The sequence below is a fragment of the Streptomyces sp. NPDC006140 genome (assembly GCF_040628815.1).
Classification (GTDB): domain Bacteria; phylum Actinomycetota; class Actinomycetes; order Streptomycetales; family Streptomycetaceae; genus Streptomyces.
The window spans coordinates 377,589-435,259 of sequence record NZ_JBEXTS010000005.1; the positions used below are offsets into that span (position 1 = coordinate 377,589).

45 protein-coding genes and 1 tRNA gene (2 of these 46 cut by a window edge) are annotated in these 57,671 nt (G+C 71.3%); 22 read left to right on the top strand and 24 right to left on the bottom strand.

Annotated features, from left to right (window positions below; genetic code table 11):
• From ABZ386_RS17275 to ABZ386_RS17295, 5 genes are all read right to left on the bottom strand, one after another.
• Window positions 1-3,950: the 5' portion of a beta-ketoacyl synthase N-terminal-like domain-containing protein gene (locus ABZ386_RS17275; RefSeq protein ID WP_358965008.1), read on the bottom strand. Its footprint begins 1,348 nt before the window's first position; 3,950 of the gene's 5,298 nt are visible here — the first part of the coding sequence; the start codon lies at window positions 3,948-3,950; the stop codon falls past the left edge of the window.
• 112 nt (window positions 3,951-4,062) lie between these two features.
• Complete coding sequence (locus ABZ386_RS17280) at window positions 4,063-4,413, bottom strand: GYD domain-containing protein (RefSeq protein WP_232840768.1); 351 nt, start codon at window positions 4,411-4,413, stop codon at window positions 4,063-4,065.
• A 243-nt stretch (window positions 4,414-4,656) separates the two neighbouring features.
• Complete coding sequence (locus tag ABZ386_RS17285; RefSeq protein ID WP_351339226.1) at window positions 4,657-5,301, bottom strand: helix-turn-helix transcriptional regulator; 645 nt, start codon at window positions 5,299-5,301, stop codon at window positions 4,657-4,659.
• Complete coding sequence (locus tag ABZ386_RS17290; RefSeq protein WP_351339223.1) at window positions 5,295-6,806, bottom strand: HAMP domain-containing sensor histidine kinase; 1,512 nt, start codon at window positions 6,804-6,806, stop codon at window positions 5,295-5,297. Before ABZ386_RS17290 ends, ABZ386_RS17285 begins: the two co-directional genes overlap by 7 nt.
• Window position 6,807: 1 nt before the next feature.
• A complete protein-coding gene (locus ABZ386_RS17295) occupies window positions 6,808-7,488 on the bottom strand; it encodes a response regulator transcription factor (protein ID WP_355717173.1) in 681 nt (226 codons plus the stop codon).
• A gap of 216 nt (window positions 7,489-7,704) precedes the next feature.
• Here ABZ386_RS17295 and ABZ386_RS17300 point away from each other — a divergent pair, with 216 nt between their 5' ends.
• From ABZ386_RS17300 to ABZ386_RS17330, 7 genes are all read left to right on the top strand, one after another.
• A complete protein-coding gene (locus ABZ386_RS17300; RefSeq protein ID WP_351339217.1) occupies window positions 7,705-9,027 on the top strand; it encodes a cation:dicarboxylase symporter family transporter in 1,323 nt (440 codons plus the stop codon).
• A 226-nt stretch (window positions 9,028-9,253) separates the two neighbouring features.
• Window positions 9,254-9,826, top strand: coding sequence for a helix-turn-helix transcriptional regulator (locus tag ABZ386_RS17305; RefSeq protein WP_351339214.1), 573 nt, complete (start codon window positions 9,254-9,256; stop codon window positions 9,824-9,826).
• Between the two features lie 184 nt (window positions 9,827-10,010).
• The gene (locus ABZ386_RS17310) at window positions 10,011-10,601 is read left to right on the top strand and encodes an NADPH-dependent FMN reductase (RefSeq protein WP_351339212.1); all 591 of its coding nucleotides are present in this window, start codon (window positions 10,011-10,013) and stop codon (window positions 10,599-10,601) included.
• A 14-nt stretch (window positions 10,602-10,615) separates the two neighbouring features.
• The gene (locus ABZ386_RS17315) at window positions 10,616-11,986 is read left to right on the top strand and encodes a cation:dicarboxylase symporter family transporter (protein WP_351339209.1); all 1,371 of its coding nucleotides are present in this window, start codon (window positions 10,616-10,618) and stop codon (window positions 11,984-11,986) included.
• 44 nt (window positions 11,987-12,030) lie between these two features.
• Complete coding sequence (locus tag ABZ386_RS17320; RefSeq protein ID WP_358965009.1) at window positions 12,031-13,323, top strand: DegT/DnrJ/EryC1/StrS family aminotransferase; 1,293 nt, start codon at window positions 12,031-12,033, stop codon at window positions 13,321-13,323.
• On the top strand, window positions 13,317-14,282 hold the full coding sequence (locus tag ABZ386_RS17325; protein WP_358965010.1) for an ornithine cyclodeaminase family protein: 966 nt from the start codon (window positions 13,317-13,319) through the stop codon (window positions 14,280-14,282). Before ABZ386_RS17320 ends, ABZ386_RS17325 begins: the two co-directional genes overlap by 7 nt.
• A 111-nt stretch (window positions 14,283-14,393) precedes the next feature.
• Complete coding sequence (locus tag ABZ386_RS17330; RefSeq protein ID WP_356669508.1) at window positions 14,394-15,728, top strand: ATP-grasp domain-containing protein; 1,335 nt, start codon at window positions 14,394-14,396, stop codon at window positions 15,726-15,728.
• Here the strand turns inward: ABZ386_RS17330 and ABZ386_RS17335 are convergent.
• From ABZ386_RS17335 to ABZ386_RS17385, 11 genes are all read right to left on the bottom strand, one after another.
• Entirely contained in the window at window positions 15,682-16,401 is a 720-nt protein-coding gene (locus ABZ386_RS17335; RefSeq protein ID WP_355717157.1) for a LuxR C-terminal-related transcriptional regulator, read from the bottom strand. The genes ABZ386_RS17330 and ABZ386_RS17335 overlap by 47 nt on opposite strands.
• Before the next feature lie 341 nt (window positions 16,402-16,742).
• On the bottom strand, window positions 16,743-18,020 hold the full coding sequence (locus ABZ386_RS17340; RefSeq protein ID WP_351339197.1) for an MFS transporter: 1,278 nt from the start codon (window positions 18,018-18,020) through the stop codon (window positions 16,743-16,745).
• A complete protein-coding gene (locus ABZ386_RS17345; protein ID WP_351339194.1) occupies window positions 18,017-18,472 on the bottom strand; it encodes a pyridoxamine 5'-phosphate oxidase family protein in 456 nt (151 codons plus the stop codon). The genes ABZ386_RS17340 and ABZ386_RS17345 overlap by 4 nt, the downstream gene beginning before the upstream one ends.
• 10 nt (window positions 18,473-18,482) lie before the next feature.
• Window positions 18,483-19,067, bottom strand: coding sequence for a nitroreductase family protein (locus ABZ386_RS17350; protein WP_351339191.1), 585 nt, complete (start codon window positions 19,065-19,067; stop codon window positions 18,483-18,485).
• A 118-nt stretch (window positions 19,068-19,185) separates the two neighbouring features.
• Window positions 19,186-21,567 carry a class I tRNA ligase family protein gene (locus ABZ386_RS17355; protein WP_358965011.1) on the bottom strand — a complete coding sequence of 794 codons (2,382 nt, stop codon included), beginning with the start codon at window positions 21,565-21,567 and terminating at the stop codon, window positions 19,186-19,188.
• A complete protein-coding gene (locus tag ABZ386_RS17360; protein ID WP_358965012.1) occupies window positions 21,564-24,089 on the bottom strand; it encodes a hypothetical protein in 2,526 nt (841 codons plus the stop codon). Before ABZ386_RS17360 ends, ABZ386_RS17355 begins: the two co-directional genes overlap by 4 nt.
• A complete protein-coding gene (locus tag ABZ386_RS17365; RefSeq protein WP_114254315.1) occupies window positions 24,073-24,336 on the bottom strand; it encodes a 4Fe-4S binding protein in 264 nt (87 codons plus the stop codon). Before ABZ386_RS17365 ends, ABZ386_RS17360 begins: the two co-directional genes overlap by 17 nt.
• Window positions 24,333-24,710 carry a Rieske 2Fe-2S domain-containing protein gene (locus tag ABZ386_RS17370; protein ID WP_358965013.1) on the bottom strand — a complete coding sequence of 126 codons (378 nt, stop codon included), beginning with the start codon at window positions 24,708-24,710 and terminating at the stop codon, window positions 24,333-24,335. Before ABZ386_RS17370 ends, ABZ386_RS17365 begins: the two co-directional genes overlap by 4 nt.
• Window positions 24,707-26,035, bottom strand: coding sequence for a hypothetical protein (locus tag ABZ386_RS17375; protein ID WP_358965014.1), 1,329 nt, complete (start codon window positions 26,033-26,035; stop codon window positions 24,707-24,709). Before ABZ386_RS17375 ends, ABZ386_RS17370 begins: the two co-directional genes overlap by 4 nt.
• A gap of 24 nt (window positions 26,036-26,059) precedes the next feature.
• Window positions 26,060-26,737 carry an iron-containing redox enzyme family protein gene (locus ABZ386_RS17380; RefSeq protein WP_351339175.1) on the bottom strand — a complete coding sequence of 226 codons (678 nt, stop codon included), beginning with the start codon at window positions 26,735-26,737 and terminating at the stop codon, window positions 26,060-26,062.
• A 69-nt stretch (window positions 26,738-26,806) separates the two neighbouring features.
• Window positions 26,807-26,888: transfer RNA gene (locus ABZ386_RS17385), tRNA-OTHER, on the bottom strand.
• A 284-nt stretch (window positions 26,889-27,172) separates the two neighbouring features.
• On the opposite strand from ABZ386_RS17385, the gene ABZ386_RS17390 reads away from it, so the two are divergent.
• The 3 genes from ABZ386_RS17390 to ABZ386_RS17400 all read left to right on the top strand — a co-directional run bounded on the left by ABZ386_RS17390 (window position 27,173) and on the right by ABZ386_RS17400 (window position 30,352).
• Window positions 27,173-28,111 carry a LysR family transcriptional regulator gene (locus tag ABZ386_RS17390; RefSeq protein ID WP_355723513.1) on the top strand — a complete coding sequence of 313 codons (939 nt, stop codon included), beginning with the start codon at window positions 27,173-27,175 and terminating at the stop codon, window positions 28,109-28,111.
• Between the two features lie 162 nt (window positions 28,112-28,273).
• Entirely contained in the window at window positions 28,274-29,194 is a 921-nt protein-coding gene (locus ABZ386_RS17395) for an amidohydrolase family protein (RefSeq protein WP_358965015.1), read from the top strand.
• Window positions 29,195-29,302: 108 nt separating this feature from the next.
• Window positions 29,303-30,352: an SGNH/GDSL hydrolase family protein gene (locus tag ABZ386_RS17400; RefSeq protein ID WP_358965026.1), complete on the top strand. Its 1,050-nt coding sequence runs from the start codon at window positions 29,303-29,305 to the stop codon at window positions 30,350-30,352.
• Between the two features lie 77 nt (window positions 30,353-30,429).
• On the opposite strand, the gene ABZ386_RS17405 is transcribed toward ABZ386_RS17400, so the two are convergent.
• Window positions 30,430-31,989: an MFS transporter gene (locus ABZ386_RS17405; protein ID WP_351339168.1), complete on the bottom strand. Its 1,560-nt coding sequence runs from the start codon at window positions 31,987-31,989 to the stop codon at window positions 30,430-30,432.
• A 38-nt stretch (window positions 31,990-32,027) separates the two neighbouring features.
• Window positions 32,028-32,777 carry an SDR family oxidoreductase gene (locus ABZ386_RS17410; protein ID WP_351339166.1) on the bottom strand — a complete coding sequence of 250 codons (750 nt, stop codon included), beginning with the start codon at window positions 32,775-32,777 and terminating at the stop codon, window positions 32,028-32,030.
• A 210-nt stretch (window positions 32,778-32,987) separates the two neighbouring features.
• On the opposite strand from ABZ386_RS17410, the gene ABZ386_RS17415 reads away from it, so the two are divergent.
• Window positions 32,988-36,227, top strand: coding sequence for a BTAD domain-containing putative transcriptional regulator (locus ABZ386_RS17415; protein WP_358965016.1), 3,240 nt, complete (start codon window positions 32,988-32,990; stop codon window positions 36,225-36,227).
• 15 nt (window positions 36,228-36,242) lie between these two features.
• Here the strand turns inward: ABZ386_RS17415 and ABZ386_RS17420 are convergent, their stop codons facing one another.
• Complete coding sequence (locus ABZ386_RS17420; protein ID WP_351339161.1) at window positions 36,243-36,809, bottom strand: CGNR zinc finger domain-containing protein; 567 nt, start codon at window positions 36,807-36,809, stop codon at window positions 36,243-36,245.
• A gap of 104 nt (window positions 36,810-36,913) precedes the next feature.
• On the opposite strand from ABZ386_RS17420, the gene ABZ386_RS17425 reads away from it, so the two are divergent.
• Window positions 36,914-38,101 carry an epoxide hydrolase family protein gene (locus ABZ386_RS17425; RefSeq protein ID WP_358965017.1) on the top strand — a complete coding sequence of 396 codons (1,188 nt, stop codon included), beginning with the start codon at window positions 36,914-36,916 and terminating at the stop codon, window positions 38,099-38,101.
• 33 nt (window positions 38,102-38,134) lie between these two features.
• Here the strand turns inward: ABZ386_RS17425 and ABZ386_RS17430 are convergent, their stop codons facing one another.
• On the bottom strand, window positions 38,135-38,578 hold the full coding sequence (locus tag ABZ386_RS17430) for a nuclear transport factor 2 family protein (RefSeq protein WP_351339157.1): 444 nt from the start codon (window positions 38,576-38,578) through the stop codon (window positions 38,135-38,137).
• A 186-nt stretch (window positions 38,579-38,764) separates the two neighbouring features.
• Window positions 38,765-39,886: an FAD-dependent monooxygenase gene (locus tag ABZ386_RS17435; RefSeq protein ID WP_358965018.1), complete on the bottom strand. Its 1,122-nt coding sequence runs from the start codon at window positions 39,884-39,886 to the stop codon at window positions 38,765-38,767.
• Between the two features lie 40 nt (window positions 39,887-39,926).
• Between ABZ386_RS17435 and ABZ386_RS17440 the strand changes: the two genes are divergently transcribed.
• Window positions 39,927-40,934: a LysR family transcriptional regulator gene (locus ABZ386_RS17440; RefSeq protein WP_356619546.1), complete on the top strand. Its 1,008-nt coding sequence runs from the start codon at window positions 39,927-39,929 to the stop codon at window positions 40,932-40,934.
• Between the two features lie 91 nt (window positions 40,935-41,025).
• On the opposite strand, the gene ABZ386_RS17445 is transcribed toward ABZ386_RS17440, so the two are convergent.
• Window positions 41,026-42,261 (bottom strand): sugar ABC transporter substrate-binding protein, encoded by a 1,236-nt coding sequence (locus ABZ386_RS17445; RefSeq protein ID WP_358965019.1) that lies wholly within the window; start codon window positions 42,259-42,261, stop codon window positions 41,026-41,028.
• A 99-nt stretch (window positions 42,262-42,360) separates the two neighbouring features.
• On the bottom strand, window positions 42,361-44,043 hold the full coding sequence (locus ABZ386_RS17450; RefSeq protein ID WP_356669207.1) for an NAD-dependent malic enzyme: 1,683 nt from the start codon (window positions 44,041-44,043) through the stop codon (window positions 42,361-42,363).
• Between the two features lie 164 nt (window positions 44,044-44,207).
• On the opposite strand from ABZ386_RS17450, the gene ABZ386_RS17455 reads away from it, so the two are divergent.
• From ABZ386_RS17455 to ABZ386_RS17485, 7 genes are all read left to right on the top strand, one after another.
• Entirely contained in the window at window positions 44,208-45,053 is an 846-nt protein-coding gene (locus ABZ386_RS17455) for an SDR family oxidoreductase (RefSeq protein WP_351339144.1), read from the top strand.
• 56 nt (window positions 45,054-45,109) lie between these two features.
• Window positions 45,110-46,474 (top strand): mannose-6-phosphate isomerase, encoded by a 1,365-nt coding sequence (locus tag ABZ386_RS17460; RefSeq protein WP_358965020.1) that lies wholly within the window; start codon window positions 45,110-45,112, stop codon window positions 46,472-46,474.
• A gap of 991 nt (window positions 46,475-47,465) precedes the next feature.
• Entirely contained in the window at window positions 47,466-48,713 is a 1,248-nt protein-coding gene (locus ABZ386_RS17465; protein ID WP_356502761.1) for a hypothetical protein, read from the top strand.
• Between the two features lie 43 nt (window positions 48,714-48,756).
• Window positions 48,757-50,025 (top strand): toll/interleukin-1 receptor domain-containing protein, encoded by a 1,269-nt coding sequence (locus ABZ386_RS17470; RefSeq protein ID WP_351339134.1) that lies wholly within the window; start codon window positions 48,757-48,759, stop codon window positions 50,023-50,025.
• Between the two features lie 8 nt (window positions 50,026-50,033).
• Window positions 50,034-50,957 (top strand): MoxR family ATPase, encoded by a 924-nt coding sequence (locus tag ABZ386_RS17475; protein ID WP_351339131.1) that lies wholly within the window; start codon window positions 50,034-50,036, stop codon window positions 50,955-50,957.
• A gap of 4 nt (window positions 50,958-50,961) precedes the next feature.
• Complete coding sequence (locus ABZ386_RS17480) at window positions 50,962-51,924, top strand: hypothetical protein (protein ID WP_355715437.1); 963 nt, start codon at window positions 50,962-50,964, stop codon at window positions 51,922-51,924.
• Window positions 51,921-55,871, top strand: a complete 3,951-nt coding sequence (locus ABZ386_RS17485) for a hypothetical protein (protein WP_358965021.1) — start codon at window positions 51,921-51,923, stop codon at window positions 55,869-55,871. The genes ABZ386_RS17480 and ABZ386_RS17485 overlap by 4 nt, the downstream gene beginning before the upstream one ends.
• 27 nt (window positions 55,872-55,898) lie before the next feature.
• On the opposite strand, the gene ABZ386_RS17490 is transcribed toward ABZ386_RS17485, so the two are convergent.
• Complete coding sequence (locus ABZ386_RS17490; RefSeq protein WP_351339123.1) at window positions 55,899-56,345, bottom strand: DUF2809 domain-containing protein; 447 nt, start codon at window positions 56,343-56,345, stop codon at window positions 55,899-55,901.
• Window positions 56,346-56,742: 397 nt separating this feature from the next.
• Between ABZ386_RS17490 and ABZ386_RS17495 the strand changes: the two genes are divergently transcribed.
• Complete coding sequence (locus ABZ386_RS17495; protein ID WP_070024256.1) at window positions 56,743-56,946, top strand: cold-shock protein; 204 nt, start codon at window positions 56,743-56,745, stop codon at window positions 56,944-56,946.
• A 142-nt stretch (window positions 56,947-57,088) separates the two neighbouring features.
• Window positions 57,089-57,671: the start of a DEAD/DEAH box helicase gene (locus ABZ386_RS17500; RefSeq protein WP_358965022.1), read on the top strand. It continues 938 nt past the right edge of the window; 583 of the gene's 1,521 nt are visible here — the first part of the coding sequence; its start codon is at window positions 57,089-57,091; the stop codon falls past the right edge of the window.

Here is a 57,671-nt window from a genome sequence, read left to right on the forward strand (position 1 = left end):
TGCCCGGCCAGGTAGTCCGGCTCGACACCGAGCGAGCGCCAGAGCCGGGCCAGGGCGTACTCCGTCGCGAAGATCGCGGGCTGGGCGTACTCGGTGCGCGCCAGTGCCTCCTCGTCCCGCACGACGTGGTGCAGGTCGAAGCCGAAGCGTTCCTTCAGCAGCGCCGCGCACCGGTCGAACGCCTCCCGGAACACCGGCCAGTCACGGTGCAGTTCGGTGCCCATGCCCACCCGGTGGGAGCCCTGGCCGGTGAAGAGGAAGGTCAGGACGGGGGCCTTGCGCGGGGCGCGGCCACGGGCGGCCGCGGCCGGGGGCCGGCCCTCGGCGGCGAAGCGCTCCAGGGCGGCACGGGCCTCGTCGGCGGAGTCCGCGGTGACGGCGAGCCGCTCCGGGAGAGCGGTCCTGCCCTGGGAGGAGGTCCAGGCGATGTCAGCCAGCTCCCCGGGGCCGCTGCCGGTCCGGGCGAGCCGGTCGGCGTAGCGGGCCGCCAGGTCACGCAAGGCCTCGGGGGTCCGCGCGGAGAGCAGCAGCGCCTCGGGCCGCCGTGCCTCCTCGGCAGCGGGGGCGGCGGCCGGTGTCGGCGCCGCCGAGAGCACCACATGCGCGTTGGTCCCGCCGAAGCCGAAGGCGCTCACCCCGGCGGTACGCCGGTCCTCGGGCCAGGGCAGCGGAGCGGTGGGGATCTCCAGCGGCGAACCGGCCGCATCGATGTGGGGGTTGAGCCGGGTGAGGTGGAGGTGCGGCGGCACGGTGCCGTGCTGAAGGGCCAGGACGACCTTGATGAAACCGGCGATACCGGCCGCGGACTCCAGGTGGCCGATGTTGGTCTTCACCGATCCGAGGTAGCAGGGCCCGGCGGCGTCGCCCTCGGCGGCCGGCTCCGTCGAGAGCGCCTCGGTCAGGGCCTCGTACTCGATGGGGTCGCCGAGTGCGGTGCCCGTGCCGTGGGCCTCGATGTAGCCCAGCTCGCGCGGAGCGATGCCGGCGGCGCTCCAGGCGGTGCGCAGGACTTCCGTCTGGGCGCGGCCGTGCGGGGCGGTCAGGCCGTTGGAGCGGCCGTCCTGGTTGACGGCCGAGCCCCGTACGACGGCGAGGACGCGGTCGCCGTCGGCCAGCGCCAGCGAGAGCGGCTTGAGGATGACGGCCCCGCAGCCCTCGGAGCGCACGTAGCCGTCGGCGCGCTCGTCGAACGCCTTGCAGCGGCCGTCGGACGCCATCATCTGGGCGCGGGAGAAGACCGCGGTGAGGTCGGGGGCGAGGAGCAGATTGACCCCGGCGGCCACCGCCAGCGAGGACTCACCGCGGCGCAGGGCCTCGCACGCCTGGTGCACGGCGACGAGCGAGGAGGAACACGCGGCGTCCAGGGCAAGGCTCGGACCGCGCAGGTCCAGGAGGTACGACAGCCGGTTCGCGGCGACGCTGAGGGCGTTGCCCGTGCCGTAGTACGCGCCCAGGGCGCCCTTCGCTCCGGCGGTGAGCCGGCTGTAGTCGTTGTTGCTGATGCCGACGAAGACTCCGGTGTCGCTGCCGGCGAGGTCGGCCGGGACGATCGCCGCGTTCTCCAGGGCCTCCCAGACGACCTCCATGAGGAGCCGCTGCTGGGGGTCGATGGCCACCGCCTCGGCGGGCGAGATGCCGAAGAACTCGGGCTCGAATCCCGCGACGTCCCCGAGGAAGCCGCCCCAGCGGGTGCTGGCGGTGCCGTCCCGCTTGAGCTCCGGGTCGTAGAGGCTCTCCGCGTCCCATCGGTCGGCGGGCACCGGGGTGATGGCGTCGCCGCCGCCGTGCAGCAGCGTCCAGAACTCGTCGGTGTTCTCGGCGCCGGGGAAGCGGCAGGCCATGCCGACGACGGCGATCGGCTCGGCGGCGTCCGGCGCGGCGGGCGTGCCGGTCCGCGGGGCGGTCTGCGCGTCCGCCTCGTGCCCGGTGCTCCGTGCGGCGAGGTGGCGGGCGGCGGCCTCCGCCGTCGGGTGCTGGTAGAGGAGGGCGGCGGGCACGCGGCGGCCCAGCTCCCGCTGGAGCGCGCCGGAGATCGCCACGGCGGAGGCCGAATCGACCCCGTAGGTGTGGAAGTTGGCGGTCGGGTCCAGCTCGTCCACCGCCAAGCCGGTGTGCTCGGCGATGGCGTCGAGGATCCGGCGTACCAACGCGTTCTGGTCCTGGTCCCCGTCGGCACCCGGCCCGTCGCCCTCGGTGCCGGGGCGCGGCGCCGTCCCCGGTGCGGTCCAGGTGGCCAGCGCGTCCAGGGTTCCTTCGAGATAGCCCTTGCGGGCGGCACGGCGGGCGAGCTTGCCGCTGGAGGTCTTGGGGATGGCGCGGGTGCGCAGCAGCACCAGCGCGTGCAGCGGCACATCGTGCTCCGCGACGACGGCCGCGGCCACGGCGGGGCCGATCCGCTCGGCGTCCGCGTCCTCGCCCCGTACCTCCTGGACGACGACGACGCGCTCCTCGCCGCTCTCGGATTCCACGGAGAAGGCGGCGGTGCAGCCGGGCCGGAAGGATCGGTCGACGGTCTCGACGGTGCGCTCGATGTCCTGGGGGTAGAGGTTGCGCCCCCGGACGATGATCATGTCCTTGATGCGGCCGGTGATGACGAGTTCCCCGTCCGGCGTCAGGAATCCCTTGTCACCGGTGGCGACCCAGGTCGACTCCTCTTCGTCGGCGAGGCGGTTGCCGAAGGTGGCGGCGGTCTCCTCCGTCCGGCCCCAGTACCCCTGTCCCGCGCTGGGGCCGCTGATCCAGATCTCGCCGACCCGGTGGGCGTCGAGGGCACGCCGGGTGGCGGGGTCGACGATCGCGGTCCGTTGTCCGTGGCGGGCGTGTCCGGCGCCGACCAGCGCGCGGGAGCCCGCGGTGCCCGGCGCGACCTCCACGACCCGGTCGTGCTCCAGCTCCGCCCCGTCCACATGGACGATGACGGCGCCGCTGTCCGGGAGGCCGCTGGAGACGTACACGGAGTTCTCGGCGAGTCCGTACGCCGGGTGCCAGGACTCGGGGCGGAAGCCGTGCTCGGCGTACATCGCCTCGAAGCGGGCGAGGGTGTCGGCGCGTACCGGCTCGGCCGCGTTGAGGGCCAGCCGCCAGTGGCTCAGGTCCAGTCCGGCGCGGTCCTCGGGGCGGGTGCGGCGGACGCACAACTCGAAGGCGAAGTTCGGCGCGGCGCTGAAGGTGCCCCGGTGGTCACTGAGGGCGCGCAGCCAGCGGACCGGCTCCTGCAGGAAGGCCTCGGGCGGCATGTAGACCAGCTCGCTGCCCCAGTAGAGGGCCTGGAGCAGGTGGCCGATGAGCCCCATGTCGTGGAAGAGCGGCAGCCAGGAGACATAGACGGGGTTCTCGCTGTGTCCCATGGCGCGGGCCATGAGCTCCAGGTTGTGCAGGAGGTTGGCGTGACTGAGCATCACCCCCTTCGGGTTGCCCGTCGAACCGGAGGTGTACTGGAGGAAGGCCAGGTCGTCCGGGGTGATGTCCGGGTGACGCCAGTCGTCGGCGGCCTCGAGCGGCACACGGTCGGTCGGCGCCCAGCGCGCGTCGGGGTCGTACTTGTCCGCCAGCGTGTCGCAGAGCCGGCCCGGGGCCGCGATGATCGAGGCCCCGCAGTCCTGGGCGACGGCGTTGAGCCGCGCCGCGTGTTTGTCGGAGCGCGGCGGATAGGCGGGAACGGCCGTCATCCCCGCGTAGAAGCAGCCGTAGAACGCGGTGGCGAATTCCGGGCCCGACGGATACAGCATCAACACGCGGTCGCCCGGCTCGCCCAGGGTCAGCAATTGCGACGCGATGGCACGCGCCCGCCGGTCGAGATCCGCGTAGCTCAGTCGCTCCGAGACCTTCACACCGTCGGCGAGAAAGGTGAATGCGGCGCGTCGGCCGTTTTCTTCGCCCCGCTGCCGGAGCAGTTCCACGAGATCCCGGGCCTGGACGCCCGGCGGCGTTGTTCGACGAATACCGCTCACGTCTACCTCTCTGATGGCGGGCTCCGCGCGGTGCGTTTCAGGAGCAGTGCGTGCTGGAACGGAGGGCGAGCAGGTGGGGCGTGCCCCACCTGCCCGAGACAGGCCCCTGGGGTCAGGCCGAGGCGTCCCGCGGCTCCGTCGGCGGGTAGAACAGGTCGACGGCGGGCGCGGCACGCTTGAGCGCGCCGACCATCTCGTCGGCCGAGGCCAGGGGGATGAGCTTGCCCTCGGTGAAGGCACCGGTGGAGTAGCCGGTCAGCACGGCGGCGTGCGCGGCCTCCGCGTCCGGGAAGTCGACGACCACGGCGAAGTGGTATTCGACATCGCGGGTGAACCAGTAGTTGACGACCTTGCCGCCGAGCGAGCCGTAGAACTTAAAAGCGTGCTCGTCCCTGGCGATAATCGCCTGCGGATCCTTGAGCACGCCTTCCACCACGTCCTGCGAATAGCGCGCGAGAATCATGTACTGCACGGAAAAGCCCCTCCCGGAGTGGGTCGGACAGAGTGGCGAAACAACCGGAATCACTCGTCACGGGGCCGGACATGGGCGCTCGACAGTCAGTGGAACCCCCGTTGCCACGGCCCGGCATTTTGAAATGCCATGCTGCCGAGGCACGGTTCGAGGGGACAAGCGCCGTGTCAGCAAGACGACATCGGCTGTCGCGACGCGGTCAGGACGTACGCCGGCGCTCCGCGCAGCAGCCCCTCACACCCAGCCCCGCGCGGCGGCCAGCATCCCCGCCTCGAACCGGCTGCGTGCCCCCAGGCGCTCCAGCAGGCTGGCGACGATGCGCCGCACGGTGCGGTCCGAGAGGTCCAACTCCCGTGCGATGACCCGGTCGGTCGCACCCTGGGTGAGCATCAGGAGCACCTTGCGGTCCGTCGCGCCCAGGGACTCGTCACCCGCGTCGGCGACGGCGTCGGCCCGTCCCCACAGCATGCTTGCCAGCGCGCGGAACGCCTCCAGCACGCGCCCGTCCCGGATCCAGGCGTAGTCGCACCCCTCGTCGAACGCCGTGGTGACCAGCGCCCCCGCGTCGGTCAACAGCATGGCTCCCGGCGGCAGTCCGGCGCTCGTCCCCACCTGGAACCCGCACGCGCGGTGCCAGTCCACGAAGTCGGCGATCTCCGGAGTGAGCAGCACCGTGCGGGGCAGCACGGTGCGCACCTCCCCCGCCCGCTCCCGCAAGTGGAGGCCACTGCGGTGCACCGCCGCCAGCAGCGGCTCCTCCACCGAGGCGTAGTTCCAGTAGCAGAAGACCTCGCCCGTACTCTCCCCGACGACCTCCCGGGCCGCGGACTGGAGTTCCTCAGCGGTACGCAGGCGCGGCGCGGACAGCGGGCTCAGCATGACTTCCGGTCCTCCTCGAGGGACGTCGCGTCCGGCGGGCACACGACAGGCGAATCGGGTCCGGGGCACGCCGGGCCGGGCGGCTCCTGGGCCGGGGGCGTGCGGGCGGCGCCGTCGTCGGCCCCCTCCGCCCCGCGCGGCCCGTCCTCCATCGGCAGCGCGCTGACCAGGCACACCACTGCCTCCAGGCCCCCCTGCGACAAGGACCTCAGCCGGAGCCGCCCCCCGGAGGACTCGATGAGCTTGGTGGCGATGGAGAGGCCGATACCGCTGCCGCCGGACGCGTCCCGGCTCCAGCCGCGTTTCAGCGCCAACTTCCGTTCCACGTCGGACAGTCCTGGGCCCTGGTCCCGCACCGCGATGTGCAGGCCGCCGTCCACCCGCTCGACGCGGACCTCCACCACGCTGTCCTCGGGCGCGTATTTCAAGGCGTTGGCCAGCAGCACGTTGAGGGTCTGCTCCACCGCACCGATCCTGGTCATCGCCCAGGCCCGGCTCGGCATGCTCAGCTTCAGCCGGACGCTGCGCGCCTCCGCGACCGGTGCCCACCCCCACACGCAGTTCTCGGCGACACCGCACACGTTCTCGATCTGGACGCCCGGCACGTCGGGCACCGACCGGGCGTGCTCCAGGAGATCCGTCAGCGTGCGGTCCAGCCGGTCCACATCGGCCAGCGCACGGCTGATGCGCACCTCTTCCTCGTCCGCGACATGGGGGCGCAGGTTCTCCACCCGCAGGCGCAGCGCGATCATCGGGTTGCGAAGCTGGTGGGCCACGTCCGCCAGGAAGTGTCTCTGCTCCTCGATGGCGGACTGGATCACGGACCCCAACTGGTTGATGTCCCGGGCCAGTGCGCGAACGGCGGGCAGATCGGCGGCATCGGTGTCGGCCCGGACATGGAACGCACCCTCGGACAGCGACCGTGTGGTGTCCCGCAGCCGCTCCAGGGAGGACTCCGCCCGGCGGCGCAGCACCACCACCGGCAGCAGGCACAGCGCGGTGCCGACCGGCACCACCGCCGCCAGCGCGAACCAGGCCATCAGGATGTCACCACGCAACCCGACGGCGGACTTCTCCACCAGGAGCGTTCCGGAGTTTCCGGCCGGTCCCAGAGCGCTCGCCACGGCGATCCGCTCATGGCCGCCGGGCGGCATCCCGCGCGGCAGCGTCACGGTGCGGGTGCCGCCCTGCGGGGAGAGGCGCTTCGCCTCCGCCACCAGGCCGGCAGGAGATCGCGGCGACGTCACCACCGTGCCGTCCGCCCTCCGCACGACGGCACCGGCACCATGCACGCGGTCCAGTTCGGCCAGCAGACGCGCCTCGTCGGCCTCCCCCGGGGACTCCCGCGCCAGGGCCCGGTCCAGCCGGGGAGCCGCCTCCCGGGCCGTCCGGTGCAGGTCCTGCACCGCGCCGTCCACCATGTTCTCGCCGAGCAGCGAACCGAGCGGTACCAGGACACCGATGAGGACGCAACCGACCACCAGGGCCTGGACCGCTCCGTACATCTCACGCATCGGGTATGTCGGGCGTCAGGTCCGACGGCGGGTGGAAGCTGAACCCCACCCCGCGCGACGTTCTGATCCACTCCGTGCTGCCGAGTTTCCGTCGCAGGCTCGCGACGTGCGTGTCCAGTGTCCGGCTGCTGCCCATCCACTCCTGGCGCCACACCTCCGCCAGCAGGAACTCCCGGGCGAACACCCGCCCCGGAGCGCTCGAGAGCAGCACCAACAGGTCGAACTCCTTGCGCGTGAGGTGCACGAGACGCCCCATGACCCGCACCTCCCGGCGAACCCGGTCGATGCTGAACGCCCCCTGGGAGACGACGGTGTCGGCGCGCTCCTCCTGGGCCCCGTGCGCGCGGCGCACCACCGCGACCATGCGCGCCAGCAGCTCCTGCAGCCGGTACGGCTTGACCACGTAGTCGTCCGCGCCCAGGCGCAGGCAGAGCACCTTGTCCATCTCGTCCGACCGCGCCGTCACGGCGATGATCGGGGTCCTGCGGGCATCGCGCAGCCCCCGGCACACCTCCAGCCCGTCCATGTCAGGCAGATTGAGGTCGAGCAGAATGACCTCACCAGGGTCCTGCACCCGTAACGCCGCCCGGCCGGTGGACACATGGTCCACTGTCCAGCCGTGGTTCTCCAGTCCTTCCGTGAGGGCGCTCGCCACCTCTGCGTCGTCCTCCACCAGCAACACCTTCATGCGGACCCCCGTTGGTCAACATATGACTGTGGAACCTAGGTCAACGTACGTCAGACGACCCCCCTGTCGTGCCCCCTACAAAGTTTTGACGTTGTGTTACAGATCCACAAGCACGTTTCTTTCACTGCCGTCCTACTGTCGGAGGCCCGGTAAGCCACGCCGGGACGCCAACGGGGGCTCGCGAAGGGGATAGTGCGCGCGATGTGGAGGTTCCTGACAAATACTGCGCCCAGGTCGCTGACCGCCTGGGTGCTGTGGGGCCTCATTCTCGGCGGCGCCTTCGGGGCCGCGGCACCCGGGCTCGCCGTTCGTCTGCACGTGGTCGCCGACGGCTTCGTGTCCATGATGATGCTGCTGATTCCGCCGATCATCTTCACCACCGTGGCCGGCGGCATGGCCTCGCTGGGCAGTGGACGCCAGATGCGCCACCTCTCGCTGAAGGCCCTGATCTACTACGAGGTGGCCACCGCGGCCGCCCTCGTCATCGGGCTGCTCGTCGGAAACCTGCTCTCCCTGCAGCCTCTTCGGGAGGTCCCGCAGGAGCATGCCGCCGATCAGGTCGCCTCACTGCGGAACCAGGTCGAGGACTTCTCCACCGGCCTCGACACCCTCCTCCCGGAGAGCTTCTTCTCCGCCTTCACCAGTGGAAATCCGCTGCACGCGCTGTGCATCGGAGCGCTGATCGGCGGTGCGATGATCCTGGGAGGCGAACGGGTCGTCCCCGTACTGGACTTGATCAACCGGTGCAGTCACCTGCTCTTCTGCGCCGTACGCCTCATCCTCGTCTGTGCCCCGCTGGCCGCCTTCGCCGGCAGCGCGTACACCGCCAGCCGGTTCGGTGTGATGCATCTGAGCGGGCAGCTCTATCTCTTCCTCACCTTCGCTCTCACCTGCACCGTCGTGGTCCTCGGCGGGCTGGGCACGCTGGCGTGGCTGCACGGCTGGTCGCTGCTCTGCCTGCTGAGGTACCTGCGGCACGAGATCCTGCTGGTCATCGGGACCTCGTCCTCGGGCCCGGTCTTCCCCCGCGTCCTGCGCAAGCTGGAACTGGCGGGAGTTCCCCGGGCGACGAGCGCCCCCCTGATGGCCGGCGGCCAGTCCCTGCACCTGATCGGCACCTGCATCTACCTCACGCTGGGCGCGGTCTACGTGTCCGCCGTGACGGGGAATCCACTCTCCCCGACGGACCAGTTCCTCTTCGTCGTCCTGGCGATGGTGATGTCCAAGTCGGCGGTCGGGGTCACCGGTTCCGGGCTGCTGACGCTGGTCGCGACGGTCTCCGTCACCCAGTCGTTCCCGCTCACGGCGATCGCCCTGCTGATCGGCATCGACCGCTTCATGTCGGAGTTCCGGGCCATCACCAACCTGATCGGGAACGCGGTCGCCACCCTGGTCATCACCCGGTGGGCCGGACAACTCGACCTCGACCGACTGCACCTGGCGCTGTCGGCGCGGCGTCCCGTCGAACCGGACCGGCCCGGCGAGGACACCTCCGTCGTCGAGGTCCGCATTTCCGACGACTGACCCACCCCGGAAAACACCACACTCCCCCTTCTGCCTTTCCGTCATTGCGTCATCGCGTCACCATGGAAAGAGGCCGAACGGCATGACAGTGAACGCCACCGCAACCGCACCGAGTCGCTCGCCACGGACCCCGGCACGACTGACCCTCCACCACCCCGACCGGAGGTTACGCTCCGCCCTCGCGACGGCCCGGCACGAACTCGTTCTCGTCCGCTCGGGGGAGACCATGAGCGCCGTCGAACGGGAGGGGGAGCGGCTGCTGCTGTTGAACCTTCTGCGGCGCTGGGTACGGATATCGGTCATCTGGGAGGAGCGGCTCGCCGCCCTCCCCGACGTCCGCGCCTACGTGGAGTGGCAGGCCCGCTCGGGAATCCAGGTGCGCACCTCGGCACAGGTCCCCGTCCCCCTCTCGGTGGTCGACAACACCACGGCCGTCGTCGGCTCCTTTGCCGGCGGGGGGAGCACCGGTCGGGACCGGGAGGAGAACACCACCGTTTCCGACTGCCCCGAGACCGTGAGCATGCTGCACTACCTCTTCCTGGGCCTGTGGGACGAGGCGAAGCCGTTCTCGGTGAGCGTCCACCCCTCGCTGGAGAAGGGTCACGCCCAGGAAGTCCTGCGCATGCTGGCCAACGGCTCCACCGACGAGCAGATCGCCCACCGCCTGGTGGTGTCGAAGCGCACGGTCAGCCGTACCGTCGCCCGGCTGCTGGACGAGATGAACGCCCGCAGCAGGTTCGAGGCCGGAGCGATCGCCGCCCGTCGTGGCTACCTGGACGCGACGAAGAGGGCTCTCTGATCGCGCTCCTGGATCCGCCGGGATCCTGTTTGTGACAGCGCTCGTCGTCGAGCGGACAGAGACCTTCAACACTCCCTACCGGTAGGTAAGTCTGCCTCCGTGACGAGTCCGGGTGACGGCCTCCCCCGGCACCGCGCGAGCAAGGTGTTCCGGCCGAAGACGGCACGCGAGAGAAGGGGCGTCGATGACGAGTCCGGAAGCACTGCTGATCTGCGGCAGTCCGAGTGTGGGTTCGCATTCCAGGGAGGCGGTCGCCACCGCCGCCGAGTGCCTGGCCGAGCTGGGCGGGACGAGCAGGATCTGGGATCTGGCGACCCGGCCCCTGCCGATCCTGGACGCGTCCCGCCACGGCCGGGGCATGCACTACGCCGACCCGGCCGCGCGGGAACTCGTGGCGCTCGCGGACCGCGCCGATGTGCTCGTGCTCGCGTCGCCCATGTACCACGGCTCCTTCAGCGGAGCGATGAAGAACGCCCTGGACCACCTGGACGTCCCGCACGTCCAGGGCAAGCCGGTGGGGATCCTCGCGCACGGCGAGAACCTCTCCGCCGCCCAGGTCTGCGACAGCCTGCGGGTGGTCGTACGCGCCCTGAAAGGACTCGCCGTCCCCGATCAGCTCGTCACCGTACCCACGGACTTCACCAGCACCCACGACGGTCGCCGCAGGCTCACCTCACCGGAGGCGCGAGCGCGGCTGACCGCCATGAGCCGCCAACTGATCGCCCTGTCGTCCATGTCCTCGGCCGTCGGCGCTTTCGCCCTGCACGGCAGCTAAGGAGCAGGCCCCCGATGTCGACGCCAGCACAGACCGGCCGCCGCAGAACCGACCGCAGCCACTATCTCTACCTCGCCGTGATCGCCGCCGTCGTCGTCGGCGTGACCCTCGGGCTCGTCGCTCCGCAGGCGGCGAAGGAACTGAAACCGCTGGGTACGGCGTTCGTCGCGCTGATCAAAATGATGATCTCGCCCATCATCTTCTGCACGATCGTGCTGGGCGTGGGCTCCGTGCGCAAGGCGGCCAAGGTGGGCGCGGTCGGCGGGCTGGCACTGGGCTACTTCATGGCGATGTCGACCGTCGCCCTCGCCATCGGGCTGGTGGTCGGCAACCTCCTGGAACCCGGCCACGGGCTGCACCTGACGCAGGAGACCGCCGGTGTCGGCGCCGAGCAGGCGAAGGACGGCGGCGGGACCGTCGAGTTCCTCCTCGGCATCATCCCCACCACCCTCGTCTCCGCCTTCACCGAGGAAGAGGTCCTCCAGACGCTGCTGGTCGCGCTGCTGAGCGGGTTCGCGCTCCAGGCGATGGGCTCGGCCGGGGAGCCGATCCTGCGGGGGATCGGGCACATCCAGCGGCTGGTCTTCCGCATCCTGTCGATGATCATGTGGGCCGCTCCGGTCGGCGCGTTCGGCGCGATCGCCGCCGTGGTGGGCGAGACCGGCACCGACGCCCTCGCGTCCCTCGCCGTCATCATGACCGGCTTCTACGTCACCTGCGTCCTGTTCGTCTTCCTCGTGCTGGGCCCCCTCCTGAAGCTGTGCACCGGCATCAGCATCTTCTCCCTGCTGAGGTACCTGGGCCGAGAGTTCCTGCTGATCCTGTCCACCTCCTCCTCCGAGACGGCGCTGCCGCGCCTGATCGCGAAGATGGAACACCTGGGCGTCTCCAGGCCCGTGGTCGGCATCACCGTCCCGACCGGCTACTCCTTCAACCTCGACGGTACGGCCATCTACCTCACGATGGCCTCGCTCTTCGTGGCCGAGGCCATGGGTGATCCACTCTCCCTCGGGCAGCAGATCTCTCTCCTGGCCTTCATGATCATCGCCTCGAAGGGCGCGGCGGGCGTCACCGGCGCCGGGCTCGCCACCCTCGCCGGCGGCCTCCAGTCCCACCGCCCCGAACTCGTCGAGGGCGTCGGCCTGATCGTCGGCATCGACCGCTTCATGAGCGAGGCCCGCGCCCTCACCAACTTCGCGGGCAACGCGGTCGCCACCGTCCTCGTCGGCACCTGGACCAAGGAGATCGACCAGGAGCGCGTCGGCCAGGTCCTCGGCGGCCGGCTCCCCTTCGACGAGGCCACCTTCGTCACGGACGCCCCCGAGAACGACGCCGACGACCCCGGACCGAGGACGCGCTTGACCGCGAGCGCCCCTGCCAAGTGACGCGACCGGAACGACCGTTCGACCGAGACGACTGAGGGAGCGACATGACGATCGACGTGACGCCCAAGGTGTCCGCCTACGCAGCGCCGGACCGGGACTACCGTGTGCCGTACCTCCCGGTGGGGAGCAAGGTCGGAGCTGCCGAGCTCGAAGCGGTCTCCCAGGTCCTGCGTTCGGGCGCGACGCTGTCCGGTGGCGCTTGGCGGGCCCGGTTCGAGGAGGACTTCCGCTCCTACGTCGGCACCCCGTACGCCCTGAGCACCACGAGCGGCACCGTCTCCCTCGAACTCGCCATCCACCTGCTGGACCTGCGCCCGGGGGACGAGGTGGTCGTCACTCCGCAGACCTATCAGGCCACCCTTCAACCGCTGTTCCAGTACCCACAGGTACGGGTGAGGTTCTGCGATGTCAGCCCGGACACCATGAACATGGACCCGGTCCGCCTCGAAGAGCTGGTCAACCACCGGACCCGCGCCGTCATCCTCGTCCACTACGGGGGCCTGCCCGCCGACATGCAGGCGATCACGGCCATCGCCCGTGCCCACGACGCCGTGGTCATCGAGGACTCCGCACACGCCATCGGCAGCTCCTACCAGGGCCGCCGCCCCGGCTCCCTCGGGGACATCGGCTGCTTCAGCTTCCACTCCAGCAAGAACATCACGACCCTCGGCGAGGGCGGCATGCTCACCCTCCACAACGAAGAGTGGGCCCAGCGGATCGAACGGCTCCGGGGCAACGAGACGGACGCACACTTCGTCCCCCACCTGCACCGCTTCGGTGACTCCGCCGAAGCCCTCCCCGGCGCCCTCTACCCCGGGAACGCCTACACCCACGACTGCGCCGCCCTGCTCCGGCACGGCACCAACGCCACGCTCTCCGAAGCCGCCGCGGCCGTCGGCTCGGTGCAACTGGCCGCCCTGCCCGAGCTGGTGGCACGCCGCCGGCTGATCGCCTCCCGTCTGCGCGAGGTGCTGGAGAACCACGCCGACTGCGTCGAACTGCCCGCCGAACCGGCGGGGGCCGAGCAGTCGCACCACCTGTTCACCTTCTTCGTACGCGGGCCCCAGAAGATCGACAGGGACCGGCTGGTCAACGAGCTCCGCGAGCGCGGCGTGCAGATGATCCTCCGCTACTTCCCCCTCCACCTGACCCCGGAGTGGCGCGCCCGCAGCCACTACTACGGCGAGTGCCCGGTCGCCGAGCGGCTGTGGTTCCACGAGCAGGTCAACCTCCCCTGCCACCCCGGGCTCAGCGACAAGGAGACCGAGCTGCTCTGCGACCTCCTGGACGACGCCCTGCGCACCGTACGCCGCGACCGAAAGCAGAACCCGTGCTGAAGCTCCTCGACGCGACCACCATCAGGGGCCTGACCTCGGTCTCCGACCTCGCCGCCGTCGTCGGCGAGGCGTTCCTCGCGGCCCGGGACGGCAGTGACGGGTTCGTCCGCAGCGCGGTGCGGGCCCCCGGGGGGCAGCTGTTGTTCATGCCCGCCGCCCATGGGGCCACCCTCTCCGTCAAGCTGGTCAGTCTCTTCGACGGCGCCACCGCCCAGGGGCTGCCGAGCGTCCAAGGGCTGGCCGTGGTCTTCGACGCCCACTCCGGCCGGCCCCTCGCCCTGCTGGACGCCACCACCCTGACCGAACTGCGCACCGCCGCGGTGACCACCCTCGCGACCGACCTGCTGGCCCGGCGGGATGCCCGCACGCTGGCCGTCATCGGCGCGGGCGTGCAGGGGCGGAGCCACCTGGAGGGCCTCGCGGGCATCCGCCCCTGGGACTCCGTCCGGCTCCACAGCCGGGACATGGGCAAGGCCCGCCGGCTCGCCGAGTGGGCCCGGAGCACCGGGATCGAGATCGAGCTCCACGACAGCGTCGCGAGCGCCACTGAGGACGCCGACGTGATCTGCACGGTCACGTCCGCCGACGCCCCCCTGTTCCCCGACGCCTTCCGGCCCCGCCCGGGCGCGCACATCAGCGCGGTCGGAGCGTACGGCCCGACCCGGCGCGAGCTGCCGTCGCGGCTGGTCGCGGACGCCTCGCTCTTCGTCGAGTCCACGGACGCCGTGCTGCGCGAGGCGGGCGACATCCTGATCCCGATCGCGGAGGGCCTCCTGCCGCCCCGCCCGCCCATGACCGAGCTGTCGGCCGTCCTCTCCAAGGAGCACCCGGGCCGCACCTCCGCCGAGGAACTGACCCTCTTCGAATCCGTCGGCATCCCCGCCGAGGACGCCCTCGTGTGCGATCTGCTCTACCGGCGCGCCGTGCAGACCAACGCGGGCCAGGAGATCCCCTTCTGACTGGCCGAACCACGGTCCGATCAGTGGCGAGGGCTGGTCCGGGCGGGCCAGACCCGTCCATGATGGGCGAGGCATCGGCGATCACGGTTCCTGACGAGGAAGAGGCTGCGCATGGCATCGGCTCGCTCTCTGCTGCTGCTCGGTGGCGCGCTTCGGCCGACCGGCGCGCACTGCATGGAACAGGCCGAACAGCGCGGGCTGGACGTGACACTGGCCGACACCCGGGAGAACCTGAGCAAGGTCCCGGAACTCGTCGAACGCGCCGCGCACACCGTGGAGTTGCCGTACGCGGATGTCGAGGCCACGGTCGCCTGGGCGGTGCGGCAGAAAGAGGCGGGCCAGGAGTTCCTGGGGGTGTACGGGACCCGTGAGACGGCGGCGGAGTCCGTCGCGGCCGTCGCCGAGGTCCTGGGGCTCCCGGGCAACGGGCGGGCCGCCGTGCGGTGTATTCAGGACAAGTTCGCCTGCCGTGCCGCGCTCGCCGAGCGGGGCTTCCGGCAGCCGCCCGTGGCGCGTTGTTCCTCGGAGGCGGAGATACGCGCGTTCCTGGCCGCGCACCCACCGGGGCCGTGGATCGTCAAGCCGCCCACCGGCCGGGGCAGCGCCGGGGTGTCGCTGGTGCGCGACGAGGGCGACCTGGAGGCGGCCCTGGTCCATCTGGCCCGGGCGCGGCGGGAGCTGAGGGAGGAACTCGTCGGTCAGGGGATGGACCTGGCCGCCGACGAGCCGGCCGAAGCGGCTCTCACGGAGGACGTCCTCGTCGAGGGCTTCCAGACGGGTGAGGAGTTCAGCGCGGAGGGCGTCTTCGTCGACGGTGTGCCGCGGCTGCTGGCCGTCACGGCGAAGGTCACCACGGGCGCCCCGCACTTCATCGAACTCGGGCATGCGATGCCCGCGGACCTTCCGCCGGGCGCGCAGGCCGATGTGGCGTCGACTCTGGAGCGTGCCCTGCCGGCCCTGGGGCTGTCCTGGGGCGTGTTCCACGTCGAGTTCTGGCTGGAGCGGGACGGCGGGATCGTGCTCGGCGAGGTGCATGTGCGCCCCGGCGGTGACTACATCCACGTCATGGCGCAGCACATCACGGACACCCAGATGCACGGGGCCGTCTTCGACCAGCTCCTGGGCAAGCCCGTGGACGTCTCGGGCTGGGGCGCCCGGCGCGCCGCCGCCATCCGGTTCCTGACGCCGCCCGCGGGGACCGTCACCGCCGTGGACGGCTGGGCGGAGGTCGCCGCCTCCCCGCATCTCCTCGCCGGGAAGCTCACCCTCGAGGAGGGCAGCGAGACGGCGCCGCTGAAGTCCTCCTACGACCGTTCGTCCTTCGTCTGCGTCACCGGGCCGACGCTCCAGGAGGCCGTCGACACGGCCGAGCGGCTGGCCGCGGCTGTCAAGATCGAGGTCACCCCTGCTGCAGCAGCAGCTGACGATCCTGGCGGCTGTTTCTGACCTTGTCGTACAGACCGCTCCGCAGGGCCTTGGTCACCGCGGAAGTGCGGTTGGTGCAGTTCAGTTTGGCGAGGATGTTGGCGACGAGACGCTTGGCGCCGTGCAGGGAAATACCGAGTTGCCGCGCGATCTGCTTGTTGCTCAGTCCGTCGACGAGGAGGACCAGTGCCTCCTGCTCCCGTGGAGTCATCCGTACCAGGTGATCGTGGGGATTCCTGGGGGCTCCGACGGCCAGGGACAACAGAGCGTGGATCAGGTTTCCGGATACCGGCACTTCACCCGCGAGTATCCGCTCGATCGCCCGGCACAGACCTTTTTCGGACAGTTCCGCGGTCGACAGACATCCGGCCACGGCAATGCCGGCCAGCCGTTCCCACGGGGCCCGTTGAGTGTCGCCCACAAGGACCAGGACCTTCGCTCCCGTGGCCGCGCACAGCGTCAGGGCGGACCGGCTCAAGGCATCGATCTCGTGCAGCGAGACGATCAGTATCGGATTTCTTTCCCGTACGACGTCCTCCACGATGTCCTCGACGTCATAGGCCCCGCACACCCGCGCCCGCCTGCTCGCACCGTTCAGGATCTGCTCGACGCGTAACCGGGTCAGCCTGTCTCTGAGCACGACGAAGGTGCCTGCCAGATCCGTCTCATCAGTCGCGGTCGGCTGCACGGACATGGTTCTGACTCCTCCTTGGTGAGGACCACAGGGTGGAGGTCGGTGACATGGGAGAGGCCGGTCTTCACGACCGAGGGATGTCACGGCACGACTAGGCCATGTGAAACGAGTAACCACCCGTGAGGACCGGTGCGATGACCGATCTCTGCGCGGATCTGATGAACACGATCGGCGCTATGCACATCGTCATGACGGAAAGGAACAGGTCGCTCACCGAGTTCTCCTCGTCCCAGCGCAGACCGCCAACGTAAGTGCGCTCTGTCATCTCTGTGTTCGGTGCGGCGTACCGGGACGTGAGATCTTCGTAAAACTTTTCTCGCGAGGGGAAACGCGGCGAGCGGTCAGACGGACGGCGTCCGGACGCGCCGTAGCACCGTCCACACCGCGGCCGCGGCGCCCGCCGCGGCGAAGGCCGCCCAGTACACGGTGGGCGAGAAGACGCCCCGCACGTACTCGAAGAAGCCGCCGCCGAGGAGCATGCCCAGTCCCTCCCCCGTGGCGAGGGTGAACTGCTTGCCGGTGTAGACGGCGACGAAGCCGCCGGTCGACTCGTCCCGCGACTTCGCGAACGCCGTGTCCACGGACGGCGCGAACAGGATCTCGCCGAGCGTGAACGTCGCCACCGCCGCGTACGTGGCGACCGGGTCGCCCCCCGACAGGGCGAGCACCGCGAAGGCCGCCGCGAAGCATCCCAGGCCGGTGCCGATCACCGTGGTCAGCGCGACACCGCGGGCCTCCATGAGCCGTGCCACCCCCTTGGAAACGGGGATCTGGAGCACCACGATGATGATCGCGCTCATGGTGAAGTACGTGGCCACCTGGAGCTTCGAGCCCGTCGTGGCGAACAGGTGCAGCGGCAGCGCCGAGTACATCTGCGCGTAGAGCACCCACCCGACGGTGGACACCAGCACCACATGGCGCAGGAACGGCGACGAGCGCAGCGCCGTCCAGTACTGCCGGAAGGAGAAACGCTTACCGCCCCGCTCGAAGCCCTTGCCCTCCTTGCGCACGACGAGCAGCATCGACAGGGCCGCCGCGTAGTACCCGGCGGCGATCACGACCATCAGCCGCCAGGGGGCGTCGGTGTCCAGCGCGGCGGTGCCGATGAGCGGCCCGACCGCCGCCGCGAGGTTCAGCATGACGTTCAGCTTCGCGAAGGCCGTGACCTGGGCCGGGGAGCCGCTGGTCCACTCCGCGACGACCGACCGTACGACCAGGCCGTTGAGGCTCACCCCGGTGCCGCCCGCCGCGAGCAGCACGATGAGCGGCAGCACGGAGTGGGCGACCGACATGGTGAGGAAACAGCTGCCGGACACCAGGTTGGCCAGCAGCAGCACCCTGACGCCCGACCTGCCCTCGATCCACGGGCTCAGCACGATCGAGCCGGCACGGGAGGAGCAGCTGAACACCATCAGCGCCAGCCCGACGACCAGGCCGGACTGGTGCCAGCCGTCCCTGACGAGGACGGCCAGGACCGGGGTGAGCGACAGATACCCGGTGAAGGCGAGGACGTACTGGACCAGCAGGGGGCGTATCGCGCGGTTCAGCCGGCGATCGCGCTCCTCACCGGGCACCGTGGACGGCGACGACGCCTGCCCGTCCGCCGGTCGTTCGCTCACTCGGGCTCCCCGGAGAGCAGCCGCGCACGCCAGCGCGCGGCGATCTCCTCCTCCGTGGCACCGCCTTCGTACGCCGGGGAGACGAGCGGGTCGGCCTTCAGCACGCGGACCAGGACGGCGGAATTGACACGCGCCGGGTCGGTGCCCCGCTCACGCGCGAAGCGCCGCACGATCCGGTCGTACGTCTCCCCTTCGGTGAACACCTGCCCCACCCCGCGGAAGCGGTAGCCCTTGCGGCGGACCGGGTCCACGACGTTGATCTCCACCGCCGGGTTCGCGGCGAGGTTGGCGACCGTGCCCGGCGAGTGCAGATCCAGGAAGACCAGGTGCTCGTCGTCCCACACCTCGGTCGTTCCCTTGGGAGACAGGTTCGGGGTGCCGTCCGGGCGGACCGTGGCGACGAAACCCAGCCCCTGTGCCCCGACCAGGCGGCGCATGTCGTCGTCGAGCATCGCTGTCGAACTACCTCCGTGCCGAGACCAGTTGCGGTTCCACGTCGTTCGGCGCCGAGAAGACCTGCAGCCGTGAGCCGATGTCGAGCGGCTGCCGGCGCCTCGCCACGGATCCGTCGCGGACCGGTGTTCCCATATACAACCAGCCCAGGGCGCGCTCGTGTTCGTCCACGGACAGAAACCGCCGCATCGGCGGTGCGTCGGCCTGCTCGCCCGTCCGCCAGATGCTGCCGAAGCCACGCGCGTGCAGCAGCAGCATCAGCGACGTCACCATGCCGGTGGCGGCGGCCAGTTGTTCCCACTCGGGCACGTGGGAGCGGGTGTCCGGGGAGAGGATCAGCCCGGCGAGGAGCGGGGCACGGTGTGTCTTGGCGACCATCGACGCGACGCTCTTGCCGTTGCACTCGGCCATCACCTCGCCCAGCGCCCGCCGGTCGTCACCACTGACCAGCAGCCATCTCCACGGGCGCAACCGGCCGTGGTCGGCGGCGCAGGACGCCGCCTTGAGCAGGTAGGTCAGCTCCTCCAGGGTGGGGGACGGCTCGACCAGCCGATGCTCGCTGCGACGGGTGAGCACAGCGGTCATCACGTCCATGGCGTTCCTTTCGCGTAGCGGTCCAGGACGCGGCCGGCCAGAGCGCCGGCAGCGCCCGTGTACCGAGCCGGGTCGAGAAGTTCGGGCAGCTCCGAGAGGTCCAGGTGGTCCCCGTCCGTCATCCCCGGCCGCCGGGTTGCGGCCGGCCGGCCACCGCCGCCATGACCCCGCGCAGCTCGTGGGTGGCCTCCTCGGCCCGGGCCAGCCGGCCGGCCAGTCGCTCGCGCGGCACGCCGGACGTGCGGCCGTGGCGCACCTGGTCGAGCCGGTGGGCCAGTCGCCGCCGTTCCCGGGCGAGCTTGCGCAGCCTGCGCCGTACGTCGTCGCGGACCCGGGCGCTCAGCTCGGCGGACAGCCACAGGCGCAGCCCCGGGGCTCCGGGAACCCGCACCGCGAAGGCGCCGTCCGGCGGCGGACCCGGGACCAGGGCCACCTCGCTGAGGTGCCCGAACCAGCGCGTCGCGAGCAGCCGGCCCACCGCCGTGTCGGTGCTCTCGACGGTGACCGGGACACCGGCCGGGATGCCTGCCACGCCGCGCAGCCGCTCCGCCTCCTCCACCGTCGCCAGGACGGCCCGGACCGCTGCGGCCAGCTGCTCGTCGGGCAGCCAGTCCGCGGCCGAGCGGGTGGCCGCCGCCTTGCGCAGCCCGGCCGCCGTGTCGGGCATGAACGGCTCGTACACGGCGGCGAGGTCGAGCAGCAGCTGCGGGGTGACGCCGGCGCCGTCGGTCTGGGCGCGCACGGTCGCGTAGCGTGCCAGGACGCGCGTGCCGAACGCGGTGACGGCCTCGACGGCACGGTCGAAGTGCCGCTCCCGCAGATGCCGGCGGACGGCCGCCCGGGTGGACCGGGCGGCGTGCCGGGCGTAGTGCTCCAGCTCGTCCGCGGCGGTGGGCCGGGAAGCCGACTCGGGTGTGCGCACAACGAGTTCGGCCAGGTCGGCGGCGCGGCGGCGGACCACCGCCTGCTGCGTGAAGATGTCCTGGCGGATCCGGATGTCCTCGGCGTCACGGCAGGCGGAGAGCAGTGCCGCGCGCAGCACGTCGCGGCCGTGCTCGGCGAGAGCGTCGTCCAGGGTGACGCCGTTGCCGCGGCTCTTGCTCATCTTCTGACCGTGCTCGTCCACGACGAGGCCGTGCAGCCAGCACTCGCGGGTGGGCGGAGAGCCGGTCACGAAGGTGCCGATGGCCAGCAGCCGGATGAACCAGAAGAACAGGATGTCGCGGCCGGACGTCATCACGGCGGCCGGATACCGGCTGCGCGCGGTGGCGGCCGGCCAGCCGGAGACGGCGATCGGCCAGTGGGCCGAGTTGAACCAGGTGTCGAACACATCGGTCTCGGCCCGCAGCGCGCCACCGCAGTCGAGGCAGCTCCCGGACCCGGCGGGAGGCAGCGTCCAGTAGGCACAGTCACCGCAGACGACCGCCGGAATCGGCTGTCCCCAGCGGATCTGGCGGCTGATGCACCAGTCGCGCGCGGAGTCCAGCCAGTGCCGCGCCTCGCGCTCCACACTGCTCGGCCGGATCACCAGGTCACCGTTGTCCAGCGCGGTGCGCACCGGGTCCATGAGCGGGGCCAGCCGCAGATACCACTGGTGGTGCAGCCGGGCCATCAGCTCGCTGCCGCACACCCCGCAGCGCTCGACGGCGCACTGGCGGGTGACGGTTCGCAGTCCGAACCGCTCGACCGTCGCGCGGCGCAGCTCCTGCCGGGACAGTCCGGGCAGGTCCACAACCAGCGAGCGGCCGTCGGCGTCGAGTATCGGGCTCCACGGCAGTCCGTGGGCCTCGGCGAGTTCCAGGTCCTGCTGCCGGTGCGCGGGTACGACCGGCCGCGGTGCGCCGGTCGCGGCCGCCAGTACGGGCAGTTCCCGGCCGGTGACCGGCAGCACGGCCGTACCGCCGGCCGCCGGGTGCCCCTCGGGGACGGCGAGCGCCACCGCGCCCCACAGTTCCTCGGCCGCCGCGAGCTCCACCACCAGCGGTCTGCCGTGCGGTCGCACGGCCAGCAGCGCCAGCGGGACCCGCTCGGTGCCCACCGAGTGCTCCACGTCCGGGACGGTGCTGCGGCAGGAGGGGCACCACGGCATGACCCGCGCCGAGCGGTGCAGCAGCCCTGCCTCGGCCAGTCGGACGAAGGTCCCGTCGACGAGCTCCCGGTACGCCGGGGACAGCGTGTGCAGTTCCGTGTCCCAGTCGCAGTCGAGGCCCAGGGCGTGGAACTGACCGACGATGACCTTGCGGTAGTGGTCGGCCCAGGCCCGGGTCCGCTCGGCCACCGGCAGGTCCGGCCGGAAGGTCTCGTCCCGCCGCACCGCCGCGTACGTGCCGAGCCCCGCGTGGTCGGTGCCCGGCACGTAGAGCACGTCCGTCCCGTCGAGCCGGGCCGAGCGGACCAGGGCGTCCTGCACCGACAGCGTCAGGGCGTGGCCGAGGTGCAGCGTGCCGGTGACGTTCGGCGGGGGCATGGGGACCACCCAGCGCCGCTCGGCGGACGTCACGGATGCCGCCTGGTCATGACCTCGCTGAGCACGGTGCCGGTCGGCGGCCAGACGGTGAGCGGGGGCGGGGTCTGCCGCGGCCGGTCGGCGTCGTCGTCGTGCGCCGGCTTGATCCACAGGTTCCGCTGGAAGACGGAGACATCGAGGTTGGACACGAAGAACCCGCGCAGGAACTCCATGTGCGCCGGTACCCCGTCGGGCAGTTTCAGCGTGAACCAGTACTCGCGGCTCGACCGGGGCGGCACCTCCACCACCTGCGCGCCGGGGGTGACGCTCACCCCGTGCTGGTCCGCCTGGTACAGGCGCAACCCGACCGCGCCGCGCAGCGGACGGTCCTGGTTGTTGGTGATCAGCACGCCCTGCGCGTGCTCGCTGCCGCGCCGGGCGGTGTCCTCTCCGAGCGCGATCGGGGGGTGGACCCCGCCCGCGACGTCCCACACGTTGCCGCACGTGCTGCACAGGGCGAACTCCCGGGCGGCCTGCGGGTGGTAGTCGTGCCGGTACTCCCGCAGGACGACGCGCGCCCGGCAGTACGGACAGACGGTGGGCGGCAGGTGCCGCGTCAGCTGGAAGGTGCCGTCCACGGACTCGAACTGCTCGAGCCAGACGAACGCGCCGGAGCCGATGCGGCCGACGAGGTGGTCGCACAGCGCCTCGTCCAGCCGGGCGACCGTCGCACGCAGATCGTCGGCGGCCGCGTCCGCCTCCCGCAGTGCCCGGGGCGCGGTACGGCTCTCCGCGCGGCGCCGGGTCAGGGCGGTCGCCCGTGCCCGCAGCTCCTGCTCGGTGTTGTCGAACCCCGGCAGATAGGTGCGCAGCAGTCGACGGTAGGCGGTCGCGTTCGTCAGCACCCGGCCGAGGTCCTGGACCAGGTCCTGGTGCGGGCGGACGGGTTCGACGCGCAGGGAGAGCGAGTTCAGCCGGAGCGTCTGCCAGGAGAAGACGAAGAGCCGGGCGCTGCCGTCCTCCTCCAGCGCGATCGCGGTGCGCAGGTCGATGTCGCACGGCTGCCCGTCCGGGCCGACGGCGTCGAGGACGCGCACCGAGGGGTCGGGGCCGGGGCTCGGCAGGCGCAGCTCCAGCAGTTCGGACTCCACGTCGGTGAACAGCACCTCCACGGCCTGCCCGTCCGTCGCGCGGGTGGCCACCTGGGCGCGGTCGGCTCCCGGGGCGAACGGCGTGAACTGCTGGTCGCCGAGGACCAGGTAGTCGGGGGCCTCGCGTCCCCACAGGGGAATGGCGTTGTTGACCAGCCGGACCACCTCCCCCACGCTCCGGCCGGTACGCAGCAGCCGTTCGGCCAGGAGGAGTTCGACGTTGTCGTCGCCGAAGCGGGTGCGCCGGCTGCCGACCGCGGCGACCCCGGAGCCCTCCTGGTAGGTGAACGGCAGGGTGAAATGCGGGTCGAACGCGCCGTCGCCGCCCAGCCGCATCACGTTGCAGCTGTTGAAGAAGGCGACCGGTGCGGTCAGGGCGTGGGCCGGGAGGACCTCGCCGTCCTTGACGCAGCGGCCGTCGTGCACACAGGCGGGAAGCCGGCTTCCGGGGGCGAACGGCACGTTCTGCGCCGACCGGCCGCACAGCGCGTCGGGCCCCAGGTGGAACAGGTCCTCGCGACTGTGCCCGGACAGGAACAGCGCGTTGACGCCGCCCATGGCTTCGAGGTAGCCGACCGCGGACCGCTCGCGGTTGAGCAGGAAGGAGTCCGGGCCGACCTCGGGATCGGTGTCCAGTCCGGTGAACACGGAGGTGGTGGTCGCGGTCAGCGGCAGCTCCAGCGTCAGCTGACGGCCCACCACCGAGCTGAGGACCTCGACGGAGGTGGCGGTGAGGAAACCGACGGGGCGGGTGGCGAGGGCCAGACCGTCCGCGAGGCGCCCGCGTGCCGTCCAGGACCGGCTGGTGGCGAGCTGGGCGATCTGCTCGACCGTCACCTCGTCGTGCGGGAAGGACAGAGTGAGCGGACCGGGCCACTGCCCGGCGGCCCGAACGGCCTCGGCGGCGGTCGGCTCCCACAGGTACGGGCGTCCTGTGCGCGCGGCGAGCAGCATGCCCGGCAGCGACCACTCGGGGGTGCCCCAGCCGAGGACGGCTCCCTCGCCCGCGTCCGGGGTGTGCGCGCCGAGCAGCCGTGCCATGGCGGCCAGCCGTTCCTCACGGACTCTGCCGAGTTGCTGCAACTGCGCGTCGACGCTGCGGTGCACCGCCCGGTGCGTGCCGTCGGTGACGGCGGTCAGGTACCAGCGGACCGGGTGGAAGGAGTCCAGCGGGGCCGCCCAGCGGTGCCACAGCACCTGGAAGTGCCGCCACAGCTCGACCGTCTCCGGGGCGGCGTCGCGCAGGAACTCGTGCATGGTGACGGCCGGACCGGGATCCGGCAGCGAGGACGCCGGATCCCGCAGGACCGGTGTCAGGGCGAGGTCCGGACGCCGGATCGCCAGGGCCACCATCGGCCCGTAGTCGTCCAGCGATTCGGTGAGCACCGACACCGCGGTGCCGCTGATGTCACTCGTCTTCGTCATCGGCGCTCCGACCGAAGTAGTCGGCATTGGTCTTGATGTACGACGTCCACTCCTCCGGAACCTCGTCCTCGGGGTAGATCGCGTCCACGGGACAGACGGAGGTGCAGGCGGCGCAGTCCACGCACACCTCCGGGTCGATGTAGAGCATCGGAGTGTCGGGGGTGCCCTCGATGCAGTCCACCGGGCACGCGTCGATGCACGCGCCGTCCTTGACTCCTTCGCAGGGCTGGGTGATGACGTAGGTCATGACGTTGCCCCCTTCGGCACGCTGATGGCCTGGTCGTAGACGGTGACCTGGTCGCCCTCGACCTCGGTCCGGAACGTCCGCAGGTCGCGGCAGTTGGGCTGGTTCACGCGGGCGCCGGTGCGGACGTCGAACTTCACGCCGTGCCAGGGGCAGCGCAGCAGGGAGCCCGACAGCTCGCCGCCGGCCAGCTCGACGCCCTGGTGGGTGCAGCGGGCTGCCGTCGCGTACACCCAGTCCCCGTACCGGAACAGCAGCAGCGCCCGGCGCCCGATGGTGACCGGGTGCGGTGTGCGCTCGGGGATGTCGTCGAGCTTGAGCGTGACGGACGGCGCCTCCACGGAGGGAGCGACGGCGGAGTCCACGGGATGCGTCATCGGCCCTCTCCCAGTATGGCGCGGCGACGTGCGAGTTTGCCGCCGTCCTTGTCCTCGTAGGTGTCCAGCTTCACGCAGTACTTCTCGTCGAACATCAGGCCGTGGCGCCACGTGGTCTCCGTGACGACCTTCATCCACCAGCTGATCCGGATGACCACGGCCAGCTCCGCGGGGGTGAACTGGCGGGCCTCGTCGTGGGTGGCCCGGTTGATGCGGAAGTCCGCGAGGCCCTTGAGCCTGCGGGTGCCGCCCGGCAGATCGACGTCGAAGACCAGCGGGGCCCGGGTCACGAAGCGCACGCCGTTGGCGCGGTGCCCGTTGTGGTGGGCGTCCTCCATCACCGCGATGTCGGGGTGCTGGAACGCCTGTGCCTGCATGCGCTGCGCGCGGTCGGAGCTGTAGTTGCGCACCCGGCAGACGACGTTGTAGCGCATGCGCTGGCTGATCGCGTTCATGATCTGGTCGTTCTTCAGCCGTACGCCCCGCGTGGCGGGGTCGAAGTCCGAACGCACCGCCGTGTACGACATGACGTCGCTCATCGCGATGTCCTCGGGCGTCTCCAGTTTGTTGCCCCGCGCGCAGGTGATGATCGAGTAGTCGGCGTCCAGCTGCGGCAGGGTCAGCGCGTACGTCGCGAGTGCGACGAGGATCTCCGCGGGGTTGGTGCCGCTCTCGATGACCTGCTCGGTCAGGCCGGTGAACCGCGCGACGTGTCCGTCACCGGGAGGCAGCCGGTGCCCGATGCGTGCCTCGAGGTGCGCCTGGAGGTCCTCCGGGAGCTGGTCCGGGTTGATGTCCGCCTTGGGCAGGAACCACTCCCGGCGTTCCCAGGTGGCCCCGTTGATCCGCATGCAGCGGATGTGGTCCCGCTCGATGTCCTTGCGCAGCCCGACCAGCGACTCCGCGATGTCGAATAGGGACTCGGTCTCGGCCGGCGGGGTCTCCGGGCGGCCGAGGATGCGGTGGTAGCCACGGCGCTTGGCGGTGAAGTACTCCTCCAGCAGGCTGAAGCTCAGGTCGGCCTGGTTCAGTTCGCTGACGGCCACCTTGCCGACCTGCCACAGCCAGAGGGTGGTGACGAGGATCAGCGCCTCGTCGGTCCAGTCTGCGACCGGTTTTCCCCGGCATTCGCCGATGATCTCCACGGCTTTGTCGTTGTCGACGGACAGCTCACCGACGAAGAACTGCAGCGGTCGCGGAATGACGACCTGCTCCTGCAGTTTCTCCAGCAGCTCTTCCCTTTTCTCCGTGCCGAGTTCGGACCAGCGCCGGAGGGCATCGTCCACGGACAGCGAGGCGGAGGAGTCGATAACGGGTGCGGACATGGCAGCCTTCCCTTCCTGGACCCCTCAGACGGCCGCGTGTACGTCGTCCCAGAACCGTACGTGGCGGACTATCTGGTCCTTGGCCGCCTCGACCAGCCTGCGGTCCTTTTCGGACTGCGTGGCAACCGCTCCCCACAGGCCGCGGAAATGCTCCACCTCCAGTTCCTCGTGAAGGTGGAAGAACTCCAGGGAGTCGCTGATGCCGTACTTCTCCTGGAACGCGTCGATGGTGAGCCGGTTGCGCTTGGGCGCCACCAGCTCCCGGCCGGCCAGCGCCGCGAGGGCCTCGTCACCGCTGCGCTCGGGGGTCATGTAGAGCTCCGCGAAGTGGTTCTCGTACGCCGTGGTGTGCGGCAGCGGGAGAACGTCGCGGGGGTTGTCCACACCCAGGACCTTCAGGAACTGGACGGCCAGGCCGTGGTGGTCGCCGGACACCTCCTCCTCGATGTGCTCGCTCAGCTCCTGGAGGATGTACTCGGTCTGCCGCCCGCTGCCGAAGGCCGGGCTCTTGGCGATGCACACGCCGAACCAACGGTGGAAGGTGTTGCGCCACAGGTAGTACTGGAGAAAGACGTCGCGCACGTGCTCCAGGGGGAGTTCGCCTCGGGTGAAAGCCCGCCAGAACGTGCTGTTTTCCAGTTCTCGGTCGACCGTGTCCGAAAGCTCACCGACGATGGTGTCGCTGGTGAATTCCGTCGTCACTTGCCCTCCTAGCATGGAAACCAGAATCGAAAAGGGCACGGCACAGACCGGCATCCGGTAACTGGCCAGTGCCGAGTGAGGGACTCGAACCCCCAAAGACCTGAAGGTCCACCCGCAAACGCAGGCGCGTATTCCTTTCCGCCACCTCGGCTCGAATTGCGGGAAACAATTTAACGCGGATCCGGTGCACTGCCAGTGGCCGAGGGGGGTAGCCGTTCGGCTACTCCGCGGACGCCGTCGCCGCCCCTCTGGCGGCGGGTCGCCCGGGCCCCCCACGCCAGTACCAGCGCGACGACCGAGTGCACGGTGATCCCGAACAGGGCGAGCCGAGCCCGGCGCTTCAGCCTGCTACCTGCTCCTGAGTATGTTTTCGGACGTATCAGATCACTTATGCTGGCCGGAAAAAGGCTGGTACCTTCGCGGAGGCCTGGCGGCATGGCTCTGGATCTGAACCTGCTGGTGCCCTTGGACGCCCTGTTGCAGGAGTGCAGTGTGACGCGGGCCGCTCAGCGGCTCGGTCTGAGCCAGCCGACCGTCAGCGCCGCGCTGGCCCGGCTGCGCCGCCACTTCGGCGACGAGCTGCTCATCCGGGTGGGCAACTCCTACGAACTCACCCTGCTGGCCGAGCGCCTGGCCCCACAGGTCAAACGCACCGTCGACTCGGCGAACCGGGTCTTCCGCACCCGCTCCGACTTCGAACCCGCCGTCGCCGAACGCGAGTTCACCCTGATGGTGAGCGACGTCCAGCTGGCCACCTTCGGGCGCGTCCTGACCACCCTGGTCGATCAGGCGGCTCCCGGGGTGAAGCTGCGGTTCCAGCACACCAGCCCGCACTTCGTCCGCGGTGCCCAGGAGCATCTGCGCATCGTCGACGGCATGGTGCTCCCGCAGGGCATGCTCGCGAACGCCCCCGCCATCGATCTGTACGAGGACCGCTGGGCGTGCGTCGTGGCGTCCGACACCGTCACCCCCACGCCACCCACACCGGAGGAACTGGCCGCCCGCCCCTGGGTCATGCCCTACTACTTCCCGTCGTTCGGCTTCTCGCCCCTGCACGAACTGCACACCCACGGCATCGAACCGCGCGTCGAGATCGCCATCGAGAACTTCCTCACCATGCCCCACCTGATCGCCGGCACCGACCGGGTCGGCATGGTCCCCGGAAACGCCATCCGCCTGTTTCCCCCCGACAGCGGCATAGTCGCAGTGGAACTCCCGCTGTGCAGCGGCCGGTTGGTGGAGTCGCTGTGGTGGCACCCTCTGCATGAGCACGACCCCGCGCACACCTGGCTGCGCAGGACCGCGGCCGAGGCCGGTCGCCTGGTCACCGCGAGCACGGCGCGGACCGCACCCGCCGGCCCACCGCACAGCTGATCACTCCCGGGAAACCGACCTCCGCGACGGTATCGATCCCGTCTATGTCCGTCATCGGCGATTTCGCGTTCCCAAAGGCCCTGGTCTTGGCGAGAGTTGGTCCCGTTCAGGAGCGGCCGGCCCTGCCACCCCCACTTTTCTGTTGCCTGGAGTTGAACAGTGATGCGCAGCGCGTTGCAGGCGCTACGGGCAGGACACGTCTTCGACGGCTCGGACGTCCACGGGCCGGCCATGGTGCTGGTCGAGGACGGGGTCGTCCATGACGTGGACTACACCGGAGCCGCTCCCCCCGAGCATGCCGATGTCACGGACTTCGGGCCGGACAGCTGGCTGCTGCCCGGGCTGATCGACGCGCACGTGCATCTGTGCTGGGACGGCAGCGGGGACGCCGTGGCGCATGTGACGGAGGACCACCGCGAGACGGTGCTGGAGACCGCGCGTGCCTCGGCGGCGACCACGCTGTCGACGGGCGTCACGACCGTCCGGGACCTCGGCGACCGCGGATACCTCACGCTCGAGCTGCGGGAGCGGGTGCCGCCGGCGGAGCGGCCCGACATCGTCGCCGCGGGCCCGCCGATCACCACCCGCGGCGGCCACTGCCACTTCCTCGGCGGCGAGGCCGAGGGGCTGGACGCGCTGCCGGCCGCGGTGTGGGAGCGGGCCGCGCGCGGCTGCGACGTGGTCAAGGTGATGGCCGGCGGCGGCGAAATGACGCCCGGCTCCAGTGCCCTGGACCAGCAGTACGAGCAGTCCGAACTGCGGCTCGTGGTCGACGAGGCGCACCGGCTCGGTCTCCGTACGGCCGCCCACGCCCACTCCGCCGAGTCGATCGCAGACGCGGTCGACGCCGGCTTCGACACGATCGAGCACTTCTCCTTCCTCACCCCCGAAGGCGTCGACCTGCGCCAGGACGTGCTGGACGAGGTCGTGCGGCGCGGCACTCCGTCGCCAAGATCCTCGCCTCGGGTGTCCGGGTCGTTCCCGGGACCGACGTCGGCAGTACTCGGCAGCTCCCCGATCGACACCGTCTCCGCGGTCACCGACATCAGCGCGGTGTACCGGGCGGGCCACCGAGTCCGCTGAGCACCCTCCTCCCCCTCCCCCCCCCACGGAACCGACAGGAAGCACACAGCGCAGATGACCAGAACCGCACGGGCCGGACGCAGAGCAGCCCAACTCGCCGCTACCTCACTGGCGTTCCTCCTCGGCGCGCCAGGCGTGGCCGCCGCCGCATCACCGAGCAGCGGCGCCAAGGACGACACCACGTACTACATCTCGATCGGCGACTCCCTGGCCACCGGCTACCAGCCGGACGTCGACAAGGACACGCACGTCGCCTACACCGACCAGCTCTACGCGCGGCTCAAGCAGCGCGTCCCCGGACTGAAGCACATACGCCTCGGCTGCACCGGTGAGACCACCGAGTCGCTGATCAAGGGCGGAACGTGCGACTACTCGCACGCCACATCCCAACTGGACGCCGCCTTGCAGGCCATGGCCCAGCACCGCGGCAAGGTCGCCTACGTGACCCTCAGCGTGGGCGCGAACGACATCCAGAGGTGCGTCAGCCCGGCCGGCACCCTCGACGGGACGTGCCTGAACAGCGCGAGCCGGACCATGGGGAAGAACCTCGCCCGGATCACGGGTGCGCTCCGCAAGGCGGGCACGACGAACACCCGGTTCGTGGGCTCGACCTACTACAACCCGTTCCTCGCGTCCTGGCTCCTGGGCGCCGCGGGACAGCAGGCCGCCAAGGAGTCGGCACCGCTGATCAAGGCCGGCAACTCGGGGATCACCCAGGTGTACGAGTCCACCGGTTTCAAGGTGGCGGACGTGGCCGGGGCCTTCTCCTCGGACGACTTCACCACCCAGGTGAACATGCCCGGCGCGGGCGAGGTGCCGGCGAACGTGGCCAAGATCTGTCAGCTGACCTGGGCGTGCACGCAGAAGGACCCCCACCCCAACGCCGACGGCCACAAAGTGATCGCGGGCGCGTTCGCGGCGGTGCTCGCCAAGACCGCCGCGCCCGGTGCGGGCGCGTCCCCGGCCCCCAGCGGATCAGCCACACCCCAGCCCGGTACGGGCACGGGGGCGAACCACCCGACCACGAACGGGGATCTCGCCGAGACCGGCGCGTCGAGCAGCACTCCCGTTCTCGCGGGTGTCGGTCTCGCGGTCGCGGCGGCCGGCGTGGCCGCGGTCTCCTACGCGCGCAGGCGCCGTACCGGTGAAGGGAACTGACGGCTCATCAGTAGAAGCACTCGGGCAGCAGGCCGCTCACGGCATCGCGGGCGGCCTGCTCGGCGCGGTCACGATCGTCAGTGGGCTGCCGTAACCGGTTCCCCGGCCTCCGTGTCCGCTTCCGTTGCCGTGTCGGCGGGGGCGGCCGCGATCGCCGGGACGTGCCGCAGCAGCGTCGTCACCAGGACGGCCGTCACGAGGGTGAGAGCCGCACTCACGGTGGCCGCCGTCTGCAGCCCTGTGGTGAAGGCGTCCTTCGCTGTGGCCAGCAGCGAGGCGCCGTCCGGGAGGCGTTCGGCAGCGGCGATCGCGGCGCCCACGGTGTCCTTGGCCTCGGCGGGTGCGTCGTCGGGGATCTCTCCGCGGTAGGCCGCGACCGCGAGGGTGCCGGTGATCGCGATACCCAGGGCGAGGCCCAGGTCGTATGCCGTCTGACCGGTCGCCGCGGCGGCACCCGCCTTCTCCGCGGGCGCGGCGCCGACCGCCAGGGCCGTGCCGAGGACGCTGATCGGGGCGACCCCGAACATGATCACGGTCAGCCCCAGCGAGGCGGTCAGGACGCCCTCGGACAGGGCGATCGCCGCGTAACCGGTGAGGGAGAGCAGCAGGCCGCCTGCCAGGACGTACGCCGGACGGAACCGGCGGGCGAGGACCGGGGTGAGCTGGGAGCCGGCGATCAGCCCCGCGGCTCCGGGCAACAGCCACAGCCCGGCCTCCAACGGCGACTGTCCCGCCACGGCCTGCAGATACTGCGGGACGAGATACTCGACGCCGTTGAGGGCCGTCATCCCGATCAGCAGGGTGAGCAGCGCCCCCGTGAAGGCCCGGTCGTGAAAGAGCCGCAGGTCCAGCAGCGGCGTGACCAGCCGGTTCTGCCGGCGTACGAACGCGGCGGTGCAGACCGCCCCGGCCGCGAAGGCGACGGCGGGCTGCCAGGCGGGGGAACCCGAGGCCAGGCTCTTGATGGCGTACACCACGGGCAGCACGGCCAGCAGGAACAGGGCGACGCTCGCCAGGTCCAGCCGCCCCGGGGCCGGGTCACGGTACTCGGGCAGCAGCGCCCGGGCCGTGACCAGTGCGAGCAGCATGACGGGTACGCCCATGAGGAAGACCGATCCCCACCACCAGCTCGCCAGCATCACCCCCCCGATGACCGGTCCGAGGGCCAGGCCGACGGAGAGCGCGGTCACCCACATCGCGATGGCCGTCGCGCGCTGGCGCGGGTCGGTGAACATGTGGCTGATCAGGGAGAGCGTGGACGGAAGCACGGCCGCGCCGGCGATGCCGAGAAGCGCTCGGGCCGTGATCAGCACCTCCGGGCTCGGGGCGTACGCGGCGATCAGCGAAGCCACGATGAATCCGGCCGAGCCGGCCATCAGCAGCTTGCGGCGGCCGATGCGGTCGCCGAGCGTGCCCATGATCACCAGGGTGCCGGCGGTCAGGAACCCGTAGATGTCGGTGGTCCAGAGGAGTTGGGCGCTGCTGGGCCGCAGATCGGCGGCGAGATAGGGCGTGGCCAGCCACAGCACGCCCAGGTCGGCGGTCATCAGGGTCACGGGGAGCAGCAGGGTGGCGAGCCCGAGCCACTGCCGGGCGCCTGCCCTCTCGGGGGCCGGGGTTGCGATGTCGATGGTCATGGGTGTCTCCGGTCTTCTCCCGTGGGTGAGGCGGCTGGTCAGATGCCGAGGCCGGAGCCTCCGCTCACGTCGATGTTCTGGCCGGTCACCCAGCGGGCGTCGGCGGAGGCGAGGAAGGAGACGACGTCGGCGACGTCGTCGGGCTGGCCGACCCGGTCGAAGACGGAGAAGCCGGCGGCGTGTGCCTTGGCCGCGGGGTCGGCCATCCAGGGGTGGATGTCGGTCTCGATGGTGCCCGGGGAGACGGCGTTGACGGTGATGCCCCGGGAGCCGAGGGTCTGCGCCAGGGTGAGGGTCAGCACCTCGACGGCGCCCTTGGAGGCGGCGTAGGAGGTCATGCCGGGGAAGGCGACCTTGGTGACGCCGGAGGACACGTTGATGATCCGGCCGCCGTCGCGCAGGCGTTCCAGGCCCTTCTGGATGATGAAGAAGGGGGCCTTGGCGTTGACCGCGAAGACCTTGTCGTAGTCGGCCTCGGAGACCTCGTGGATCAGGCCGGGACCGGCGATGCCCGCGTTGTTGACCAGGATGTCGAGGCCGTCCGCGTGCGCGTCGAACGCCCGCCACAGGGCGTCCGCGTCGCCGGGGACGCCCAGTTCGGCACGGACGGTGAACGCGGTGCCGCCGGCGGCCTCGATGGTGGCCACGGTCTCCTTGGCGGCCGCCTCGTTGGTCGCGTAGTGGACGCCGACCCGCGCTCCCTCGGAGGCCAGGCGCAGGGCGATGGCACGGCCGATGCCGCGGCTGGCGCCGGTGACGAGAGCGGTGGTGCCGGTGAGCTTGCTCATGGTGGGTCCCCTTGTACGGACTCGGTGACTCGCTGCTGTCGGGGAACACCGTCGGACGCGGTGCTTCGGATCGGGCTCGGGCGGTGTTACGGCCGCGTTCGGGCCGGGGTTCCGGCGCCCCCCCTCGGGGCGGTGTCGGACGGATGCGGCGGGCGGTCGGGGGACCTTTTGTCGAACGCTCGTCCGCGCGGCACGGGTTACCGTGACGCCATGCGATTCGGGGTGCTGGGGGAGACGGCCGTCTGGACCGATGCCGGGCAGCCCGTCCGTGTTCCGGAACTCAAGGTGCGGGCCCTGCTCGCGTCCCTGCTGGTAGACCCGGGGCGGCCCGTGGCCGTGCACCGGCTGATCGACGACCTGTGGGGCGACGAGCCGCCCGGCAACCCGGCCAGGGCACTTCAGGCCAAGGTCTCCCAACTGCGCCGCGTCCTGGAGGAGGCCGAGCCGGGCGGACGCGGACTGGTGGTGTCCCGGGCACCCGGCTATCAGCTGACCGTGGCGGAAGGAGCCCTCGACGCGGACCGGTTCGCCGCGCTGGTGGCCCGGGCCAGGACCGAGCAGGACACGCGCTTACGGGCGGGGCTCCTCACCGACGCGCTCGCCGTGTGGCGGGGGCCGGCGTTCGCGGACTTCTCCGAGGAGACGTTCACCCGGGCCGCTGTGAACCGGCTGGAGGAGGACCGGCTCGCCGCCCTGGAAGACCACGCCGAGGCCCGGCTCGACAGTGGTGAGCACACCGAACTGGCCGGTGAACTGGCGGAGCTGGTCGGGCGGTACCCCCTGCGGGAGCGGCTGCGGTCGGTGCAGTTGCGGGCGCTGTACCGGTCCGGGCGGCAGAGCGAGGCGCTCGCCGGATACGAGGAGCTGCGGACCCGGCTGGCGGAGGAGCTGGGTCTCGACCCGAGCCCCGAACTGGCCGGGCTGCAGCGGGCGATGCTCCGGCAGGACCCGGAGCTGGGCCCTCCCCGCCGGCCCCCTGCTCCCGTCCGTGCCAGGACGAACATCCTCGCCCCGTTCAGCGGTCTCATCGGCCGGGAAGGCGAGGTCGCCGACGTACGCGAACTCCTCGGGACCCGGCGGCTGGTCACCCTCACCGGCCCCGGCGGCGTCGGCAAGACCCGGCTCGCCGTCGCCGTGGCCGAGCGGCTGAAGGGCAGCTTCCCGGACGGGGAATGGCTGGTCGAACTCGCCGGATCCGGTGGTGACCTGGCCGACGTCGTCGCGGCCGCCCTGCAGTTGCGGGACGACGGGGTCTGGGGCGTACGACCCGAGGGGGAGGGGCCGCTCGACGCGGCGGACCGGCTCGCCGAGGTCTTGCGGGACAAGCGGATGCTGCTCGTCCTCGACAACTGCGAGCAGGTGATCGACGAGGTCGCGGCACTGGCGGAGCTGCTGCTGCGGTCGGCTCCCGGGCTGGTGCTGCTGACGACCAGCCAGGAGCCCTTGGCGCTGGCCGGGGAGACCCTGTGGGCCGTCCCGCCGCTCGCGCCGCAGGACGCGGTCGAGCTGTTCTCGGCACGGGCCGCGGCCGCCTCTCCCGGCTTTGTGCTCGGTCCGGCGAGCGCGGACGCGGTCGCCGCCATCTGCCGTCGGCTGGACGGGATTCCGCTGGCCCTGGAGCTGGCCGCGACCCGGGTGCGGGCGCTCGGCGTGCACCGCTTGCTGGAGCGGCTGGACGACCGGTTCCGGCTGCTCAGCGCCGGGCAGCGAGGTGCGCCCGCCCGCCAGCAGACGCTGCGCGCGATGATCGACTGGAGCTGGGAGCTGCTGAGCGAGCCCGAACGGGCCGTGCTGCGGCGGCTCGCCGTGGCCGCCGAGGGGTGCACGCTGGAGGCGGCCGAGGAGGTGTGCGCGGGCGACGGGGTCGACGCCGGGGACGTACTGAACCTGCTGGCGCGGCTGGTGGACCGGTCGCTCGTGGTCGCCGCCGACGCGGCCGAGGGCCCCCGGTACCGGCTGCTGGAGTCCGTCTGGGCGTACTGCGTCGAGCGGATGCGGGAAACGGACGAGACGGAGCCGGTACGAAGACGGCATCTCGCGTACTGCACACGGCTCGCCGAGACCGCGGAGCCCGAACTGCGGGGACACGAACAGGGGGCGTGGCTGGCGCGGCTGGACACCGAGAGCGCGAATCTGCGCGCGGCCCTGGACGGTGCGGTCGAGCGGGGCGAGACGGAACACGCGCTCCGGCTCGTCCACGCGCTCTCCTGGTACTGGATCCTGCGCGGCCGGCTCGGCGAGGCCCGGCGCTCGCTCACCGCGGCGCTCGCGCTGCCCGGCGGTGACGCGGCACTGCGGGCGAAGGCCGGCGCGTGGCAGACCGGCATCGCCATCCTGACCGGCGACGGGACCGACCGTGCCGCCCGGATCGAGGCGGCTCTCCAGGCATGCCAACAGGTCGGTGACCCGGCGGGGACGGCGTGGGCGCGGTGGTTCCTGGCGCACGCGCTCTGCGGAACGGGGGATGTCCCGCAGGGCGAGGCGCTCACCGAGGCGTCACTGGAGGGCTTCCGGGCGCTCGGTGAGCGCTGGGGCGAGGCGGCCGCGCTGGCGGACCGGTCCGTGCAGCGGCTGTTGCGGGGCGATCTGGCCGGTGCGCGGGAGGACGCGGGGCGCAGCACGGAGCTTTTCGGGGACGTCGGGGACGCCTGCGGGCAGTTGTGGTCGGTGTACCCGCTGGCGTCGGTCGCCGAGATCCACGGCGACTACGAGCGGGCGGCCCGGCTGCGACAGGCCGGGCTGGACACCGCCGAGACGTTCGGCCTCTCCACCCAGGCCGCGGACCTGCTGTCCGGGCTCGGACGGACGGCGCTGCTCACCGGCGACCTCGGCAGGGCACGGGAGTACCACGAGCGGTCCCGGCGCCTCGCCGCCGAACTGGGCTTCCGCGCGGGCGAGATCAACGCGGAGCTGGGGCTCGGTCTCGGCGCGCGCCGCGAGGGGCTCCTCGACGAGGCGGAGGTCCGGATGCGCACGGTCCTGCACTGGCACCGCCAGGTCGGTCTCGACGGGGCGAACGCGCTGATCCTGGCCGAGCTGGGCTTCATCGCGGAGCTGCGCGGCGACGCGCACAGTGCGCTGGCCCGCCATGAGGAGGGCTACGAAACGGCCCTCACCACCGGCGACCCCCGGGCGGTCGCCCTCGCCCTGGAGGGCCTCGCCGCCGCTCACGCCCTCGCGGACGGCCCCGGGACGGCGGCGCTGCTTCTCGGCGCCGCGTCCGCCGCCCGTGCCGCCACGGGGGCGCCGCTCCCGGCCGCGGAGCGACTGGACGTCGACCGCACCACCGCGGCGGCGACCGCCGCGCTCGGGGCGGCGGTGTTCGCGGACGCCTTCACGAAGGGGGAGGCGCTGTCGCCGGAGGCAGCACACGCGCAGGCGCGGTCGTCGCGGACCCTGGCCGGCCACCAGCAGGCCGCCCGCGGAACGGACCCGGAGAACGAGGGCTGACGCCGTCGGTTCTCGTCACCCGGGGTTTTCGCGCTTGTGCGCATGGAAGCGGGCCTTCTTCTCGCGGTTCCCGCACGTGTTCATCTCGCACCACTTGCGGGTGCGACTCCGGCTGGTGTCGAAGAAGGCCGCTCGGCAGGTCGGCGAGGCGCACAACGCCAGCCTCCCGTCGCGTTCGCCCGCGATGATGCTGATCGCGTCGGCGGCGATGACGCCCAAGGCGTCCTCCACGGCGGAAGCCGAGCCAAGTCGCCATTGCCGGTGGCCCTCGGGCGTCAGGACGGCCGCGGCCCGGCCCTGGGTGCTGCAGTCGTTGATGACCTGGACAGCGGACGCAGGGAGCGGGTCTCGGCGGGCGGCCGCTGTCGCGGCGGCGTGAATGGCTTCCCTCAGCTCCCGGGCGCGTTCGAGCTGGGCGGTGGTGCAGGACTCCACGGCGAGGCCGCTCACCGCGAGCCAGTCGACGAGTCGGTTCGGCGTGGGAATGCGTTCCACGGCGTCGCCGCAACGCTCCGTCAGGGTCGCCGTGAAGCTGGTCGCCAGCACCTTGCCGAGACGGAATTCGGGGAACCGAGTACGCATGGAACCACCTTAGCCGGTTGCGCGCCGACGGCGAGGCCTGTTAGAACCGTCATAGCTGGTTCCAGCAACCCCCGAGCCGGTTCACCCGATGGCCAGGAGGTCCCATGCCCACCCACACGTGCGTCAGCGACGTGCAGGCATTCGAAGCCCACGCGACCGACGCCGACCTCGACGACCTGCGCGCGCGACTGGCCGCGGCGCGGCTGCCGGAAACGGAGACGGTCCACCGCGCCGCGCCCGGCCCACGCCGATGGGAACAGGGCGTTCCGCTGGCCGACCTCATGGACGTCGCGCACTACTGGCGCACCGGGTACGAATGGCGGTCGTTCGAAGCGCGCCTCGACCGGATCGGCCAGTTCCGCACGACCATCGACGGTCTGGGAATCCACTTCCTGCACCGCCGGTCCACCCGCGCGGACGCCACCCCGCTGATCCTGACGCACGGCTGGCCGGGCAGCGTCGCCGAGTTCGCCCATGTCATCGACGAACTGGCCGATCCGAAGGACGCGGACGCACCGGCGTTCCACGTCGTGGCCCCGTCGCTGCCGGGCTTCGGTTACAGCGACAAGCCCGCCACCACGGGCTGGGGGACCCGAAAGATCGCCGCCGCCTGGGTGGAACTGATGGCACGGCTCGGCTACAGCAGGTTCGCGGCCCACGGCGGCGACTGGGGAGGCGTGATCACCACGATCCTCGGCGGCAGCTTCCCGGAGCACGTCCTCGGCATCCACACCACGCTCGCGCAGGCACCACCCGGGCTGAGCACGGACGGGCTGACGGCGGCCGAGCGCCAATGGACCGAGGAAACCCACGATTTCTGGCACCATCGCGCGGCGTACGCGAAGCAGCAGGCGACCCGGCCGCAGACCATCGGCTACTCGCTCGTCGACTCACCGGTCGGTCTTCTCGCCTGGATCCTCGACAAGTTCGCCGAGTGGACGGACACCGAGGACAGCCCGTTCGAGACGATCTCCAGGGACCGGGTGCTCGACAACGTCACCCTGTACTGGCTGACGCGGACCGGCGCCTCGTCGGCCCGCATCTACTACGAAAGCCATCTCTCGCTCGACCCCGACCTCCGCGTCGACGTCCCGTCGGCCGTCACCGTGTATCCCCGCGACATCGAGAAGTATCCGCGCCCCTGGGCCCGGGAGCGGTTCCGGCAGATCGTCCGGTGGAGGGAACCGGAAACCGGGGGGCATTTCCCGTCGCTGGAGGTCCCCGAGTATTTCGTCAGGGATCTGCGGGAGGGCCTCGCGGCGGTGCTGGCCGCCGGCGGCAGCCGGTCCTGACCGTTCCGCCGGAGGCCTCGCTCCCGACCGGTCTCAGACGTCGAGACTCATCGGCGCGCCCTGGGCGAAGACGATTTCGAGGCGGAGCCGCGTGATGCGCCAACCGTCCTCGGTTCGACGGGCGACGGCGTGATACCTGCCACCGGCGTCCTCATGCGCCGTCGGCTCCGACGGCTTCGGGAGGTGGTAGGCGACCTGGTAGGTGACGATCCTTGCCTCGTCCTCGTCGAGGTCGATGTAGATCTGCCCCATGTGGTGGAACGTCGCCCCGTAGCGGGTCGCCAGATCGCGCTTGGGTCCGTCGATGATCGCCTGTCGGCCACGACGGACCTGTCCCCCGATCTCCACCTCGGCGTCCTCGGTGAACAGCGCACCGAAGCCGTCGAAATCCCGTTCGTCGAGTGCTCGCGGCAGCGCCTGCATCAGCTTCCGCAGCTCCGACTCGTCCAGCAGTCGCTGCACCGTCGCGTTGTCCATGTCGTCGTTCCTTTCGCCGGCAGCCGGTCTCATGAGTGATGGGCGGTGGGGGCTAGGGGGTGTCCGCACAGTCGCGTCGTTCGCCCGGAGGGCGGGCCCTGCGGCGTCATGGGGGTCCCCCCTGCTCGAAGAGCTTGGGGGAGCGTGCCAGGCGTCGCGGGGCAGGCGGGACTTTGCGGACACCCCCTAGGGCCCGGTCGCGATGATGTGCGCGACGGCTTCGTCGTCCATGAACCCCTCCGGGCCTCGGCCGGCCGGGGCTTTGGCGCGTGCGACGGACGCCCGCAGTACGGTGCGCGCCCTATCGACGCGCCGGGCGTGGAATTCCGCCCAGAGGCGCTCGTCCACGCAGGACCTGCCCGTCAGTAATTCGGCGAGTACCAAGGCGTCTTCGAGGCCCTGCGCCGCCCCTTGCGCGAAGGTGGGCGGGCTGTTGTGCGCGGCGTCGCCGATGACGACGATCCGGCCCCGGTTCCACGGTGCATCCGCCAGGTAGGCGTCCTGCAGCATGGGCCGCAGCGAACCGCGGTCGAAAGTCCGCCTCACCTCGTCCCACGGCCCGTGGAACCCGTCCATGATCCCCAAGACCCGGTCGACCGCGGCGTCCGCACTCAGGCTTGCCCAGTTGGGCAGTGCGGTGGCGCTGTCGCCCACAAAGCCGTACAGGACGTCCTTTCCGATGGGGAGAAGTCCTCCGACTCCGCTGCCGTGAATCTGGTCGAGATCGTCGACGCCGTCGACGGGAGGTCCGAGGAAACGCCAGATGATCGCGTTGATGGTGATGCGCTCGCCGGTGATGCCGGCCGCGTCGCGTACCGCCGAGCCCACCCCGTCTGCGCCGATGACCAGGTCGTAGTCACCGTGGGAGCCGTCCGTCAGCTCGACCCGGACGCTGTCCCCCTGTTGGTGCAGGGAGCGGAAGGTGCAGCCGAGTCGCAGCTTGACGCCCGCCTCGTCGAGGCGTTCCTGCAGGAACCGCGCGAATCGCGGACGGGAGATCGCCGCCGCTCCCGGCACGGCGGCGTCCGTGGCCGCACGCGGGAACGGTTCTCGCATCACCACGGATCCCTCAGCATCAGCGCGACGGATCGTGAAGGTGTTCAGTACATGCCCTGCCTCTGTCACCCGGCTGAACAGGCCGGCCTTTTTGATCACTCGCAACGCGTTGTTCTGCAACAGCAGTCCGGCGCCCACGGCGGTGATGGCCTCACGCTTCTCGACCACATCGACGGCGACACCCCCGTCCGCCAACAGGGCGGCGACGGTGAGGCCGACGGGACCGGCGCCGATCACGAGTACATGCTGCACAGCAGGCACGAAATTACCTTCCGTCTCTCACTTCTTGATCTTGGGCCTCAGTCTGGGCGCCGCGAGGTATCAACTCAACAGCAATCTCGTGATGCTCACTATTGATGCCATCTATAGTGAGGGGGTGGGGAAGTCACGTCGTCTCGCCGATATCGATCTCAATCTGCTGGTGGCGCTCGAGGCGCTGCTGTCGGAACGCAATGTCTCGCGCGCCGCGAGCAAACTGGGCCGCTCGCAACCGACGCTGAGCGCGGCGCTCGGCAGACTGCGCCGCCTCTTCGACGACGAATTGCTCGTGCGGCAACGAGGTTCCTACCGGTTGACGCCGTTCGCGGCGGACATCCATCCAGCTGTCGTCAGCGCCCTGGAAGAGGTCGGGAAAGTGCTGGGTGTTCCGGCTGGATTCGACCCGGAAACCTCACGCCGCGAGTTCACCGTCATGACATCCGACTACGTCCTGCACGTCCTGGGCGGACCGCTGCTCACATCACTGATGGAGCGGGCCCCGGCAGTGAAACTCCAACTGCTGAACGCACCCAGGGTCGACGCGGACCGCGCCGGTGAACTCCTGCGCGAGACCGACGGTTTGATCGTGCCGCCCGGGATCCTGGGCATGACGTCCAATGCGGAGATTTTCACCGACAGGTGGGTGGGCGTGGCCGATCGCGACAATGCCGCCGTGGACGGATCCCTGGACGAATCCGCCTTGCGGGAGCTGCGCTGGGTCCGCAGCTACCGGGAGCAGTTCGAAGTGGTGGTGGGCGACCCGGCCTGGAGCAGTTTCTGGCTGGGCGACCGCGGCATGTTCGTGGTGGAGAGCATGACGTCACTGCCAGGAATCATCGCTGGCACGGAACTCGTCGCCGTCGTTCCTTCCCGGCTCGCCGACACGACGCCGCTTCCCCTCAAGACCTTCTCGCTGCCCCGCCCGCTGCCGCAACTCGCCGAACATTTCTGGTGGGATGCGGCGCGGGAAAGCGACCCGGGGCATAAGTGGCTGCGCGGCCTGCTCGCGGAATGCGCAGCGGCACTCCCTCCGGAAACGTAGGGCCGGTCGCGAACGACGCCATGATCGTGACGGCGACGAGCGCGGCCATGGGGACGTCGGAGACGACCAGGGCCGGACCAGGCGGCTCCGGTCATCCCGGCCCGGCCTGTTCCTGCACCCGCTCCAGGACCTGCTGCGCGGAACTCGACCCGCTGAAGAGGGCGGGGCCGTGCTGGTTGAGCAGGTGGTTGACCCGGTCCCAGTGTTTCGTCGTACGCAGCGGAACCGCCGTGGCGTTGGCGGCTTCGAGGACCTCGCGGGCACCGGCGAGGCGGGCGTTCTCGTACCAGGCGTGCTGCGCCGACTCCCGTGAGGGATAGGCACGTCCCACCCCGCCGAGCCACTCCAGCTGCTTCCGGGCGGTCATCAGCGTGATCGCCTTGAACGCCCGCTCCGGGTCCGGGCAGGACTTGGAGATGCCGAACCCGGAACCGGCGGAGTACGTCCGGCTGCCGCCCGGGCCGGCGGGAATCGTGGTCAGGCCCACCTGGAAGCCGGCCTGGTTCTTCAGGTTCAGCAGCGCCCACGGGCCGCTGGCCGCCATGGCCACGTCGCCGCTGAGGAACTGCGTCTCGGCGAAGGCAGGATCGGCCCGGGGCAGACGGGGGGCGACCCTCTTCCTGGCCGCCAGGTCGGCGTACCACTGCACGCCCTCGGTCATGGCGGGGGTGGTGAGCCGCAGTCTGCCCGCCCCGTCGGTGGGCCGCGCCCCGGACTTGGTCAGCACCATGGGCCACATCCACACGTCCTGCGGCGCCGCCACGAAGCCGTACGTCCGCTCCCCGGTCAGCTCACGGGCGACCGACTCGAACTCGGCCAGGGTCCACCCCGGCTCGGGCTCGGGCACGCCCGCGCTGCGGAACATGTGCTTGTTGTACGTGAGGATCACCGGGCCGACGTCGTACGGCAGCGCGTACTGCTTCCCGTCGGCGCTCAGCCCCTCCATGACGGATTTGTCGAAGTCCGTCACATCGAACCCGGTCCTGGCGATCAGGTCGTCGAGCGGCAGCATGCCCTGGGTGTGGCCCGCGGTGCGGAGCGACTGCATGGAGACGACGCAGGGCGCGTCGCCCCTGGCGAAACGGCTGCCGAGCTTGGCGAAGTAGGCGTCGAAGGACGAGGTCTCGAGCCGGAGCGTGATCTGCGGGTCCTCGCGGGACACCCGCTCCGCGAGTTCGTGCCAGACCTGCTGTTCCTCGCCGCCGCTGGCCCACATCGACCAGGTCAGGGGCTCGGAGCCGCCGTCATCGGCGCCGCACGCCATGACCAGCGTCCCGGCCAGCGCCAGGGCGACGGCTGCCCTCAGTGCTCTGCGCGGCCTTGCCATGACAAGTCCATATGTCTCTTTTGGCGGCGATACGCGCGCATTATTACATAAGTCGCATGCGTCCGCCTGTCGCCGCCGCACTCCGGGCCGGGCCGCCCGTCAGTCGTACTCGGGCTGCCACATGGCGTCCTGGACCTGCTGGATCACGTCGTCGAGGCGGGCCCGGGCGACGCCCTCCTCGGCGGCGCGGCGGGCGACGGCCGCGGCGACCACGGCCGAGGAGGCGCGCAGGTTCTCCACCTCCGGCAGCAGGGCGGCGCCGGGCCCCGACAGGTCGGCGAGGCCGGCAACGGCTTCCGCCGCGGCCTGGAGCATGCCGTCGGTGACCCGCTCGGCGCCCGCCACCACGGCGCCCAGCCCCAGCCCGGGGTAGACGAGGGCGTTGTTGGCCTGGCCGATGACGTACGTCGTGCCGTCCAGCTCCACCGGAGGCACCGGGATGCCGGTGGCGACCAGGGCCTTGCCGCCGGTCCACCGCAGTACGTCCTCTGGCATGGCCTCGATCTTCTCCGTGGGGTTGGACAGCGGCAGCACGACCGGCCGGTCCACGTGGCCGGCCATCGCGCGGACCACGTCCTCGGTGAAGGCCCCGTGCCGGGTGGAGGTCCCCACCAGTACGGTCGGGTGGACGTGCTCCACCACGCCCGGCAGGTCGGCCGGCCTGTCGTCGGGCCACTCGTCGTCGGGGCGCGCGTACGGCTGCTGGTAGTCGCGCAGTCCCTCGGTGGACTGGCGCAGCAGGCCCTGGCGGTCCAGGCACCAGATGCGGCGGGTGGCCTCCTCGCGGTCCAGGCCGTCGCGGACCATGGCGTCGCGCAGCTGGTCGGCGATGCCCACGCCCGCCGTCCCGGCGCCGAAGACCACGATCCGCTGGTCCCGCATGGGCGTGCCGGTGACCCGTGCGGCGTTCATGACGCAGGCCAGGGTGATCGCGCCGGTGCCCTGCATGTCGTCGTTGAAGGTGCACAGCTTCTCGCCGTACTGCTGGAGGATGCGGCGGCCGTTGCCGGGGCCGAAGTCCTCCCAGTGCAGCAGCGCGTGCGGGAACAGCTCGCCCACCGCCTCCACGAAGGCGGCGACGAACGAGTCGTACGCCTCGCCGCGCACCCGGCTGTGCCGGTTGCCGACGTAGAGCGGGTCGTTGAGCAGCGCCTGGTTGTCGGTGCCGACGTCGAGCATCACCGGAACGGCCCGCCCCGGGTGGAGGCCCGCCGCGGCGGTGTAGACCGCCAGCTTGCCGACCGAGAGCTGCATGCCGCCGACGCCCCAGTCGCCGATGCCGAGGAGCTGCTCGGCATCGGTGGCGACCAGCAGGTCGACGTCGTCGGGGCCCAGGCCCAGCGCCTGGAACGCCGGGCGGATGTCCTGGGGGCGGTCGACGGACAGGTAGACACCGCGCGGCCGCCGGTACTCGTGGCTGTAGTGCTTGACCGCCTCACCCACGGTCGGGTCGTACACGATCGGCAGCAGTTCGGTGAGGTGGTCGGTGAGCAGCCGGAAGTAGAGGACCTCGTTGCGGTCGTGGAGCTGCTCCAGGTAGACGTTCTTCGCCAGGTCGTCGGGCTGCGCCCGCAGTTGCTCCCAGGCGCGGCGGGCCTGGAGTTCCAGGGAGAGCACCGCGGGCGGCAGCGCGCCGACCAGGCCGTGGCGCTCCCGCTCCTCCTGGGTGAAGGCGACGCCCTTGTTGGTCAGCGGGTCCGTGAGCAGCACGCGACCGCGCGGTTCCGCACGGTCGGTGTGGCGTTTTCCCTGTTCCTGTGCGCGATTCCGGGGCGGGACCATCGGGTCTCCTTACGTCGGGCGCTTGCCGTCAGGACTCGTTTGTCCCTGGGCGCCCGGGTAACCCGCGACAGGGCAGGGGCACCGTCGCCCTCGCTTTTTGCCGCATTTTTTGAACGCATGAAAACCGCTTTTGCACGCAAGAAAACCGCGCGAGGTACTTCCCCATGCACAAGCCCGCACAGCAGCAGCACCCTCCCGGTACCGAGGCGGCCCTGCGGCCGCGGGCCGACCACGGTGAGCAGAGCTACCGCGGATCGGGCCGGCTGGCCGGGAAGGCGGCCGTGATCACCGGCGGCGACAGCGGCATCGGCAAGGCCGTCGCGATCGCCTACGCCCGGGAGGGCGCCGATGTCGTCCTGTCGTACCTGGAGGAGGAGGGCGACGACGCCCGTGACACGGCGCGCTGGGTGGAGGAGGCCGGCCGCAAGGCGGTGCTGGTGCCGGGCGACCTGTCCGATCCCGCGCACTGCCGGGAGGTGGTGGCCCGGGCCGTCGAGGTGTTCGGCCGGATCGACGTCCTGGTGAGCAACGCGGCGTTCCAGATGTTCCGCGACTCGATCGAGGAGGTCCCCGACGAGGAGTGGGACCACACCCTGGCGACCAACCTCGGCGCCATGTTCCACCTCTGCAAGGCGGCGGTGCCGCACATGAAGCCGGGCGCGTCGATCATCGCGTCCAGTTCGGTGAACTCCGACTCGCCGCCGCCGGGGCTGCTGGCGTACAACGCGACGAAGGCGGGCCTGGCCAACATGGTCGGTTCGCTGTCCCAGTCGCTCGCCGAGCGGGGCATCCGGGTCAACAGCGTCGCCCCCGGACCCATCTGGACGCCGCTGATCCCCGCCACGATGCCGCCCGAGCAGGTCGAGGACTTCGGTGGCGACCAGTCGCCGCTGGGCCGGGCCGGACAGCCCGCCGAAGTCGCCCCGGTGTACGTCATGCTCGCCTCGGACGAGGCCGCGTACGTCTCGGGCGCGCGCATCGCCGTCACCGGCGGCCAGCCCATCCTCTGACATCCCGCCCTCTGACATCCCGCCCTCTGACTCGTCGTCAGGAATCAGGAGTGAGCGTGGACTGGTATCCCTTGCGGCTGACCACCCCGGTCAAGCAGCACGTCTTCGGCGGCCGGGTCCTCGCCGGACGGCTGGGCCGTACCGGCCTGCCCGACGGTCCGGTCGCCGAGACCTGGGAGGTCAGCGACGTGGACGGCGAGGGGGCACGCGTCGCGGACGGCTCGCTGGCCGGCCACACCCTGCGCCGACTGGTCGAGGAGCACCCCGACGAGCTCATGGGGCGCGGGTGGCGCGGCCCGCGCTTCCCGGTGCTGACCAAGTTCATCGACGGCACCGGGACCCTCCCGGTCCATCTGCACGCCGACGACGACACCGCACGCCGGCTGGAGGGCGAGCCCCACGGCAAGACCGAGGCGTGGCACGTCCTCGACGCGGCCCCGGGAGCCACCGCGCTGGTGGGCACGAAACCCGGTGTGGACCGGGACACGCTGCACCGGGCCCTGCTCGCCCAGGACTTCGACGCGGTCCTGCGCCGGCTTCCGGTGCGGGCCGGGCAGACGGTCTACGTCCCCGGCGGCACCCTGCACAGTTTCGGCCCCGGCACCCTGGTCTACGAGATCGAGCAGACCTCCGACATCCAGCAGCACGCCATGCGCCGGCACATGGAGGACGGCTCGGAGCTGGACGACGAGGAGTGGCACGCCAACCTCGGGCGGCTCCTCGACGAGTGGCGTCCGGGCCCGCGCCCCGAGTTCCACTCCGGTCTGAGCGTCCGGGTCGACGACGGGGTGGAGCGCACCGTGCTGTGCGCGGGGCCGTACTTCGCCCTGGAGCGGTGGCGTGCGGGCACCTCGGCCCCGCTGGTGCACGACTTCTCCACCGCCCTGGTCGTCAGCAACGCCGGTGCCCCGGTCACCGTGGAGTCCGGCGGCCGGTCCGAGCGGCTGGGACGCGCCCGGACCCTGCTGCTGCCGGCCGCACTGGGCCGCGTACGGATCGAGGGGCCCGCCGACGTCCTCCTCGGCTACCTGCCCGACCTGGAACAGGACATCCGCACGCCGCTGCTCGCGGCCGGGCACGGAGCCGCCGCCGTGGCCGCGCTCGGCGAGGGCCTCTCCCCCGGCGACGGCGCCACGATCCCCTGGACCTTCGACGAGGACAGGGTCACACCGCGCAGTCCGCGAGTTCCCTCCACAGGCCGAGCCGGGGCGCCTCCGACTTGTAGGAGCTGCCGGGGCGGCCGTGTTCCGGATGCAGCTCCTTGTAGCGCGCCACCAGCGCCTCCGCCGCCCGGACCGTGCGGCCGGGCAGTTGGCGGTCGATCTCCCTGTCCCAGCGGAAGGCCGACTTGCCGTGCAGCGACATCAGCGGCATCCAGCGGCAGGCCTTCCAGCAGATCAGGTCCGGCGCGTACTCGATGAGGTGGCCGTGCCCCTGCCGGGACTTCCTCGGCATCGCGTCCAGCGCCGAACGCGCCGTCCGCCACGCCTCGACGGCACGCATCACGCCCACCGGGGTCATGCTGCCGTGGAAGACACTGCGGTAGACCGCGGAGGTGCGGTCGCTCCACAGGGTCTCCTGTCCCTCCGGCGTGGCGGCCAGGTTCGCCGCGGTCGGCAGCGGATCGTCCGACAGACACGCCAGGGCGGACGTCACCTCGGCCATGGAGAAACGCGATCCATGGGGCCCCGCGGTCATGCCCCGGCGGGGATCGAAGTCCCCCTTCTCCCAGTCGCCCTCCATCAGGCGGCGGATGTTCGGACAGCGGATCAAACGGTCCTGGGCGGTCGACCCGTTGCGGTAGCGGTCCTCGACGTCGTAGGCATGGCGGGCCCGGTCCCGCTCGGCGCCGCAGCGGATCTCCAGGCGGATGACGGCCCGCTGGAGGTGCTCGCGGGGCAGCCGGTCCCGCAGGTCGGCGATGACCCTCAATCGCTGGAGGCCGTCGATGCATTCGAGTCCGACGACGAACAGGGTGTCGGCGAACAGGCGCGGGCCGGGCTGGAGCTGGACCGCGTCCGCGCCCAGCACGATCTGGCCGACCGCGCCGAAGTCCTCGGGCCGCTCCTCCAGCATCCGCGCCAGCTCCACATTGGCGCCGGTGTCCCCGAGACAACCGCGCTTGGCCGACAGCCGGCGCGGAGCGTCGACGGACGCGGCGAGCATGTCGAGGTCGGCCGCGGTGACATCGACGGCCCAGCCGCGGGTGAGCTGGGCGACTTGCAGGGGGCGAAGGCTGAAAGCGGGGTCGGCCGCGAGCAGGCGTTCGACGGATGAGTAGGTGCTGTTCACGCATGCTCAACGGATGAGATTGCAGAGCGTGACGGTCCCGGGCCGACCTCTTGCGGTGTTCGCGGGTCCGGTCCCGGTCATCTCCGATACCGTCACCCTCCGCGCCACAGAGGGGGGAACGTGCGGACTTCGGTGCGGATTTGGGTGGCCGTCGGGGTGAGCCTCGCCTTGTCGGCCTGGACCGCGGCGGCCGTGCTGAGCGGAGCACCGGTCTTCGTCGTCTCGCTGCCGGTCGTCGGGGTGATCTGGCTGCTGGTGCTCCTGGACTGCGGCTACCTGCTCGGCCGGCGGTGGGCGCACCGTCGCCGGCGCCGGGCCACCCGGCCGCGGCGTGAGGCATGGGCCCCCGCACCGGGGATACGCCGGCCGATCGACTACCCGAACATCCTGCCGCGGCCGGCGGGCGACACCCCGGTGGACCAGCAGGGGCGGTACCGCGCGACCGGCATCCGGCTCGCCGTGCTGCCCGCGCTCGCGGTGATGTGCCTGACCGCGCAGACGGTGTTCCTGGAGCACGGCGGCGATCTGGGCCTCGGTTTCGTCCTCGCCGAGTGCCTGCTCCTCGTCTCCATGGTGTGGACGGTCTGGACCAGTCAGGAGCCGTCGCAGCCCTGGGTCACCAGCCGGATCAGGGCCGAACTCTTCCGCCGCGAGATGTTCCTCCTCCTGGCGGCCGTCGGTCCCTACCTGGGGCGCACCGATGAGGAAGCCGGGCAGGTCCGCGACGCCCGGCTGAGCCGGCTCGCCGCCGCCGGCCCCGCCGAACTCGGCACGTTCGCCCGGCTCTCCGACCGGGGCCCGGACGGCACGGAGAGCCCCTGGCAGGACACGGTCTGGCTGCAGAGGGACAACGGCCTGCCCGACACCACCGCCGAGACCACCGAGCGGATGCGGACCTATCTCGACTACCGCGTCAAACGGCAGGTCCTCTTCTTCGAGCTGGCTGCCGGTACCTGCGAACGCACCGAGGACAGGCTCGGCAGGACGGCCAAGGCCGCGGTCCTGGCGGCGGTCGCCGTCGCCGTGGCGTACGCCGTTCTCCTCCACTCGGGCCGGACCGGCGACGATCCGTCGACGACCTCGGCGGTCATCGCCCTGCTCGCCGCGGGCCTGCCGCCCCTGTGCAACATGGCCCTGGCGGTGCAGAACCTGTTCGCCTCGCAGCGCCTGGCGGCCTCCTACCGCGAGACCCGCCAGGAACTGCTGGAGCACGAGCACACCCTGCGCGGTCTGCTGGCCGGGCCCGCCGACGCCGAACGCGCCGACCGGTTCCGGTCGCTGGTCGTCCGCGTCGAGTCGACGCTCACCGAGGAACTCCGCCGCTGGCGCATCATCGTCGCCAAGTCCGAGTTCGACGCCGGTTTGTGAGACTTGCCCGCACCACGGCTGACGATGGATCACAATCGGCTGCGTGGGGGACGTGTTCATCAGTCACAGTGCGCGGGGCGACGCGTTCGCCATGGCCGTACTCCAGAAGATCGAGGAAGGCCTCCGCGGCAAGTCCCACACCCCGCTCGTGGACCAGTCGGGCATCGAACCGGGCGACGAGTGGCGTCCCGAACTCGTCGACTGGCTCGCCCGCTGCGACGCGGCCGTCGTCCTGCTCAACGAGGCCGCCCTGCGGTCCCACTGGGTACGGCGCGAGGTCAACATCCTCATGTGGCGCAGGGCGCTCGGCGCGCCCCTGCTCGTGGTGCCCGTGCTGCTGGACGGCCTGACGACCGGAGCCGTCAAGCACGCGGGCCTGGAGGAACTCCGGCCGATCCAGTTCGCGCGCACCGCGCGGGACGCCGAGCCGGACGCCAGGAGCCTCGCCGACAAGGTTCTGGGACGTTTCGCCGAACTCCCCCGGGCGGCCACGGGCCGGGACCCGATGAGTGTCTGGCTCAGTCGGCTGGCCCTGTACCTGTCCGAAGCCCGGACAGAGCCGGGCGTGCTGGCCGAGGCCGCGAGGGAGCTCAAGGTCGAGCCGGAGTTCCGCGCGCATGTCACCGGCCGGCACGGCGGTTGCCTCTTCCTGGCCCATCAGTTCCTCGTGGCCCCTCCCGAGCGGATGGAGAAGGCACTCGACGTCCTCGCTCCGTCCCTCCAGGATCAGACCATCCGCCGGCTGACCAGCGCGCTGAACGCCACCTGGGTCGACGAGGAGGCCGCGCGCGGTGCCCTGCCCGCCCCGGGCCGACAGCCGCACGAGATGACCCTCCTGCTCAACGCCTTCTCGAACAGCACGGCCGAGCAGTACATACGCCGGGCCACGTGCAACGCCAGCCACGGCTTCGAGACGAAGACGATCGGAAGCCTGCCCATGGGCGAGGACCGGGTCGGGGAACGGATCCGCACCTGGGAGGACGCGGTCTGGAAGGAGTTCTTCGACGCCGACTCCCCGGAGGAGCGGATGCTCCCGAACGACCTCGGCTCCCGGACCCACTACCTCGTCATCAACGAACTGCGCCCACCCGACGCCGAATTCGCCGAGGCCGTCAACCTCCTCCACCGTGCGTTCTCCTGGCTGATCATCCTGGTGACCACGGGCACCGCGCCCCCGGACGACAAGGTCAGGAGCGCCTTCAAGAACGCGGTGCTGCTGGAGCCCCTGCTCACCGCGGAGGACGAGAAGACGGCAGCGCTCCGCAGCAAGCGCCTCAGACAACTGCCCGACCGTCTCGCCGGCCTCTGCTAGGAGCCTTCATGTCCCGATTCGTCCCCCATGGCCCGGACTCGCGGGACGGCAGGATCTACGTCCTGTCGCAGGAGCTCCAGCTCGCGATCGACGTCGCCCTGGCCACCGACCGGCCGCTGCTGCTGAGCGGGGACCCGGGATCGGGCAAGTCCTCCCTGGCCCCGTTCTACGCCCGCGAGAAGCACCTGCGGTACTACGAACACGTCGTCACGTCCCGGACCCAGGCGACGGACCTGCTGTGGACGTTCGACAGTGTGCGCAGGCTGGGAGACGCCCAGGCGCACCACGGCAGGCTGAACGACGGCGCCTACGTCGACCCCGGTGTCCTGTGGTGGTCGCTCGCCCCCGAGTCCGCCCGCACCCGCGGGGGCCTGCTCCGGGACGTCCATCACCATGATCCCCTGAACCGGTTCCAGCACGAGCACGGGACGCGGGGGGCCGTCGTCCTCATCGACGAGATCGACAAGGCCGACCCGGACGTCCCGAACAGCCTGCTCGTCCCGCTGGGCTCGCAGGAGTTCACCATCGCCGAGACCGGGACGACCGTCCGGCGCGAGCCGGATGTCCCCGCCCCGCTGATCGTCATCACCACCAACGGGGAGCGGCAGCTCCCGCAGGCGTTCCTGCGGCGCTGCGTCACGTACACCCTGCCCGGCCCCACCCCCGAGAACCTGGTGCGGATCGCACAGATGCATCTGGAACACGAGGGCGTGCCCTTCGACAACGAGATGGTCGATCTCGCCGTCGCCCTGGCCGATGAGCTCGTCCACGTGCGGGAGAACGAGCAGCTCGGCCGGGAGCGGCTGCCCAGTACCGCCGAGTATCTGGACGCCCTGCGCGCCTGCCGTGAGCTGAACGTCCGCCCCGGGTACCCGCAGTGGCCGCTGGTGCGGAGTCTGACGCTGGCCAAGTCGCCGCAGCAGGAGAGGTGACGCGGTGCGTGCGCAGATCTGGGTGAGCGATGTCGTCCGGGCCCTGGAGGTCGCCCGGACCGACGAGGAGCGGGCCCGAGTCCTGGAGATGCTGGGGTTCGTCCCCCCTGCCGTGCCGGACGCCGGGCAGGTCATGCCGTTCGCCGAACCCGAAGGACCCCGGGCTCCGGTCGAGGCCCCCCGCCGGGAACGGCGTCCGGAGCCCGCTCACGAGCCGCCGCCGGCCACCGCCGCGGAAGAGGAGACGCCGAACGCCGACGTGCCGGAGGAACTGCCGTTGCTCCCGCCGGTCCGCGTCGAGGCCGTGCCCACCCCCCGGGAACCGGTGCGGCCACTCGCCCGGCCGACGGCCCAACGCGTCCCGCTCCCACATCTGCCGCTGTTCGTCCCCGGCTGGACCAGCGCCATCCTCCGGGCCATGGTCTCCAGGCGGGTCCCCGAGGGCGCGGTGGACATCCCGGCGCTCATCGACACCCTCGCCCATGGGCGCCCGGTCCGCCGACTGCCCCGCCTCCCCCTGCCCACGATGCGGTACGGCGTCCAGGTACTGGTCGACCGAGGCCCCGGAATGCAGCCCTTCCGCCGCGACCAGAACGAACTCCTCGACCGTGTCCGCGCGGTGGTCGGACCCTCGCTGGTCGAGGTGGGCTATTTCTCCGGCACCCCCCAGCGAGGCACCGGGCCCGGCGCGCGCTGGACCCGCACCGCCTACGTTCCCCCCGAGTCCGGCAGGCCCGTCCTGCTGCTGTCGGACCTCGGCCTGGGCGGACCGCCCGACGACCCGCAGCGCGGCACCCGGCAGGAGTGGGAGCACTTCGTCGGTCTCGTCACCCGGGCCGGGTGCGGCGTCGTCGCGCTCTCCCCGTATCCCCCGCGGCGCTGGCCCCGGTGGATGACGGGCCTGCTGCCCCTGGTCAGCTGGGACCGCACGACCACCGCGAGCCGGGCCACGGTGAGGCTTCCGTGACCGGACCACCGGGGGAGCTGCCGCCCCCGCCGCCGGCCGGTGCGATCGAACTCGCCACCGTGCTGAGCATCGCGACCCGCATGGAACCCGAACTGATCCGCGCGGTCAGGCTCCGGCTCCTGCCCCACCTGGACGTCGGCGCCGAGGCCGATCTCTGGTTCAGCGACTGGGTGGGCGCCCGCACGCCGGAGGCCATCGCGCTGATCCCGGAATGCCTGCCCTACCTGCGGGCGGGCCTCGTGGACAGGCTGCAGGGCGAGCCGCGCCTCCGGGAGGTCATGGACATCGTCACCGAGTTCCACCGCGGCCTGTCGCCCGCGCTGCTCCTCGAGGAACAGATCACGTGGGACAGCCTCAGCGGTGACACCGACAGCGCGACCCAGCACCTCAACAGCGCCCTGCACGCGCTGGTGCGGGAGAACCGGTCCGGCCTGGCCGGCTGGTTCGCGGAGGCATCGCGACGGCTGCCCTCGGAGGCCCTGTCGACGGCCACCGCGTGGAGCCTCGCCAACGCGGCCCGCCCGCACGTTCCGTCCCTCGACCCGGGCGCGCCGCCCGAACTCACCCTGGCCACCGTGTCGTCCATCGCCTCGGCCCTCGGCGAGGCCCCGCTGGGCGTCCTGCGCGCGGGCGAGGCGCTGCTGCTGGGGAAGGTCAGGGGCACGGACGCGGCGGCCGTGCTCGTCCCCGACACCTCTCCCCGGGTCGTCGAGGTCACCGCGGGCACCACCGTCCGTACGGTGCGGGTCGACGCGGCCGAGGTCGTCCGCGTCGACGTGGGGACCGGCCCCGTCAGTCTGCGCACCGGCGCGGGTCACGTCTACGTCATCGACGCACCCGTACCGTCCGCGCCGCAACCGGACGTGACCCCCTACGAGGAACTGGCCCGCCTGATCGGACCCGAGGCGGACCCCGAGCTGGTGCCCCGGCTGACGCGGGCGATCAGAGACCTGCTCGACGAGTTCCGCCGGACCGACGACACCGTGGTGCTCCGCCAGGCACTCACCCTCGCGCAGCGCGCCCTGGATGCCGGGTACGAACCACAGGACTTCCCCGGACTCGGCTGCGAGGCGGCGGAGACGCTGTACCTCCACGGTCTTCACCTCGGCTCGCGAAGGTCACTCGAACGGACCGTCCACGTCGTCCAGGACCTCACCGGCGGTCCGGACCTGGAGCTGAGCATGCGAGCCGGCACCCTCATGGGGGCCGCCCAGCGCCAGATCTTCTGCCACACGGGGGATGTCTCCCAGCTGTACCGGTCCGTGGACACCCTCGAGACCTGGGTGAACCGGCTGCTCGGCGGCTCCGTCCCCATCGGGCGGCTCGTCGCGGAACTCCTCGACACCTACGTGCTCCTCCATGAGATCCAGCCGCGCCGGGGCTCGCTGCGCCAGGCTCTGGATCTCGCGAGCTCGGCGTTCGAGTCGTTCGCGTCACCCGCCGACCGGGAGGCCGCGGCGCTGCCGCTCGCCCGGGCCCTCGTCGCCCGGTACGAGGCGGAAGGGGGTCCGGCCGTCCTCGACCAGGCCGAGCACTGGGCGGAGGCCGTCGCACCCCGCCAGGAACCGCGGTCCGTGCAGGCCGAACGGGCGGCTGTGCTCGCGTCGGTGCAGATGGCCCGGTTCTGGCGGGACGGCTCGCAGGAAGCTCTCGAGGCAGCACTGACGCAGTGCCGTTCGGCGGTGAGGATCTGCCCCGGAAACGACAAGCTGCTCCGCGCCCGGCTGCGACACGCTCTGAGTGACGTGCTGCGGACGCGCGCCGCCGTGCTGTCCGCGCACGCGGATCTCGACGAGGCGGTCGATCTCGCCGAACGGGCGGCCAGGTCCCTGCCGAGCAGGTCCGTCTGGAGGCTGGCGGCGCTCATCAGTCTGAACCGGTGCCTGCTCGACAGCTTCCGCCGGACCGGGGCCGTGTCCGCCCTCGACCGGGCCGTCGACGCCTCCCGGGACATCGTCTTCCACTCCCGGCACGAGCCGGACCTGCCCTACCAGCACGCGGCACTGGTGCAGCAAGGCGAATGCCTGGTCCTGAGATACAAGGCGACCGGGGACAGCGCCGCACTGGGCCAGGCCGTCGAAAGCCTCAGAGCGACCAGGGGGCTCGCTTTCGCACAGGACGACGGCCGGAGCGTCGCCTGCGCCGACGCCCTGCTCGAACTGCATACCCTCGACCCCTCGTCGGCGGAGGTCGCGAGCGCCCTGGAGGAGCTGCACTCGCTGCTGGTCCACGACGAACTCGACCCCCGGTTCACGGATCCCGAGTCGGTGCCCATCGTTCTGGCCCAGGCCGCGTTCGTCTCCCTCCGGCCGAACCCGTCGCACGCCTCCCTCCGCCGTGCGGCCGAGAGGGCGCGCGACATCGCCGTCAGCCGGGACGCCCCGCCGATGCAACGCCTCCGGGCCGGACTCGTCTGGGGAAACCTGTCGGTACGCCACAACCGTTCCGAGGACGTCGTACTGAGCTACGAGACCGTCGCCGCTCTGATGCCTCTGATGCTGCTGACGTCCGGCCGGGAGCACGCGGACCTCGTCCGGAGCTGGGAGGAGTTGAGCCGGGGGGCCGCCGCCCACGCGATCGAGGCGGGGGCTCCGGAACGCGCACTGGAGTTTCTGGAACAGCGCAACGTCCTCCTGGCAGCCTGGCGTCAGGGCATCCACGCCGGGGTGGACCGGCTGTGGGAATCCGCGCCGGAACTCTTCGCGGAACTGCGCTGGTGGTGGGCGTTCCTCCATCTCTCCCCCCGGTCGCCCGCAGCGCGGATCCACCGGCTACAGGGTCCGGCTCCGGCCCGCCTGGAGCAGCTCGTCGGAGCGGTGCGCACCCTTCCCGGTTTCGCGGACTTCCTCGCCCCCGTGCCCGTCGAACGGCTGGTGGCCGCCGCGAGCGAAGGCCCCGTCGTCGTCCTCAACGCCGCCGCCCACCGCTGCGACGCCCTGCTCGTGACGCGCCAGGGCGTGTCGGTGCTCCCGCTGACCGGGGTGAGCCTCGTCCACCTGTCGGACAACTCGGTCAGATACCGGCTCGCGATGGGCTACGACCATCCGGCGGCGCGGGAAAACCAGGCGTGGGCCGTGCTCGACTGGCTGCGAGAACGAGTGGTGGGACCGGTCCTCACCGCACTCGGGACGGCCGCTCCCTCCGACCCCGGCAGGGCGTACCCCGCCGCAACGGATGTCCGGGTGCGCCCCACGGTCCCGTCCGACGCCCTGCCCCGTGTGTGGTGGTGCCCCACCGACCCGTTCACGGTCCTGCCCCTGCACCTGGCGGGAGATCGGCACGACAACGCCATGGATTACGCGGTCCATTCCTACACCTCGAGCCTTCAGGCGCTCACGGCCGCGCGCCACCACGAGAGGCACACGGCTCGCGGACCCATCCAGCCGATGCTGCTGGTCCTCGCGGACGACGACCTGCCGTACGGGCAGCGGGAGATCGAAGCGATCCGCCGGCGCGTCCCGCACGCCCGGGTCCTGCACGGCGAGCGGGCCACGGGCGCGACCGTGGCGGCGCAGCTCGGCGATCACCCCTGCTTCCACTTCGTCGGCCGTGCGGGTCTCCACCAGGGCGTCCTGCAGCTGCGGTTCGGCGCCGACGGCACACACGAACAGCAGTACCCACTCCGTCCCGTCGTCGACGGAGCACTGGCCTACCTCTCGGTCCGCGAGACGGAAGGCAGCGACCTGGTCCTCGAGAGCGACGCATGGGCCTTGGCGACGCGCTTCCAGGCCGCCGGTTTCGACCATGTGATCCAGCTGCCGGTGTGGGGCGCGGACGGCTCCGCCGAGGACCTCGCCCGCGCCGTGTACGACCGACTGCTGGGCCCGGACGGACGACTTCACCCGGAGCGCTCGGCCCACGCCCTCCACCAGGTCGTACGGAAGGCCATCACCGAATCATCCGAACACGCGCTCGCCTGTGCCGCGGTGGTGCATCTTGGGCCTTGAGGAAGAGGAGTTCGCAGCGGAAGCCGGTCATGGCACGAACTCCTTCGGGGTGCCGGCGTTCTCCGGGGCAGTCGGCCTCACCAAGGTGTGGATGAGCCAGCCCGTCGCCGCGCCGACCGTGTACCAGAGCAGGTCGGGCGCGTTGAAGGTGGAACCGAGTACGAGGCGGGCGAGGGTGCTGCGCGCGGAGAGTTCCGCCGGTACCGGGCTGAGCTGGAGGAACTCGACGGCCCAGCTGGCTGCCAGCGCGCTGCCGGCGGCCGCCAGGGGCGTCACCCGTGGGGCTGCCAGCACGACGAGGGTGAGCAGCAGGACGGTGTACAGCGCGTCCCCGCCGTACTTGGCCACGTCCCCCGCCGCGACGGTCCTGAGCCCCAGCCCCGCGCCGACCGTCACCACCGCCGCCCCGGCCGCCGCCAGACGGGTCCGTGCCGGGCCGGGGGCGCCGTCGCGGGTTTCGGCGATGCGGGTCATCAGGTCATGGTGCCGTACCGATGTGACCTACATCGCGACAGGGGGCTTCCGACGCGTCCGGCGCCGGGCCGTCCGGTGACGGCGGCGGCCGTGGCGCATCCGACGTCGAGGGAGGTCACAGGGCTGCGGGCGGGACTGCCCGGCGGGAAAACCGCGCCCGCGCGGGGCAATATCTGTGCTCGCGAAATGAGAAATAGAGTCGGGGCACGCCGAGTATTCCCCGGCAGCGGGTCCGATCGAAATTCAGGGACCGCACACGGCCGATCGCACCGTGCTACTGTCGATCTCAGTTGCAGGTGTGGTTGCCAGAAGGTTCATTTCCGACGGGTTAATCATCACGGCGACACGGAATTCACACAGGGTGAGTTCCTGGCACCGTCTCCGAAGGAGAAACAAAATGGCTACTGGCACCGTGAAGTGGTTCAACGCGGAAAAGGGCTTCGGCTTCATCGAGCAGGACGGCGGCGGCGCCGACGTCTTCGCCCACTACTCGAACATCGCCACCTCCGGCTTCCGTGAGCTGCTGGAAGGCCAGAAGGTGTCCTTCGACATCGCGCAGGGCCAGAAGGGCCCGACGGCCGAGAACATCGTCCCCGCCTGACAACGGCGCTGACGCATACTTCGCAGCTGGGGCCCGCACCGCTGGGTGCGGGCCCCAGCTCGCTGCTTTTCAGGGAGTTTCTCTGCGCCGCTCATCTGCTGCGGGAATTCCTTGCCACGAGCCCCATCAAGGAAGGTCCCGCATGACGCGCGCCCGCACATCCCGCACCCCCCGCACATACGACCGCTTCGCCGGAAGCTCCGGCACCCAACGCTCCGGCGCCCAACGCTCGGGCGGCACCCGTTCCGGCAGTCCCCGCCGCTCCGCGGGCTACGGAAATCGACCGGCCGGACGGGCCGTCCAGGGCGAGTTCGCGCCCCCGAAGACGATCACGCCCGCGCTGCCCGCCGTCGAGTCGTTCGCCGATCTCGACATGCCCGCGGCGCTGCTGGCCACGCTCGGCCACGAAGGCGTGAGCGTGCCGTTCCCGATCCAGGCGGCGACCCTGCCGAACTCCCTGGCCGGCCGTGACGTCCTCGGCCGCGGCCGCACCGGGTCGGGCAAGACCCTGGCCTTCGGGCTCGCCACGCTGGCCCGCACGGCGGGTCGGCGGGCCGAGCCGCGGCAGCCGCTCGCCCTCGTCCTCGTCCCCACCCGCGAGCTCGCCCAGCAGGTCACGGACGCGCTCACGCCGTACGCCCGCTCCCTGAGCCTGCGGCTGGCCACCGTCGTCGGCGGGATGTCCCTCGGCAGGCAGGCCGCCGCGCTGCGCGGCGGGGCCGAGG

Coding starts and splice junctions, on each gene's coding strand:
- ABZ386_RS17395 (WP_358965015.1), top strand. CDS start 28,274: ATGCGCAGCGCGTTGCAGGCGCTACGGGCAGGACACGTCTTCGACGGC.
- ABZ386_RS17345 (WP_351339194.1), bottom strand. CDS start 18,472: ATGCTCGACGACGACATGCGCCGCCTGGTCGGGGCACAGGGGCTGGGT.
- ABZ386_RS17430 (WP_351339157.1), bottom strand. CDS start 38,578: ATGGACAACGCGACGGTGCAGCGACTGCTGGACGAGTCGGAGCTGCGG.
- ABZ386_RS17455 (WP_351339144.1), top strand. CDS start 44,208: ATGCACAAGCCCGCACAGCAGCAGCACCCTCCCGGTACCGAGGCGGCC.
- ABZ386_RS17310 (WP_351339212.1), top strand. CDS start 10,011: ATGACGAGTCCGGAAGCACTGCTGATCTGCGGCAGTCCGAGTGTGGGT.
- ABZ386_RS17450 (WP_356669207.1), bottom strand. CDS start 44,043: ATGGTCCCGCCCCGGAATCGCGCACAGGAACAGGGAAAACGCCACACC.
- ABZ386_RS17495 (WP_070024256.1), top strand. CDS start 56,743: ATGGCTACTGGCACCGTGAAGTGGTTCAACGCGGAAAAGGGCTTCGGC.
- ABZ386_RS17290 (WP_351339223.1), bottom strand. CDS start 6,806: ATGTACGGAGCGGTCCAGGCCCTGGTGGTCGGTTGCGTCCTCATCGGT.
- ABZ386_RS17300 (WP_351339217.1), top strand. CDS start 7,705: ATGTGGAGGTTCCTGACAAATACTGCGCCCAGGTCGCTGACCGCCTGG.
- ABZ386_RS17390 (WP_355723513.1), top strand. CDS start 27,173: ATGGCTCTGGATCTGAACCTGCTGGTGCCCTTGGACGCCCTGTTGCAG.
- ABZ386_RS17365 (WP_114254315.1), bottom strand. CDS start 24,336: ATGACCTACGTCATCACCCAGCCCTGCGAAGGAGTCAAGGACGGCGCG.
- ABZ386_RS17350 (WP_351339191.1), bottom strand. CDS start 19,067: ATGGACGTGATGACCGCTGTGCTCACCCGTCGCAGCGAGCATCGGCTG.
- ABZ386_RS17375 (WP_358965014.1), bottom strand. CDS start 26,035: ATGTCCGCACCCGTTATCGACTCCTCCGCCTCGCTGTCCGTGGACGAT.
- ABZ386_RS17370 (WP_358965013.1), bottom strand. CDS start 24,710: ATGACGCATCCCGTGGACTCCGCCGTCGCTCCCTCCGTGGAGGCGCCG.
- ABZ386_RS17405 (WP_351339168.1), bottom strand. CDS start 31,989: ATGACCATCGACATCGCAACCCCGGCCCCCGAGAGGGCAGGCGCCCGG.
- ABZ386_RS17445 (WP_358965019.1), bottom strand. CDS start 42,261: ATGGCAAGGCCGCGCAGAGCACTGAGGGCAGCCGTCGCCCTGGCGCTG.
- ABZ386_RS17360 (WP_358965012.1), bottom strand. CDS start 24,089: ATGACGAAGACGAGTGACATCAGCGGCACCGCGGTGTCGGTGCTCACC.
- ABZ386_RS17490 (WP_351339123.1), bottom strand. CDS start 56,345: ATGACCCGCATCGCCGAAACCCGCGACGGCGCCCCCGGCCCGGCACGG.
- ABZ386_RS17285 (WP_351339226.1), bottom strand. CDS start 5,301: ATGCTGAGCCCGCTGTCCGCGCCGCGCCTGCGTACCGCTGAGGAACTC.
- ABZ386_RS17410 (WP_351339166.1), bottom strand. CDS start 32,777: ATGAGCAAGCTCACCGGCACCACCGCTCTCGTCACCGGCGCCAGCCGC.
- ABZ386_RS17305 (WP_351339214.1), top strand. CDS start 9,254: ATGAGCGCCGTCGAACGGGAGGGGGAGCGGCTGCTGCTGTTGAACCTT.
- ABZ386_RS17475 (WP_351339131.1), top strand. CDS start 50,034: ATGTCCCGATTCGTCCCCCATGGCCCGGACTCGCGGGACGGCAGGATC.
- ABZ386_RS17420 (WP_351339161.1), bottom strand. CDS start 36,809: ATGCGTACTCGGTTCCCCGAATTCCGTCTCGGCAAGGTGCTGGCGACC.
- ABZ386_RS17280 (WP_232840768.1), bottom strand. CDS start 4,413: ATGATTCTCGCGCGCTATTCGCAGGACGTGGTGGAAGGCGTGCTCAAG.
- ABZ386_RS17335 (WP_355717157.1), bottom strand. CDS start 16,401: ATGTCCGTGCAGCCGACCGCGACTGATGAGACGGATCTGGCAGGCACC.
- ABZ386_RS17320 (WP_358965009.1), top strand. CDS start 12,031: ATGACGATCGACGTGACGCCCAAGGTGTCCGCCTACGCAGCGCCGGAC.
- ABZ386_RS17415 (WP_358965016.1), top strand. CDS start 32,988: ATGCGATTCGGGGTGCTGGGGGAGACGGCCGTCTGGACCGATGCCGGG.
- ABZ386_RS17330 (WP_356669508.1), top strand. CDS start 14,394: ATGGCATCGGCTCGCTCTCTGCTGCTGCTCGGTGGCGCGCTTCGGCCG.
- ABZ386_RS17315 (WP_351339209.1), top strand. CDS start 10,616: ATGTCGACGCCAGCACAGACCGGCCGCCGCAGAACCGACCGCAGCCAC.
- ABZ386_RS17425 (WP_358965017.1), top strand. CDS start 36,914: ATGCCCACCCACACGTGCGTCAGCGACGTGCAGGCATTCGAAGCCCAC.